Origin of the sequence: Pseudomonas sp. NPDC089406 (assembly GCF_044900265.1) — a bacterium.
In the GTDB taxonomy this organism is placed as follows: domain Bacteria; phylum Pseudomonadota; class Gammaproteobacteria; order Pseudomonadales; family Pseudomonadaceae; genus Aquipseudomonas; species Aquipseudomonas fakonensis.
Map to the genome: position 1 here is coordinate 1 of NZ_JBJDNC010000007.1, position 56637 is coordinate 56637.

Sequence of the window (56637 nt, forward strand, 5' to 3'; positions counted from 1 at the left end):
TTTTTGGTTACTTTTTTCCACGAAAAAAAGTAACCCGCCGTAAGGGCGGAAAGGTGAATAAGCGTCACTACAAATAATGAATGCGCATACAACTTTCAAAACCAACTAAACAAGATCAACAGATCAACCCCAAATAGCGTACGACACAAGATCCAAGCCGTCCGCAAGGACCTCACCACCGCCCCCACAGGAGTACACCCTCAATCCCCGTCAGCAAAAGCCTGCCCGGCATCCCACCCCCCACCCAAAGCAGCAATCAACTGCACACTGGCCAACAACCGCCCCTGCAACAGCGTCAACACACTACGCTCGTTACTCAAAGCCGTGGTCTGCACATTGACCACATCCAGGTACCCGATCAGCCCCGCCTTGTACTGGTTCTCGGTCAAACGCAAGGACTCACGCGCAGCCTCCAGCGCCTCCTGGCGTACCACCGCCTCATCGCCGTACACCTTCAACTGCACCAGGTAATTCTCGACCTCTTTGAAGCCATCCAGCACCGTCTGCCGATACTGCGCAACGGTCTGGTCATAGGCCGCAACCGTGCGGTCCACCTCGGCACTGCGCTTGCCAGCGTCGAACAGCGTCAACGCCAGCTGCGGCCCCACCGACCAGTAACGGTTGGGCAACTCGATCCAGTTATTGAAGCTGCTGCTCGAATAGCCACCGCTCATGCTCAGCGACAGGTCCGGGAAGTACGCCGCGCGGGACACGCCGATATTGGCGTTGGCGGCCATGACATTGCGCTCGGCCGCAGCGATGTCGGGGCGGCGCTCCAGCAGTTGCGACGGCAGCGATACAGGAACGTCCGGCAAGGTCGGGATGCTGTCGCTTGCAGCCAGCGCAAAATCAGCCGGGGCCTTGCCCATCAGCACGGCAATGGCGTTCTCGTACTGGGCGCGCTGCCAGGCAAGGTCGATCAGGTCGGCCTGGGTGCTCTTGAGCTGGGTGCGCGCCTGAGCCACCGCATCAGGGCCGGACACACCCGCGCGGTACTGGTTTTCGGTCATCTTCAGCGAGCGCTCATAGGCCGCCACGGTGGCCTCCAGCAAGCGCTTTTGCTCATCGATCACCCGCAGCTGCAGGTAGTTCTGCACCAGCTCAGACTGCTGGCTGAGGCGGATCGAGGCCATGTCGGCCAGGCTCGCCTGGGCGCTGGCCTCGTTGGCATTGAGGGTTTCGCGCAGCTTGCCCCACAGGTCGATCTCCCAGCTCACGCCCAACTGGGCGTTGTAGGTGTCGCGGATGCCGCTGCTGTTGTTCGACAGGCTGGAACTGGAGCTGCCGGTGCCCTGGGCCGAACGGGTCTTGCCGGCGGTCAGGTTCAGCGACGGGAACAACGAGGCGCGGCTGCTGCGCACCAGCGCCTGGGCCTGGCGGTACTGGGCCTCGGCTTGGGCGACGGTCTGGTTGCTGCGGTTCAGTTCCTCGACCAGGCCATTGAGCTGCGCGTCACCGTACAACTCCCACCAGGCGCCACGGGCGATGGCGTCCGACGGCTTGGCCTGGGACCAGCCTTCGGCCTGCTTGAACTGCGCCGCGGTGCTGAGCTCGGGGCGTTGGTAGTCGGGGCTCAGGGTACAGGCGCTGAGCATCGCCACGCACAGGCCGGCGCCGAGCAGGCGCGAGCCGCGGCCCTGGGTCAGCGCCTTGAGGGCGCGGTGAATGCGGGTGTGGGCAAAGGTCATAGCGGGGTATCCAGGGCAGCGTCGGTGCGCACGCCGCGCCAACGGTTGAAACGGTGGCGCAGGCGGTCGAGGTACAGGTAGACCACAGGCGTTGTGTACAGCGTAAGTACCTGGCTGAACACCAGGCCGCCGAGAATGGTCAGGCCCAGCGGCTTGCGCATCTCGGCGCCCTCGGCGCTGCTCAGCAGCAGCGGCAGCGCACCAAGCATGGCGGCCAGGGTGGTCATCAGGATCGGCCGCAGGCGCAGCAGGCAGGCGCGGCGGATCGACTCCTCCGGCGACAGGCCGTCGTTGCGCTCCAGTTGCAAGGCCAGGTCGATCATCAGGATGGCGTTCTTCTTCACCACGCCAATCAGCAGGAACAACCCCAGCAACGAGATCAGGCTGAACTCACCGCCGGTCAGGTACAACGCCAGCAAGGCGCCGACCCCGGCCGAAGGCAGGGTGCTGAGGATGGTCAGCGGGTGGATGTAGCTTTCGTACAGGATGCCCAGCACCAGATACACCAGCAGCAGCGCACCGAGGATCATCAGCGGCTGGCCTGAAGTGGTCTTGCTGAAGGCGTCAGCGGTACCGCCCAGCTTGGCGATCACCGACTCCGGCAGGCCGACCTTGGCCACCGTGCGCTCCAGCGCGGCCATGGCCTGGTCGGGGCTGTAGCCTTCGGCGACGTCGAAGTTGATGTCTTCGGAGGCGAACTGGCCTTCGTGGCTGACGCGGTCGCTGGCCAGGCTGTTCTCGTAGCGGGCAAAACTCGACAGCGGCACCCGTGCACCGTCGGCGGTGATCACCTGCACCTGCTCCAGGGTACTTGGGTCCCAGGCGTACTTCGGGTTGATCTCCAGCACCACCTGGTACTGGTTGAGGCTGTCGTAGATGGTCGAGATCTGCCGCTGGCTGTAGGCGTTGTTGAGCACCGCAGTGACCATGTCCATGTCGATGCCCAGGCGCTTGGCCTGGTCGCGGTCGACCACCAGGGTCACCTGCTGGGTGCCGGCACCGTCGCGGGCGTCGATGGCGGTCAGCTCAGGCAGCTTGCGCAGCTCGGCGACCACCTTGGGGAACCACTCGCGCAGCGCGGCCAGGTCGCCGCTTTGCAGGGTGTAGAGGTACTGCGAGGTGCTCTGGTCACGGCCACCGCCGCCCAGTTGCAGGTCCTGGTCGGCCATCAGGAACAGCCGCCCGCCGGGCACCTTGGGCATTTCCTTGCGCAGCCGCTCGATGACCTGCTGCGCGCTCTGCTTGCGCTCGCCGATGGGCTTGAGGCGCACCAGCATGAAGGCGTTGTTGGTGCCGCTGTTGCCGCCGATGAAGCCGGCCACGCTCTGCACCGCCGGGTCCTTGAGCAGGGCGCGGCGGTAGGTTTCCATCTTCGGCTGCATGACACTGAACGACAGCCCGTCGTCGCCGCGCACAAAGCCCTGCAACTGGCCGGTGTCCTGCTGCGGCATCAGGGTCTTGGGCACCACCACGTACAGGGCGACGTTGAGTACGATGGTGGCCAGCAGGCTAAGCAGGGTCAGCCGGCGGTGACGCAGGGCCCAGCCCAGGCTCTTGTCGTAGCCTGCGACCATGCGCTGGTGAATACGCTCGCTGAAGCGTTGCAGGCGGGTCTGCTCATGGGCGCCGTGCACCTTGAGCCAGCGCGAGCAGAGCATCGGGGTCAAGGTAAGCGAGACCACCAGCGAGACGATGATCGCCGCCGCCAGGGTGATCGAGAACTCCATGAACAGCCCACGCACGATGCCGCCCATGAACAGGATCGAGACGAACACCGCCACCAGCGACACGTTCATCGACAGCAGGGTGAAGCCCACCTCTTTGGCGCCCTTGAACGCGGCACTGAGCGGGTTTTCGCCGTTCTCGATATGCCGCGAGATGTTCTCCAGCACCACGATGGCATCATCTACCACCAGGCCCGTGGCCAAAATCAGCGCCATCAGCGACAGGTTGTTCAGCGAGAAGCCACACAGGTACATCACGGCAAAAGTGCCCACCAGCGAGACCGGCACCGCAAGGCTTGGGATCAAGGATGCGCGGAAGTTGCCGAGGAACAGGTAGACCACCAGGATCACCAGCACCACGGCGATCAGCAGGGTGTGCTCGGCCTCCTTGAGGGTGGCCTTGATCACCGGCGAGCGGTCCATGGCGATGTCCAGCTTGACGCTGGCCGGTAGCAGCGACTGCAGGGCCGGCAACTGCGCCTTGATCTGCTCGACGGTCTGGATGATGTTGGCCCCGGACTGGCGGTTGACCACCAGCAGCACGGCCGCCTCGTCGTTGAAGAAGCCGCTGTTGTAGCGGTTCTCCACGCCATCGCTGACCTTGGCCACATCGCTCAGGCGCAGGATGGCGCCGTTCTGCTGGCGGATCACCAGCGGCTTGTAGTCCTCGGCCTTTTCCAGCTGGTCGTTGGCGCGCACCTGCCAGTTGCGCTGGTGGTCCTCGACAAACCCCATGGGCCGGCGCTGGTTGGCGTTGGCCACCGCCGTGCGCACGTCGTCCAGGGCCAGGCCGTACTGGTTGAGCAGTTGCGGCTCGAGTTCGATGCGCACCGCCGGCAGCGAGCTGCCGCCGATCTGCACTTCCCCTACCCCGCTGACCTGGGCCAGGCTCTGCGAGAGGATGGTGTCGGCCAAATCGTACAGCTGCCCCTTGGCCAGCACGTCGCTGGTCAGCGACAGCACCATGATCGGCGCCTGGGACGGGTTGATCTTCTTGTAGGTGGGCATGCTGCGCATGCCGCTGGGCAACAGGTTGCGCGAGGCATTGATGGCCGCCTGTACCTCGCGGGCGGCGCCGTCGATGTCGCGGCCCAGCTCGAAGCCGATGATCACCCGGGTGGAGCCCTGGTTGGAGCTGCTGGTCAGCGTGGTGACCCCGGCAATACTGCCCAGCTTGCGTTCCAGCGGCGTGGCCACGGTGGAGGCCATCACCTCGGGGCTGGCCCCGGCCAGGTTGGCGCTGACCACGATCACCGGGAAGTCCATCTGCGGCAGCGGCGACACCGGCAACAGGTTGAAACTGACCCCGCCCAGCAGCATGATCGCCAGGCTCAGCAGCATGGTGGCTACCGGCCGGCGAATGAATGGTCCGGACAGGTTCATGCGTCAGCCTGCTGCGCATCACCTGCTGGCCGCCAGCGGCGTGCCAGGCGGTCGAAGTACAGGTAGATCACCGGGGTGGTGAACAGGGTCAGCACCTGGCTCACCAGCAAGCCGCCGACCATCACCAGGCCCAGCGGCTGGCGCAGCTCGGCACCAGAGCCGGTGGCCAGCATCAGCGGCACGGCGCCGAACAAGGCCGCCAGAGTGGTCATGAGGATCGGCCGGAAACGCAGCAGCGCTGCCTGGTAGATGGCGTCCTGCGGGCTCATGCCCTGATGCCGTTCGGCCTCGAGGGCGAAGTCGATCATCATGATCGCGTTCTTCTTGACGATGCCGATCAGCAGGATGATGCCGATGATCGCGATCATCCCCAGGTCATTGCCGCTGAGCAGCAGCGCCAGCAAGGCGCCCACTGCCGCCGAGGGCAGCGTCGAGAGGATGGTCACCGGGTGGATGTAGCTCTCGTACAGCACCCCCAGCACGATGTACATGGTCACCACCGCCGCCAATACCAGCAGCAAGGTGCTCGACAGCGACGCCTGGAACGCCTCGGCGGCGCCCTGGAAGCGGGTTTGCACACCGATCGGCATGCCGATGTCCTGCTGCACCTGCTCGATCACCTTGACCGCCTCGCCCAGGGAGGCGCCGGAGCCCAGGTTGAACGACAGGGTCACCGCCGGAAACTGGCCGAGGTGCGAAATGGCCAGCTGCGCCTGGCGCTGCTCGATGCGCGCCAGCGCCGACAGGCGCACCTGGCCGCCGTCGGTGGCCTTGACGTGGATCGACTCCAGCGCCTTGGGCCCAAGCGATGCGGCGGTCTGCGACTGCAGCACCACGCGGTACTGGCTGGCCTGGGTGTAGATGGTGGAGATCTGCCGCTGGCCGAAGGCGTCGTACAGCGCGTTGGTGATCTGCGACACGCTGATGCCTAAGCGACTCGCCATATCGCGGTCGATCACCAGGTACACCTGCAGGCCCTTGTCCTGCAGGTCGCTGGCTACATCCTGAAGTTCCGGGCGCTGCTGCAGGGCCTGCACCAGCTTGCCGCTCCATTCGGCGAGCATGTCGGCGTCGGGGGAGCTGAGGCTGAACTGGTACTGGGTGCGGCTGACCCGGTCTTCGATGCTCAAATCCTGCACCGGTTGCATGAACAGGCGGATACCCACCAGCCGGTCGAGTTGCGGTTGCAGGCGGGCGATCACCTGTTCGGCGGTCAGGTCGCGCTCGCCGTGGGGCTTGAGGTTGATCAGCAGGCGGCCGCTGTTGAGGGTGGCGTTGTCGCCGTCCACGCCAATGTACGAGGACAGGCTCTGCACCGCCGGGTCTTTCAGGATGACTTCGGCCAGGGACTGCTGGCGCTGGCTCATGGCGGCGAACGAGGTGGCCTGGGGCGCCTCGGAAATACCCTGGATGACCCCGGTGTCCTGCACCGGGAAGAAGCCCTTGGGCACCATCAGGTACAGCACCACGGTCAGCGCCAGGGTGGCCACCGCCACCAGCAGGGTCAGCGGCTGGCGCTTGAGTACCCAGGTCAGGGCGCTGGCGTAGTGCTTGATCAGCCAGTCGATCCAGGCGCCGCTGGCGCGGTAGAAGCGCCCCTGCTCCTCTTCCTTGGGTTCGCGCTTGAGCAGCCGCGCGCACATCATCGGGGTCAGGGTCAGCGACACCACCAGCGAGATGAGAATGGCCACCGCCAGGGTGATGGCGAACTCGCGGAACAGCCGCCCCACCACATCGGCCATGAACAGCAGCGGGATCAGCACCGCAATCAGCGAGAAGGTCAGCGAAACCAGGGTGAAGCCAATCTGCCGCGCGCCTTTGAGCGCCGCCTGCAGCGGGGTTTGGCCTTCTTCGATGTGGCGGGAGATGTTCTCGAGCATGACGATGGCATCGTCCACCACAAAACCGGTGGCGATGGTCAGGGCCATCAAGGTCAGGTTGTTGATCGAAAAGCCAGCCAGGTACATCACGCCAAAGGTGCCGATCAGCGACAGCGGCACGGCAATCGAAGGGATGATGGTGGCGCTGACCCGGCGCAGGAACAGGAAGGTCACCATCACCACCAGGGCGATGGCGAACAGCAGCTCGTGCTGCACGTCGCGCACGGCGGCGCGGATGGTCTGGGTGCGGTCGGTGAGCACGCTGACGTCCAGGCCCGCCGGCAGGTTGTCGGTGATCGACGGCAGCAGTTCCTTGATACGGTCGACCACCTCGATGACGTTGGCCCCGGGCTGGCGCTGGATGTTCAGCAGCACGGCTTCGTTCTGGTTGGCCCAGGCGGCCAGGCGCTCGTTCTCGGCGCCGTCGACGATTTCGGCGACGTCCTTCAGGCGCAGCGGCGCACCGTTGTTGTACTTGAGGATGAGGTTGGCGTATTCCTCGGGCGAGCGCAGTTGGTCGTTGGCATCGAGCATCGACACCCGGGTGGGGCCGTCGAAGTTGCCCTTGGGCTGGTTGACGTTGGAGGCGCCGATGAGCGTGCGCACGTCGTCCAGGTTCAGGCCGTTGGCGGCCAGAGCGTCGACGTTGACCTTGATGCGCACGGCCTGGCGCTGGCCGCCGGCGATGCTGACCATGCCCACACCGCTGATCTGGGCGATCTTCTGCGCCACGCGGGTGTCGACCAGGTCGTTGAGCTTGGGCAACGGCATGGTCTTGGACGAAATGGCCAGGGTCAGCACCGGGGTGTCGGCCGGGTTGACCTTGTTGTACACCGGCGGTGCCGGCAGGTCGCTGGGTAGCAGGTTGCTGGCGGCGTTGATCGCGGCCTGCACCTGTTGCTCGGCAACGTCCATGTTCATGTCGAGGCTGAAGCGCAGGGTCAGCACCGAGGCGCCGCCGGAGCTGGTCGAGGCCATCTGCTCAAGGCCCGGCATTTGCCCGAACTGACGCTCCAGGGGCGCGGTGACAGCACTGGTCATCACCTGCGGGCTGGCGCCGGGGTACAGGGTCATGACCCGGATGGTCGGGTAGTCGACCTGCGGCAAGGCCGCCACCGGCAGCATTTTATAAGCGATCAGGCCGGCCAGGACGATGGCCAGCATGCTCAGCGTGGTGGCGACCGGGCGGAGGATGAACAGGCGCGAGAGGTTCATGCGCCCGCCTTGATGCCCGATTCACCGGCCTGGGCCGAGCCCTTGGCGTCCTGGCCCTGCAGGTGCTGGCCCGGGGTGGTCGGCACTTGCGAGCTGTCTTCGACCACTTCGACCTTGGTGCCTTCGCGCAGGCGGTCGGTGCCTTCGAGCACCAACCGGTCGCCGGCGGCCAGGCCCTCGACGATCACGCTGCTCTGGCCATCGCTGGCGCCCACCTTGAGCTTGCGGATATTCACCGTGTTCTCTTGGTTGACCACGTAGGCGAAGGTGCCGTCGTTGCCGAACTGGATGGCCGCAGCCGGGGCCAGTACCACCTGCTTGAGGGTGTCGGCGAGTAGGCGCACGTTGACGAACTGGTTGGGGAACAAGGCGTTGTCCTTGTTCTGGAAGGTGCCCTTGAACTTCAGGGTGCCGGTGGTGGTGTCGATCTGGTTGTCCGGGCTGCCCAGCACGCCGGTCGCCTGCAGCTTGCGATCGCCGCGGTCCCAGGCTTCGACTGGCAGGCTGGCGCCACTGCGGTAGCGCTCGAGCACGGTGTCCAGCTCGGTTTCCGGCAGGGTGAAGGCCACGCTGATCGGCTCGGTCTGGGTAATCACCACCAGCGCGGTGGTGTCATTGGCTGCCACCAGATTGCCCAGGTCGAGCTGGCGCAGGCCCAGGCGGCCGGTGAGCGGTGCGCGGATCTGGGTGAAGTCGAGGTTCAGGCGCGCGTCGTTGACTGCCGCCTGGTTGGTTTTCACCAGCCCCTGGAACTGCGCCACCTGCGCTTCGGCGGTGTCGAGGGTTTGCTTGGCGATGCTGTCTTCGGCGTACAGGCCTTTATAGCGGGCCAGGTCGACCTGGGCGTTCTTCAACTGCGCCTGGTTCTGCGCCAGGGTGCCTTCGGCCTGCTGCAGGGCGATGCGGTACGGGCGCGGGTCGATTTCAGCGAGCAGGTCGCCGGCCTTGACCTGCTGGCCTTCCTTGAAGTGGATTTTTACCAGCTCGCCGGCTACCCGGCTGCGCACGTTGACCGTGTTGGTGGCGGTGACGGTGCCCAGGGCCTTGTAGTACAGCGGGAAGTCGCCGACCTTGACCGGCTCCACACGCACCGGCACCGGGTCGGACGATGCGCCGAAGCCCGGCCGGCCTCGCCCACCCAGGCCCATGGCCGCGCCCTTGCCCGGGCGCCCGCCGCTTGCGGCTTGCTCGTGCACGGTCTTTGCGGGCCACAGCCACCAGGCCAGCAGGGCCACCAGCAGCAGGATCAGCAGGCCGAACAGCCAGCGACGGGGGGAACGGGAATTGGACACTTGCATGGGGCGAACGAACCTTGTTCAGGGAAGACGGGCGTGGAGAGCGTGAACGATAAGCACTGGCACCGTTTTAGCAAAGCGGCTTTACCAGTGTTTTACCTTTGGCTGACGTTGGTCGGCGGGCAGACTTTAAATGAAAACGGCCTGGTTTGGGGGCCAGGCCGTTTCAGCAAGTAGCATCGTGGGGGGGGGGGGGGGGGGGGGGGGGGGGGGGGGGGCGGCAAACACAACACAAAGACGCCGCCCCCGCCCCCCCCCCACCCCCCCCCCCACCCCCCCCCCCCCCCCCCCCCCCCCCCCCCCCCCCCCACGCAGACGCCCTGCGGTGTTACTTCAGTACCGCCAGCGCCGCGTCGTAGTTCGGCTCGTCGGCGATTTCAGCAACCAGCTCGCTGTGCAGCACCTTGTCGTTTTCGTCCAGTACCACCACAGCACGGGCGGCCAGGCCGGCCAGCGGGCCGTCGGCGATGGCAACGCCGTAGTTCTGCAGGAACTCGGCACCGCGCAGGGTGGACAGGTTCTGGACGTTTTCCAGGCCTTCGGCGCCGCAGAAGCGGGCCTGGGCGAATGGCAGGTCAGCCGAGATGCACAGCACCACGGTGTTGGCCACGGCGTTGGCCTGGGCGTTGAACTTGCGTACCGAGGTGGCGCAGGTCGGGGTGTCGACGCTTGGGAAGATGTTCAGCACCTTGCGCTTGCCGGCGAAGTCGGCCAGCGACTTGTTCGACAGATCACCAGCAACCAGGGAGAAGGCAGGCGCCTGGGCACCGGCCTGTGGCAGGTTGCCGCTGACCTGAACCGGGCCGCCTTTGAGAGTCACTTGAGCCATGGGAAATCATCCTTAGTACGGGTTGGAAAAAGACCCCGAGTTAAGCATGAAGCCGCGCAAGTGCCTATAAGAAAACATGAAATTGTTGTATTGCCAGAAAATTCCTGTGGACAAAAAAATGTCCGAGTGGCTACAGCCAACCCGGACATTTCCTACAGCAGTGCTGCAATCAGCCCAGCAGGCCGTACACCACCGAGGTCAGCGCCACCAGGCCGATGACCACCACGAACACATTGGACAGCGCACCGCTGTACTTGCGCATCGACGGCACGCGGCGGATGGCGTACATCGGCATCAGGAACAGCAGCACCGCGATGATCGGCCCGCCGAGGGATTCGATCATGCCGAGGATGCTCGGGTTGAGGGTGGCGACGATCCAGCACACCACCAGCATGATCGCGGCAACCACACGATCCATGGCCTTGGCGCCCGGGCGCATGCCAGCCTTGACGATCATGCCCTTGAGGCCCTCACTGGCACCGATGTAGTGGCCCAGGAACGACTTGGCAATGGCGATGAAGGCGATCAGCGGTGCGGCGAAGGCGATGGTCGGCTGGTCGAAGTGGTTGGCCAGGTACGACAGGATCGACAGATTCTGCGCCTTGGCCTCGGCCAACTGGGCGCTGCTCAGGGTGAGCACGCAGCTGAACACGAAGAACAGCACCATCAGCACCATCAGCAGGTGGGCGCGGCGCAGGATCTGCCCGCTGCGCTCATCGGCGTGCTCGCCGTAGCGGCGCTTCTGGTCGACGGCAAAGGCCGAGATGATCGGCGAATGGTTGAACGAGAACACCATCACCGGGATGGCCAGCCACACGGTGTGCAGGAACGCCGAACCCGACGGCACCTGGGTGGCGGTGTCGAGGATGCCGCCGGTCCAGTGCGGCACCAGGTACAGGGCCAGCAGCGCCAGGGCGACGATGAACGGGTAGACCAGCAGGCTCATGACCTTGACCGTGGCCTGCTCGCCGCAGCGCACGATGGCCAGCAAGCCGAGAATCAGCACGAACGACAGGATCGCCCGTGGCGGCGGCGCGATGTGCAGCTGGTGCTCCATGAAGCTGCTGACGGTGTTGGTCAGCGCCACGCTATAGATAAGCAGGATGGGGAAGATGGCGAAGAAGTACAGCACGGTGATCAGCGCACCGGCGGTGATGCCGAAATGCTCCTCGACCACGTCGGTGATGTCGCCGCCCTTTTGCCCGGAGAGCACGAAGCGGGTCAGCCCGCGGTGGGCGAAGTAGGTCATGGGGAAGGCCAGCGCGGCGAGGATCAGCAACGGCCAGAAGCCGCCCAGGCCTGCGTTGATCGGCAGGAACAGGGTGCCTGCGCCGATGGCTGTGCCGAACAGGCCCAGCATCCAGGTGGTGTCGTGACGCGACCAGCTGCCGAGGGTGGCGGGGGTCGATTCTGCAAAGCGTTGTTCAACGCTTGGGGCCTGCTCATTCATTCCGGGTGAAGCTCCACTCGCAAGACTGCAACAGGCTGAGAATGGCGAAATAGACGTTTCGCCCAACTCAACCGGATAAAGAGGGGCGCGATTGTGCATGCAAAGGTTGCACTTGGGGAAGCCCCGTCCGAGGGACGGTTGCACTTGTCTTTACAAGAAGGGAGATACCGGACCGGCTCAATCGCCGGCAAGCCGGCTCCTACACGTGTTTCTGCAGGAGCCGGCTTGCCGGCGATTGGCCTTTATGCAGGCTTACTTTTGAACGGCCGCAAAGGCCTTGGCCACCTGGAGCAGGTTGGCCGGGCGCAGGCCGGACATGCACACCCGGCCGCTGTCGATCAGGTACACGCCGAACTCGTCACGCAGGCGGCGCACCTGCTCGACGCTGAAGCCTGTGTAGCTGAACATGCCGCGCTGGCGCAGGAAGAACTGGAAGTCCTGGCCCGGCAGCAGTTCGCCGAGCAAGTCGACCAGGCCCTGGCGCATGTCGAGGATACGCTTGCGCATCACCTCCACCTCAGCCGCCCACTGGGCGTTGAGGGTGGCATCGCCGAGCACGCCGGCCACCAACTGCGCGCCGAACGCGGGCGGGCTTGAGTAGTTGCGGCGCACGGTGGCCTTGAGCTGGCCGAGTACGCTGACGGCGGTGGCGGCGTCGTCGCAGACCACCGACAGGCCCCCTACCCGCTCGCCGTACAGCGAGAAGATTTTCGAGAACGAGTTGCTGACCAGGCACGGCACCCCGGCACGGGCCATTTCACGGATGGCGAAGGCGTCTTCGACCAGGCCTTCACCAAAGCCCTGGTAGGCGATGTCGAGGAACGGGATCAGTTGGCGCGCCTTGACCACCTCGACCACCTGCTGCCACTGGTTCTGGCTGAGGTCGACACCGGTGGGGTTGTGGCAGCACGGGTGCAGCAGCACGATGCTGTTGGCCGGCAAGGTGTTCAGGGTGGCGAGCATGCCGGCGAAGTCGACACCGCGGGTGGCGTCGTCGAAGTACGGGTAGCTGTGCACCTTGAACCCGGCGCCCTCGAAGATGGCGCGGTGGTTGTCCCAGGTCGGGTTGCTGACCCAGACTTCGGAGCCTGCGAAGTAGCGCTTGAGGAAGTCGGCGCCGACTTTCAGCGCGCCGGAACCGCCGACGGTTTGCACGGTAGCCACGCGGCCATCAGCCACGGCCGGGTGGTCGCTGCCGAACAGCAGCGCCTGGATGGCCTGGCGGTAGGCGGCCAGGCCTTCCATCGGCAGGTACAGCGAAGCTTCGTGGGGCTGGCCGGCGATGCGTTTTTCCACCGCATCGACCGCTGCCAGTTGCGGCACCACGCCGGCTTCGTCGTAATACAGGCCGATACTCAGGTTGACCTTGTCGGCGCGCGGGTCGGCCTTGAAGGTTTCCATCAGCGAAAGGATCGGGTCGCCGGCATAGGCATCGACATGTTTGAACACAGCGTGCAGCTCCTTGGAAATCAGGACAGTTCGGGAAAGCGTGCACAGAGAATACCCGCAGTGACGGCGCAGGAACATCATTGAATGTGCAAGGTGCCGGATGCGCGGGTGCAATGCCCTGTAGGAGCGGCCTTGTGTCGCGAACGGGGTGCGTAGCAGCCCCAGGACTCATGCATCATGCAAAATTGCCGGGGCCGCTACGCGCCCCTTTCGCGACACAAGGCCGCTCCTACAGGGACCGCGTTAGCCAGCCAGTTCCTTTAAATTCGCCAGCTCCTGCGCGCTCAAGGCCACGCCCTCGCGCAATGCCACCTCACGCTCACGATAACGCCGCTCGCCAGGCATACGGGTAAGCCCCGCCGCCTGCATCTGCTCCACCAGCTCGCGGCTGCGCTGGGCGAAGCGCTGGCCCTCGGCCTTGCCCGGGTCGATGACGATGATCAGTTGCCCGGTCCACGGGGTCTTGGCCCCCGGGTGGCTGGCCCAGTCGAACTCCCAGGAGAAATTGCCGCCGGTCAGCGCCGCCGCCAGCAGCTCGACCATCATCGACAGCGCCGAGCCCTTGTGCCCGCCGAACGGCAACAGCGCGCCGCCCTGCAGAATAGCCTGCGGGTCGGTGGTCGGCAGGCCCTGGGCGTCCACGCCCATGCCTTCGGGCAAGCGCTGCCCGGCACGCGCGGCAATCTGCACGTCGCCATGGGCCATGGCGCTGGTGGCCATGTCGAAGACGATCGGGTCATGCCCGGCGCAGGGCGCGGCGAAGGCGATGGGGTTGGTGCCGAACAGCGGCTGGCGCGCGCCATGGGGCACCACGCAGGTCATGCTGTTGACCACGCTCAAGGCCACCAGGCCCTCGTCGGCGAAAGGTTCTACATCCGGCCACAGCGCGGCGAAGTGGTGCGAGTTGTGAATTGCCAGCACGGCGATACCCGCCTGGCGCGCCTTGTGCACCAGTTGCTCGCGTGCCGCCGCCAGGGCTGGCTGGGCGAAGCCGCCGGCGGCGTCCACCCGCACATAGCCCGAAGCCACATCGCTGACCTGCGGCGCAGCCTCGCCATCCACCCAGCCACTGGCCAGGGTCGACACATAACCGGGGATGCGGAACACGCCATGGCTGTGGGCACCGTCGCGCTGGGCGCTGGCGCAGTTGTGGGCGAGCACGGCGGCCACCCCCTCACTGCATCCATGGCGTTGCAAGATTACCTGCAACAGCCCCTGCAATTCGGCGAACGGTACGCGCACAAGGGGGCTGGCGGAAGGTGCGGACATCTGGAGCTCCTTTTATTGGTATTGGATCGGCTACAGCACAACGCACAGGAATGTCCCGCGAATGCCTGCCATCTGTCAAAGTGTCCCGGCGCAGGCCCACGCCAATAATCACAAGGTGCTCCATGCAGCCATTCTCGCAATGCCAGACCCTCGTCCTCGGCGCCGGCATCGTCGGCGTCAGCACCGCCCTGCACCTGCAGGCCCGCGGGCGCCAGGTAACCCTGATCGACCGCGATGCGCCGGGCAGCGGCACCAGCCATGGCAACGCCGGGCTGATCGAGCGCTCAAGTGTGGTGCCCTACGCCTTCCCGCGCGAGCTGCGCACCCTGCTGCGCTACGGCCTGAACCGCCAGAGTGCGGTGCGCTATAGCGCCGCCCACCTGCCCAAAGCCGCGCCCTGGCTGCTGAACTACTGGCAACAGTCGGCACCCGCGAAGCTTGCGCGGGCGGCCGCCGACATGCTGCCCCTGGTGCAGCGCTGCGTGGAGGAACATGACCCTTTGATCGAGGCTGCCGGGCTGCAGCACCTGGTAAGCGCCAACGGCTGGATCGAGGTGTACCGCGATGCCGCGCTGTTCGCCCAGGCCAAACAAGAGGCCCTGGCGCTGGCCCAGCATGGCCTGCGCTACGAGATACTCGAGCGTGAGCAGTTGCAGGCGCGGGAACAGGGGCTGGGCGGCGCCATCGGTGGCATCCACTGGCTCGACCCGAAGAGCGTGCGCGACCCCGGCGCCCTGACCCGTGGCTACGCTGCGCTGTTCGTGCAGCGCGGCGGGCAGTTTCTGCATGGCGATGCCCGCAGCCTGCAACAAGTAGAGGGCGGCTGGCTGGTGGGCACCCAGCGCGGCCCGCTGCTGGCCCAGGAGGTGGTGGTCTGCCTGGGGCCGCAGTCCGCCGAGCTGTTCGCACCGCTGGGCTATCGCTTCCCGCTGGGGATCAAGCGCGGCTACCACATGCACTACGCCACCACCGGCGGCAGCGAGCTGCGGCATTCGGTGTGCGACCCGCAGGCCGGCTATGTGCTGGCTCCCATGGCCCGCGGGGTGCGCCTGACCACGGGTATCGAGTTTGCCGCCAGCGATGCGCCGGGCAACCAGGTTCAGCTAAAGCGCTGCGAAGCTTTGGCCCGGCAACTTTTCCCCGCCCTGGGTGAGCGCCTGGACGACCAGCCCTGGCTGGGCCGGCGCCCGTGCCTGCCGGACATGCGCCCGGTGATCGGCCCGGCACCGCAGCATGCCGGGCTGTGGTTCAACTTCGGGCATGCGCACCATGGGCTGACCCTGGGGCCGGTGAGCGGGCGGTTGCTGGCAGAGATGATTACCGGGGAACAGACCTTTACTGACCCGGCGCCTTTCAGCCCTGCTCGATTTGCATGAGCCTCATGGGCCTCATCGCCGGCAAGCCGGCTCCTACAGGGGGTACGCGTCAACCTGTAGGAGCCGGCTTGCGGCGATGAGGCAAAACCGGCCCTTCATTGCAGCCACGCAAAGACCCGACTGCGTCGTTAAATATTATTGACCTCAGCCCCTGTCAAACCCTTGTCGGCAAAGGCGCCGAACGCTCCAAGCCCCCGAAAACCGGCGCCCAACCCCACTGCCACTCGTTTGACATATCGAACGGCTCTGGCAATCTAGAGCCAAGGCCCCGACCGGAATCGCCGCAAAGGCGGGCCGGCAGTGCTCGGGGCTCCAGGCTGCACCCATGGCCCCGGCCGTGCGCCTGCACAACAACGACAGGCATGACCTGTCCCAAGGTGACATATGTCCAACAGCAACATTGGCAGCAAACAACCCACCCTGCGCAAACCCGTCGTCCTGATGACCATGGGCAGCCAGGAGCGCAAAGGCCATGACTATCAGGTCATGACCCACAAATACATCACCCCGCTGGTCGAGTTCTCCGATTGCGTTCCGGTGCTGGTGCCCACCTGCTGCGGCACTGACGACCTGGAAACCTACCTGGACATGGCCGACGGCGTGTACCTGACCGGCGCTGGCAGCAACATCGACCCGGCCCTGTATGGCCAGGAAAACCAGACCCCCGGCAAAGGCCAGGACCAGAACCGCGACCTGTTCGACATCCCGCTGGTCAAGGCTGCCCTCAAGCGCGGCCTGCCGATCTTCGGCATCTGCCGCGGCATGCAGGAAATCAACGTGGCCCTGGGCGGCGACATCTACCAGAAGGTCTACGCCGAACCTGGTTTCAACGACCACCGCGAAAACCCCGAAGACCCGGTCGAGGTGCAATACGCCCAGGTGCACGGAGTGAAAATCAAGCCAGGCAGCTGGCTGCACGACGCGCTGGGCACCGACGAAATCCGCGTCAACTCGCTGCACGGCCAGGGCCTGCGCAAGCTGGGTGCTGGCATCGAGCCGATCGCCCACGCCGAAGACGGCCTGGTCGAGGCGATCCACGCGCCGAGCATTTCGCCCTTCCTGTTCGCGGTGCAGTGGCACCCGGAGTGGCAGGCGGCGAAGAACCCCGACTCGATCAAGATGTTCCAGGCCTTCGGCGACGCGTGCCGCGCCCAGGTTCGCAAGTCCCAGGTCAAGCGCAACCAGGCCGCTTGATCATCTGAAGCTTCGTTAGCTTTGATCGCGGGGCGGCGCAAGGTCGCCCCCGTTTCCACGGTCACCCTCTGCTGGTCCCAGAACACCTCCCGTGGAAGCGGGCGGCGGGCTTGTGCCTGTCTCCGCGATCTTTTTTCCCCGCTTCAAGTCACCATTTTTCGTTTGCCTGCGCCGGCCCTATCGCCGGCAAGCCGGCTCCTACAACCGTGCTCCCCACCCAGCCAAGAGATACGATGACTTAACCGGTCGTCATTTTTCTTGCGCCTGTTCCGGCCCTATCGCCGGCAAGCCGGCTCCTACAAGGGCTACGCAATACCTGTAGGAGCCGGCTTGCCGGCGATAGGGCCAGGCCTGCCCACCCCCGCCGCTAAAAATTTCTGCTCACAGGGACTAGTCATCGTACAAGTTGTACGATAACTTACCTCCAACGCAGAACAACACCCTTCACCCAAGCGCCACAGGATGCCAACAACAATGAATCCACAAGAACTGAAATCCATCCTCTCCCACGGCCTGCTGTCCTTCCCGGTCACCGACTTCAATGCCCAGGGCGACTTCAACCAGGCTGGCTACATCAAGCGCCTGGAATGGCTCGCCCCTTACGGCGCCAGCGCCCTGTTCGCCGCCGGCGGCACCGGTGAGTTCTTCTCCCTGGCCGCCAGCGAGTACAGCCAGGTGATCAAGACCGCGGTCGACACCTGCGCCACCTCGGTACCAATTCTGGCCGGCGTCGGCGGCTCTACCCGCCAGGCCATCGAGTACGCACAAGAAGCCGAGCGCCTGGGTGCCAAGGGCCTGCTGCTGCTGCCGCACTACCTGACCGAAGCCAGCCAGGACGGTGTTGCCGCCCACGTTGAAGCGGTGTGCAAGTCGGTCAACATCGGTGTGGTGGTGTACAACCGCAACGTCTGCCGCCTGAACGCCGACCTGCTGGAAAAACTCGCCGAGCGCTGCCCGAACCTGATCGGCTACAAAGATGGCCTGGGCGACATCGAACTGATGGTGTCGATCCGTCGCCGCCTGGGTGATCGTTTCAGCTACCTGGGTGGCCTGCCTACCGCCGAGGTGTATGCTGCCGCCTACAAAGCCCTCGGTGTACCGGTGTACTCCTCGGCGGTGTTCAACTTCGTACCCAAGACCGCGATGGACTTCTACCACGCCATCGCCCGCGACGATCACGCAACCGTTGGCAAGCTGATCGACGATTTCTTCCTGCCGTACCTGGACATCCGCAACCGCAAGGCCGGCTATGCCGTGAGCATCGTCAAGGCCGGCGCCAAGATTGCCGGTTACGATGCAGGCCCGGTGCGTACCCCGCTGACCGACCTGACCGCACAAGAGTACGAGATGCTCGCCGCGCTGATGGACAAAATGGGCCCGCAAGGCCTGTAACACCCAGGACCCGCCAAGCGGTCCATCGCAGCCAGGGATGGCGCGCCACCTTTATGTGTGGGCGCCGGTACCTGCCTGCGATGGGCCGCGAAGCGGTTCCCGCGCCCTGCCCTGGCGCTGACAATACAAAGCAAGCCCGCAAAAAAAATAACTAGTGGGAGTTACCAGCATGCAAGCGAAAAAAACGCATGTGCGCTACCTGATTCTGTTGATGCTGTTCCTGGTGACCACCATCAACTACGCAGACCGCGCCACCATCGCCATTGCCGGCTCCAGCCTGCAAAAAGACCTTGGCATCGACGCCGTCACCCTCGGCTACATCTTCTCCGCATTCGGCTGGGCCTACGTGGCCGGGCAAATCCCCGGCGGCTGGCTGCTCGACCGCTTCGGTTCGAAAAACGTCTACGCCTTCAGCATCTTCACCTGGTCGCTGTTCACCCTGCTGCAAGGTTTCGTCGGCGGCCTGCCGGTGGCCTGGGCAGTCGTCACCCTGTTCACCCTGCGCTTTCTGGTCGGTTTCGCCGAAGCCCCGTCGTTCCCCGGCAACGCCCGGATCGTTGCGGCCTGGTTCCCCACGCAAGAGCGCGGCACCGCCTCGGCGATCTTCAACTCGGCGCAATACTTCGCCACTGCCCTGTTCGCCCCGATCATGGGCTGGATCGTGTTCACCTTCGGCTGGGAACACGTATTCGTGGTGATGGGCGCGCTGGGCATCGTGTTCTCGGCGGTATGGATGAAGACCATCCACAACCCGCGCCAGCACCCGCGCATCAGCGCCGATGAGCTGCAGCACATCGAGCAGAACGGCGGCCTGGTGGACATGGACCAGAAGCGTGGCAACGATGGCCCGAAATGGGGCTACATCAAGCAACTGCTGACCAGCCGCATGCTGCTGGGCGTGTACCTGGGCCAGTACTGCATCAACGCCATCACCTACTTCTTCCTCACCTGGTTCCCGGTGTACCTGGTGCAGGAACGCGGCATGACCATTCTCAAGGCAGGCTTCATCGCCTCGCTGCCGGCCATCTGCGGCTTCATCGGCGGCGTGCTGGGCGGGGTGATCTCTGACTGGCTGCTGCGCCGCGGCAACTCGCTGACCTTCTCGCGCAAGCTGCCGATCGTCTGCGGCCTGTTGCTGTCCACCACCATGGTGTTCTGCAACTATGTCGACGCTGAATGGATGGTCGTAGGCTTCATGACCCTGGCATTCTTCGGCAAGGGCATCGGCGCCCTCGGCTGGGCCGTGGTGGCCGACACCTCGCCCAAGCAGATCGCCGGCCTGTCGGGTGGCCTGTTCAACACCTTCGGCAACATCGCCTCGATCACCACGCCGATCGTCATCGGCTACATCATCAGCGCCACCGGTTCGTTCAAGTGGGCCCTGGTGTATGTCGGTGCCAACGCCTTGGTGGCAGTATTCAGCTACCTGGTAATCGTTGGCCCGATCAAGCGCATCGAGCTCAAAGACGACCCAAAGCAGGACCCGGCGCCTAGCGCCGAACTGGCAGGTTCGCGCCAGTAACCGAAATACCCCGGCGCCGCTCATCCCGGCGCCGGTGGCCGTATAAAAAGCCTGAAAGAAATGACAAGAAGGGCCTGACCATGCAGTTGATCGAACATTCCGAGTCGCCCCGCTACGTCCGCCTGCACGATGACGACAATGTCGTGGTGGTGGTCAACGACGGCGGTCTGGGCGAAGGTGCCCGTTTCGCCGACGGCCTGACCCTGGTCGAAGGCGTACCGCAAAGCCACAAGGTGGCCACTGTCGACATTCAACCCGGCGCCCCGGTGCGCCGTTACGGCCAGGTCATCGGCTACGCCCGCGAACTGCTGCGCCAGGGCAGCTGGGTCAAGGAAGATCAGCTGGACATGCCGGCCGCCCCCGAGCTCGACAGCCTGCCGCGCTGCGACGCCGTGCCCGCCGCCCTGCCACCGCTCGAAGGCTTCACCTTCGAGGGTTACCGCAACGCCGACGGCACCGTGGGTACCCGCAACATCCTCGGCATCACCACCACCGTGCAATGCGTCACCGGCGTGCTCGACCACGCGGTCAAGCGCATCCGCAGCGAACTGCTGCCCAAATACCCCAACGTCGATGACGTGGTCGCCCTGACCCACAGCTACGGCTGCGGCGTGGCGATCAACGCCCGCGACGCGTACATCCCGATCCGTACCGTGCGCAACCTGGCGCGCAACCCCAACCTGGGCGGCGAAGCGCTGGTGATCAGCCTGGGCTGCGAGAAGCTGCAGGCCGGCCAGGTGATGCACGAGGGCGACCTGTCGGTCGACCTCAGCGAGCCGTGGCTGTACCGCCTGCAGGATGCCTCGCTGGGCTTCGTCGAAATGATCGAGCAGATCATGCAACTGGCCGAAACCCGCCTGAAGAAGCTCGACCAGCGCCGCCGCGAAACCGTGCCGGCCAGCGAGTTGATTTTGGGCATGCAGTGCGGCGGCAGCGACGCCTTCAGCGGCATCACCGCCAACCCGGCGCTGGGCTATGCCGCCGACCTGCTGGTGCGCGCCGGCGCCACCGTATTGTTCTCGGAAGTGACCGAAGTACGCGACGCCATCTACATGCTCACCTCCCGCGCCGAAACCCCGGAAGTGGCCGAAGCGCTGGTGCGCGAGATGGACTGGTACGACCGCTACCTGCAGCAGGGTGCCGCCGACCGCAGCGCCAACACCACCCCCGGCAACAAGAAAGGCGGTTTGTCGAACATCGTCGAAAAATCCCTGGGATCGATCGTCAAGTCCGGCAGCGGCGCCATCCAGGGCGTGGTCGGCCCGGGCGAGCGGGTCAGCCACAAGGGTCTGATCTTCTGCGCAACGCCTGCCAGCGACTTTGTCTGCGGCACCCTGCAACTGGCCGCCGGCATGAACCTGCACGTGTTCACCACCGGCCGCGGCACCCCGTATGGCCTGGCCATGGCGCCGGTGGTCAAGGTGTGCACCCGCACCGAGCTGGCCCAGCGCTGGCCCGACCTGATCGACATCGACGCCGGGCGCATCGCCAGCGGCCGTTCGAGCATCGAGGAGCTGGGCTGGGAGCTGTTCCACTACTACCTGGACGTGGCCAGCGGCCGCAAGCAGACCTGGGCCGAAAAGCACGGGCTGCACAACGACATCACCCTGTTCAACCCGGCACCCATTACCTGATGACGATTTCCCAGTGTGTCGCGATCCCTGTGGGAGCGAGTTCACTCGCGAACACCGGCAAAGCCGGTGCCATGCACCGAGTCGCCTGTTTCGCGGGTGAACCCGCTCCCACACGGGCCAAGCGAACCTGCCCAGACAGCATTCTTCCTTCAGTGACTACAGGAGCACCCCATGCCTGACATCCTCGGCCACAACTTCATCGCCGGCCAGCGCAGCGCCGCCGGCCCGCAGCGCCTGCAGAGCCTGGACGCCACCACTGGCGAGGCCCTGCCCTACAGCTTCGTGCAAGCCACCGAGCAGGAAGTCGACCAGGCCGCCAAGGCTGCCGCCGGCGCCTTCGCCGAGTTCCGCCAGCTGGCCCCGGCGCGGCGCGCCGAATTCCTCGAAGCCATCGCCGCCGAACTGGACGAGCTGGACGACAGCTTCGTCGCCATCGTCTGCCGCGAAACCGCCCTGCCTGCTGCGCGCATTCAAGGCGAGCGCGGCCGCACCAGCGGCCAGATGCGCCTGTTCGCCCAGGTACTGCGCCGCGGCGACTACCTCGGTGCGCGCATCGACCTGGCCCTGCCAGATCGCCAGCCGCTGCCGCGCGTAGACCTGCGCCAAATGCGCATCGGTGTCGGCCCGGTGGCCGTGTTCGGTGCCAGCAACTTCCCGCTGGCCTTCTCCACCGCCGGCGGTGACACCGCCGCTGCTCTGGCCGCCGGTTGCCCGGTGGTGTTCAAGGCCCACAGCGGCCACATGGCCACCGCCGACCTGGTGGGCTGCGCCATCGTGCGCGCCGCCGAGCGTACCGGCATGCCCAAGGGTGTGTTCAACATGGTATTCGGCGGTGGCGTGGGCGAGTGGCTGGTCAAGCACCCGGCCATCCAGGCCGTCGGCTTTACCGGTTCGCTCAAAGGTGGCGACGCCCTGTGCCGCATGGCCGCCGAGCGCCCGCAACCGATCCCGGTGTTCGCCGAGATGTCCAGCATCAACCCGGTGATCGTGCTGCCGGGCGCCCTGGCCAAGCGTGGCGAAGCCATCGCCCGTGAGCTGGCAGGTTCCGTGTGCATGGGTGCCGGGCAGTTCTGCACCAACCCGGGCATGGTCATCGGCCTGCAGTCGCCGGCCTTCACTCAACTGCTGGGCGAACTGGGCCAGCACCTCGACCAGCAAGCCGGGCAAACCATGCTCAATGCCGGCGGCCTGCGCAGCTACGTTGGCGGCCTGGAGCACCTGGGCGCCCATGCCGGTATCCAGCACCTGGCCGGCCAGGCTCAGGAAGGCAGCCAGGCCCGCGCCCAGCTGTTCAAGGCTGATGCCAGCTTGCTGGTGAACGCCGACCCGCTGCTGCAGGAAGAAGTGTTCGGCCCGGCCACTGTGGCCGTTGAAGTGAAGGACAACGAGCAACTGCGCGCTGCCCTGCAGGGCCTGCGCGGCCAGCTGACCGCCACCCTGATCGGCGAGGCCGAAGACTTCGAAGCCTTCGCCTGGCTGGTGCCGCTGCTGGAGGAGAAAGTCGGGCGCATTCTGGTCAACGGCTACCCGACCGGTGTCGAGGTGTGCGAGGCGATGGTCCACGGTGGCCCGTACCCGGCCACCTCCGATGCCCGCGGCACCTCGGTGGGCACCCTGGCCATCGACCGCTTCCTGCGCCCGGTGTGCTACCAGAACTACCCGCAGGCGCTGCTGCCTGAAGCCCTGCGCGACGGCAACCCGCTGGGGCTGCGCCGCCTAGTGAACGGCCAGTGGAGCGACAAGGCGCTCTAGGCTTTGTACGAAAAGTGCCTTGATATGAAAAAGCCCCGCATAAGCGGGGCTTTTTTGTGCCTGTTGTGCCGGCCTTTTCGCGGGTAAACCCGCTCCCACAGGGGTCACCTGTTGCCTGAGGGCAGCATATAACCTGTGGCAGCAACTGTTTTGTGCTGCCTGTGCTGGCCTCATCGCCGGCAAGCCGGCTCCTACAGAAGCTGATGCAATCCCTGTGGGAGCGGGTTTACCCGCGAAGAGGCCGGCGCAGGTGTCAGACGCCCTGCGCCTCGGCCTCTTCATGGGCCTGGCGCAGGCGCTCGCGGCTGTTGCTCAGGTGCAGGCGCATGGCCATTTTCGCCCCTTCGCTGTCACGCCGAGCAATGGCTTCGAAGATCGCTTCGTGCTCGTGCATCAGCCGGCCCATGTAGTGGGCCTGGTCGTCATGGGCCAGGCGCGCAGAATTGAGCCGGGTGCGCGGGATGATGCTGGTGCCCAGGTGGTGGATGATATCGGCGAAGTAGTGGTTGCCGCTGGCCTGGGCGATGCGCAGGTGGAACTGGAAGTCCGCCGACACCGCGTCCGAAGCATGCGCCGCGCCCTCGTTGAGCTCGTCCAGCGCAGCGCGCATGCCGGCCAACTGCTCGTCGTCGCGGCGCAGTGCGGCAAGGCCTGCGGATTCGATTTCCAGGGCGATGCGCAGCTCGAGCACCGACAGCACCTCACGCAAGGTGACGATGGTCGCCGGGTCGATACGAAAACCGCCGGTGGACGGCGCATCCAGCACGAAGGTGCCGATGCCGTGGCGGGTCTCGACCTGGCCTGCAGCCTGCAGGCGCGAGATGGCCTCGCGCACCACCGTGCGGCTGACACCCTCCTCGACCATGATCTGCGATTCGGTCGGGAGCTTGTCGCCGCGCTTGAGCTGGCCGCTGCGGATGCGTTCGGTCAGCACCGTGACCAGTTCCTGCGCCAGGCTGCGGGGTTTGCGGCGGGTGCGTGGCTGTGCCTGCTGCTCTGTCATGCCCTGTACATTTGGTAGTGATAGACAGGCGTCATCATAGCGCATGCGGTTGTACGATCACATATGCAGTGTGGGCTTTTCATTTTGCACAGGCCCAACAACATCGCCCTGCGACAATCCACCACACCTGCCCTCGACGTGGCCGAATGCTAGATTCCCCGGCCATGAAACCCACCCGCCAAACCCGCACGCTGACCGCCTGGGCGCTATACGCCAGCGTGCTGTTCAGCCTGATGCTGTGCGGCCTGCACCACGGGCAAATGTCCGGCCTGAGCCTGTCTGGCCTGCAAGGCGGTTTCTGCGCACTCGACAGCAGCCACGGCCCAAGTGCAATCGACCTGGCCCCCAGCGGCAGCGACCAGCACATGGCCCAGCTCGACTGCCCGGTGTGCTCATCGTTCGCCCTGGCCGTGCCACTTGCCAGCCACGGCTGGTCGTTCAGCCAAAGCCTGGGCAAGGCGCCCTCACCCATCGTCACGCGTAGTTGGGCGCAACCGCCGCCACGCTACCTGCGCCACAGCATCAACCCTCGCGCCCCGCCACACCGGTTCCCCGCAGCAAACACCCTGGCCTGACCCCGGCAGGTGCCTCTGCGCGCCCAGGGCCAGGCTTGCCATGACCCTTGCGTGGAACCCGCACGATGATCCGCAACACCTCCCTGGTGCTCATGATGAGCGCCACCAGCAGCTGTGCCTGGGCGCAAAGCGCCCCAGTCGAACTGACCGCCACCACCGTCGACGGTGAACGCGAAGCGCCCTCTGGCGTGCAACTGGATACGCCGATCGAAACCGGCTCGCGCCTGGGCCTGAGCGCCCGCCAGACACCCGCCTCGGTCAGCGTCTCGGACCGCCGCGTGATCGAGCAGCGCGATGCCAAGGACACCCAGGACATCATCAACGCCATGACCGGCGTCAACGCCTCGGCCAACCCCGGTTACGGCGGCTTCGTCACCTACCGCGGCTTCACCCAGAACCAGGTGACCCAGCTGTACAACGGCATCAACCTTGGCTACAGCAGCGCCACCCGGCCGGTGGACGCCTGGGTGATCGACCGCGTCGAGTTGCTGGGCGGCCCGTCGTCGTTCCTGCACGGCGCCGGCGCCGTCGGCGGCTCGATCAACTACATCAGCAAGCTCGCCAGCCGCGACACGCAAACCGTCGACGCGCGCCTGCGCTACGCCAGCTACGACGACAGTGAATACGCCTTCGGCATCAACCAGGCACTGGCCAGCAACCCCGCCGATGCGCGCCATTTCGCCCGCCTGGACTTCAGCCACAGCCAGGGCGACGGCTATATCGACCGCAACCGGCGCGAAAGCGACACCCTGGCCTTCTCGCTGCTCAGCGACCTCACCCCGGCGCTCACCCACACCCTGGCCATCGAGTACCAGGAGGACCGCGAAGACAGCCCCTACTGGGGCTCGCCGATCCTGCCCGGGCGCAGCACCATGAAAATCGACAAAAGCCGGCGCTTCGAGAACTACAACGTCGCCGACGGGCGCTATGAACAGCGCGTGCGCTGGCTGCGCTCGATGCTCGACTACCAGGTCAGCGACAGCACCAGCCTGCACAGCACGCTGTACCAGTACGAGGCCCAGCGCGACTACCGCAACCTCGAACGCTACCGCTACAACGGCGCAGGCGACGTGGTGCGCTCCGGCCCCTACCTGCAGCGCCACCAGCAGAGCGTGCTGGGCGAGCGCATCGAGCTGCGCCACGACAATCACCTGTTCGGCCTGGCCAGCCAATGGTCGCTGGGGCTGGACTGGTCGCACATGCGCCAGAGCCTCTACCCCACCTCCGGCAACTGGAGCGACACGGTGGACCCCGAGCACTTCGACCCTGGCAGCTTCGACGACATCCCCGGGGTGAACGGCGGCTTGAAGAAGCAGCGCCGCCACGAAACCAGCAACCGCGCACTGTTCGCCGAGAACCGCCTGGAGCTGACCGACCGCCTGGCCCTGCTGACCGCGCTGCGCTACGACTACCTGGACATGCAGGTGACCAACTACGGCCCCGTCAGCGCCACCGCACCGGCTTACTTCGAACGGCGCTGGGAGCCGCTGTCCGGGCGCGCCGGCCTGACCTACACACTCACCCCATCGGCCAGCCTGTATGTGCAGTACAGCACCGCCGCCGACCTGCCCGCCGGCTCCCTGGCGGCGGCCACCTACTCCAACGTCGGCCTGTTCGATTTGTCCAAGGGCGAGCAGTGGGAGGCCGGCAGCAAGTTCGACTTCCTCGACGGCCGTGGCGCGGGCACCGTCGCGCTGTACCGCATCGTGCGCAAGGACTTTGCCGTGGCCGATACCAGCAACCCCAACCAGAGCGTGCAGGCCGGCCAGCAGACGTCGCGCGGTCTCGAACTGGCCGGGCGTCTGCAGGTCACGCCAAAGCTGCTGGCCGAGGCCAACTACGCCTACGTCCAGGCCCGTTACGATGCCTTCAACGAGGCGGTCAACGGCGTGTCGGTGTCGCGCAAGGGCAATGCCCCGGTGAACGTGCCGGCCAATGTCGGCAACCTGTGGCTGACCTATAGCTTCACGACTGATTGGTCGGCCGGGGTCGATGCGCGCTACGTCGATTCGGTCTACGCCGACAACGCCAACACCCTGAAAGCCCCGGCCTATACCCTGTTCGGCGCCTTTGCCCGCTACCGCCTGGACAGCCACACCACGCTCACCGCGCGGGTGCGCAACCTCACCGACCAGGTGTATGCCAAGCAGGCCTACAACACCCAGTACTACATGGGTGCGCCACGGACCTTCGAAGTGGCGATGGACCTGCGGTTCTGACCGATCCTTTGGTTTGGCGCTGACGCGTGCCTGGCACCGGCTGCGCCGGTGTTCGCCGGCAAGCCGGCTCCTACAGGTACCGCGCCGAGTTCGGGCTTGGCGCGATCCCTGTAGCGAACACCGGCGCAGCCGGTGCCACGCCGCGCGGCGTTCACTCACAGGTTGCCGTCGGCGTGCACATTCGTTCCAGACCTGCCCGCCAAGCTGGGTTAAGGTAGTCACTTTCCACCTACGACACCCGCCGCCATGAGCCACTGGATCGACCTCAGACAGGACGCCGACACCGGCATCGAGTCGGTCCGCGCGCATTTCACCGGCCATGCCTACGACCCGCACTGGCACGACAGCTTCCTGGTCGGTGTCACCGAGCAAGGCGTGCAGCAGTTCAACTGCCGCCGGGTGCGCCACCAGAGCACACCCGGCCAGGTGTTCCTGCTCGAGCCTGGCGACCTGCACGACGGCCTGGCGCCCACCGACGAAGGCTTCACCTACTCCACCCTGTACCTCGACGCGCTGTGGCTTGAGGCCGAACTGCGTGCGCTGTTCGAGCACGCCCCCTCAGGCGCGTTGCCCAGCTTCGCCGCCACCCTGCACTGCGATGCGCGGTTGGCCGGGGCGACGGTGCGCGCCTTCCAGTCGGTGCACCAGCAAGAGCTGCGCATCGTTCGCCAGACCGCGCTGGACGACCTGCTGGCCTGCCTCACCGGCCACCTGCAGTGGCGCAAACGCCTGGACCCGGACCCACGCCTGCCGCTGACCGCCCAGGTGGCCCGCGACTACCTGCATGCGCACCTGGACCAGGACATCGGCCTGGAAGACCTGGCGCGGGTGTGCGGTGTCGATCGCTTTCGCCTGACCCGGGCCTTCAAGGCCGCGTTCGGCCTGGCACCGCACGCCTACCTGATCCAGCTGCGCCTGGCCCGGGCACGGCAGTTGCTGGCCCGCGGCCAGACGCCGTCGCAGGTGGCCATGGCCCTGGGCTTTGCCGACCAGAGCCACCTGGGGCGCTGGTTCCGCCGGGCGTTCCGGCTGACCCCGGCGGACTACCGCAGGCGCTGCTCAAACCTTCCAGACTGAGCCGGCGGCACCGGCCAACATGGCGCTTCGATCCATCGGAGCCTTGACCATGTCGCACACCTTGCTGCCCTTTTTGTTGTTCGCCCTTGCCTCAAGCATCAGTCCCGGGCCGACCAACCTGCTGATCCTCGCCCAGGGAGCCCACCACGGCCTGCGTGCCAGCCTGGCGCCAATGCTGGCCGCCTGCGGCGCGGCGGCGGCCATCGTGCTGCTGGTGGGGCTGGGCCTGGGCGAAGTGCTGTTGCGCCACCCGCTGGCCCAACAACTGATGAGCTGGGCCGGGGTGCTGTGGCTCAGCTGGCTGGCCTGGCGCATGCTGCGCGCCGCCGGCGAGCCGCTGCAGACGGGCAATGCCGGTGGCTTCAGCGCCTGGAGCGCGGCCACCTTGCAACTGGTCAACCCCAAGGTGTGGCTGATGGCGGTGGCGGTGATCGGCGTGTTCGCCACCCCGCTGCTGCCGGTGTGGCGCCTGGCGCTGGTGTTTCTGCTGGTGGCGGTGCCGTGCATGGCGGTGTGGGCCTTGCTCGGGGCCGGCAGCGCCCGCTGGCTGCGTTCGTCCAGGGCGCTGCGGCTGTTCAACCAGAGCCTGGCGGGGGTTCTGCTGGTGTCGGCGTGGTCGGCGCTGCTGGTGTAGCGCGGGCCTCGTCGTGCAGCCACTGGCGGAACGCCTTGACCTTGGCCAGCGCTGCGCATTCCGGGCGATAGACCACGTAGTAGGCCTGGGTCAGCGGGCAGTCCAGCCCCTTGTCGGCGAACGGGCGGATCAGTCGCCCGGCCGCCAGGTCGTCACGCACCATCACGCTGCGCGCCAGGGCCAGGCCCTGGCCCTCCATGGCCGCCTGCAACACCGCCGCAGAATTGTTGATGCGCAACCCGGCGCTGGCCTTGATCGCGGTATGGCCGGAGGCATCCAGCCACATGCGCCAGGTGGGGTAGTCGGGGGAGTCGGCCATCGACAAGTCGTGGATCAAGGTGCTCGCGGCCAGCGTCTCAGGGCTCAGCATGCCGCCCACAAGCCCCGGAAAACCCGGCGCACAGACCGGGAACATGACCTCGTCGAGCAGGTGCTCGGCCACCAGCCCCGGCCATTTGCCGGCGCCGTAGCGCACCCCCACGTCGATGCGTTCGGCGTGAAAGTCCACCGGGCGGGCGTTGGTATCAAGCAGCACATCCAGCTCCGGGCAGGCCTGCTGAAAACGTTCGATGCGCGGTAGCAGCCACTTGGAGGCGAACGCCGGGCTGACGCTGACGGTAAGGCCGGTGCGCGCCCCTGCCTCCTTGAGCCGGGCCAGGCCCAGGGTCAGGCGGTCGAAGCCGTCGCGGATATCGGGCAGTGCCGCACGCGCGGCGTCGGTCAGTTCCAGGCGTGCCGAACCGCTGCCGGCGCGGGTGAACAAGGCGGTGCCCAGCCAGTTTTCCAGGTTGCGTACCTGCTGGCCGACGGCTGCCGGGGTGACGTTCAGCTCCTGGGCCGCGGCCGAGAAACTGCGGTGCCGCGCGGCGGCTTCGAAGGCGCGCAGGGCGTTGAGGTAGGCTGGGGTGGTCATGGCTAGATTTTCTTTTCCGTGCTTTTAGCAGCCAGCACAGATTGCGCCTTGAAAAGCCATGAAACAAGATAGTTTTTCTAGGCTGACTCACGTGGGAGCGGGCTTGCCCCGCGATGAGGCCAGCAGCAATCAGGTTGGTTGCAGGCCCGCCCCCATCGCGGGGCAAGCCCGCTCCCATAGAATTCCCCACAGTGACGCTTCCCAGTACACTCCCCGACCTGAACCGTGCCCAAGGCCCCTACCCCATGCTTGTTCTGCGTAAACACCTGCTGCCCCTGCTGCTGCTCACCGCCCTGACCGCCTGCGACCAGAAACCCAGCCGCGAACAACAGATCGTCGCCAGCCTGCCGTTGCAGGAAGCCTACGACCACAACATCGAGCGCATGGCCAAGCTGCTGGCCATGACCCACCGCCAGGTCCCGGAAGAACAGATTCGCGAAGTGCTGCGCAAGCACCTCACCGTCGAGGACCAGCGCCAGGACCTGTACCGCCTGTACAGCGAGAAAAACTTCAACGACCAGGAGTTCGCCCTGATCATCGAGGCCACCCGCGACCCGGCCAAGGCCAAGGCACTTGAAGACACCGACGAAGGCAAACGCCTGGGCGAGAAGCTCACCGGGCTGATGCGCGAAAGCGCCAACGACCCGAAGGTGCAGGCCATCGTCGAGCAGCGCATGCGTGAGGTAAACGTCGAGCTCGAAGGTATGGACCAGGCCCGCTGAAACAGCCCTGGCGCATCAACCCGGCAGTTGCCCAGGCATCGTCAAGCGGCTGACCACACCGCCAGCTCGTAGCCGTCCGGGTCGATGAAGTGAAAGCGCCGCCCGCCCGGGAAGGCGAACACGGCCCGGCTGATGCGCGCCCCTGCCGCTTCGACGCGGCGCTGGGTTGCAGCCAGGTCGTCGGCATACACAATGACCAGCGGCCCGCCCGGGCGCACCGGCTCGCCGGTGGTGAACCCGCCGGTGAGGCGGCCGTCGCTGAATTCGCTGTAGGTCGGCCCGTAGTCGGTGAAGGCCCAGCCGAATACCTGACCGTAGAACGCCTTGCTACGGGCGATATCAGCCACGTTGAACTCGATGTTGTCGACCTGGCGGTCCTTGCCTCGCATGCCCATGGCGGCCTCCTTGCACTGAATGAAACCGCGAGCATAGAACAAAACCGCTCTGGCACGGCACCTGCGCGTGACTTGTAACAAGCCTTGTCTTAAAACTGTCATGTTGCGGTCATAGGATTGACCTCGATCTGACATTTTTCATCAGGGATGACCAAACCATGCGTCGCGTCGTGTTCAACCAGAAAGGTGGTGTCGGCAAGTCCAGTATCGCCTGCAACCTTGCCGCTGCCAGTGCCGCCGAGGGCTATCGCACCCTGCTGGTGGACCTCGACCCGCAGGCCAACGCCACCTACTACCTCACCGGTTTCACCGGCGAGGCGATACCGTCCGGTATTGCCGACTTCTTCCGCCAGACCCTGGCGCCCAACCCGGCCACCGGCAAGAAGCACCGCGTGGCGATCACCGAAACCCGCTACGCCAACCTGCACCTGGTCACCGCCAGCCCCGACCTTGCCGACCTGCAGGGCAAACTGGAAAGCAAGTACAAGATCAACAAGCTGCGCAAGCTGCTGGTGGAGCTGTCGGCGGACTACGAGCGGATCTACATCGACACCCCGCCGGCGCTGAATTTCTACACCTTCAGCGCGCTGGTGGCGGCCGAGCGGCTGCTCATCCCCTACGACTGCGACAGCTTCTCGCGCCAGGCGCTGCATGCGGTGATGGCCGAAGTGGAAGAACTGCGCCAGGACCACAACGCAGCGTTGCAGGTTGAGGGGGTGGTGGTGAACCAGTTCGCCGGCCGCACCGCCCTGCACCAGACCCTGGTGGAGCAGTTGCGTGGCGAGGGGCTGCCGGTGCTGCCGGTGTACCTGAGCAGTTCGATCAAGATGCGCGAGTCGCACGAGGCGGCGGTGCCGCTGGTGCACCTGGCGCCGAAGCACCGGCTGACGCAGGAGTTCGTCGAGTTGCTGGATGTGCTGGAGCGGGTGGCCTAGGCCGGCAGGAAAACGCCCTGTAGGAGCAACTGTCTTGCTGAAAATCTAGAAGCGGGAGTGATTCCTGTGGGAGCGGCTTTAGCCGCGAAGCAGGCAGCGCGGTGGCTGGCACCGGCTTTGCCGGTGTTCGCGGTGGTCCGGCACTCCGGCAAGCCCGCTCCCACAGGATCGTGCAAAGCCTGAATCCAGCGCTGCACCTGTAGGAGCGGCCTTGTGTCGCGAAAGGGCTGCATAGCAGCCCCAGGATTTGCGCATCATGCAAGATCGCCGGGGCCGCTTTGCGGCCCTTTCGCGACACAAGGCCGCTCCTACAGGTTACGTACAGGCCGCCCCTTCAGCGCAGCAACGCCTGGATCTGCTCGTGCAGGGTGTCGAGGTCGAACGGTTTGGCCAGGATCGGCGCGCGGCGGGCGATGGGGCTGCCGGACTCGAGGATCTCGGCCGGGTAGCCGCTGATGAAGATCACTTTCAAATCCGGGCGCAGCTTCACCGCAGGCTCGGCGATCTCCACCCCGGAAATACCGCCCGGCAGGCGAAAATCGGTGACCATCAGGTCCAGGTGCGGCTTGCTGGCCAGGATCGCGAACGCCTCTTCGCCGTCCTCGGCCACCAGCACGTGGTAACCCTCGCCGGCCAGGTAATCGCGCAGAATCATGCGAATGGCCGGTTCGTCCTCGACCACCAACACCACATCTTGTGCATCTTCACTCATGACAACGCCTTCAAATTCAACAGGATGGCTATCAGACCCCAGGCCTACGCAGAGGTTGCCTGCGTCTGGTCGCTTTGTTGCACCACCACCGGCAGCGGCAGGTACACGCTGAACGTGGCGCCCTGCCCTGCGGCGCTGTGCACCTCGATGCGCCCGCCGTGGGCCAGCACGATCTGCTCGGAAATATACAGCCCCAACCCCAACCCGCCACTGGCTTGCTGGGCAGCGACGCGCTCGAACTGCTGGAAGATGCGCCGCTGGTTCTGGCTGTCGATGCCGATGCCGGCGTCCTGCACCTGCACGCAGGCCATGGCGCCTTCCTCGAACACCCGCACCTGCACCGGCTTGCGCTCGCCGTAGCGCAAGGCATTGGACAGCAAGTTGGCCAGCACCTGCTCAATGCGAAACTCGTCCCACTCCCCTTGCAGCGCCTGGCAGTGCTCCAGCTCGATATAGGTGTCCAGCGCGTCGGCCTGGGCGGCGAAGTTTTCCACCAGGCCGTTGACCAGAGCGACCAAATCGAAGGCCTTGGGCCGGATCGACAGCTTGCCGGTGCGGATGCGCGATACGTCGAGCATGTCCTCGACCAGGCGGATCAGGCTGTTGATCTGCCGCTCATCACGCTCGACCATGGCCTTGAGCTTGTCTTCGCTGAACGCTGCCAGGTTGCCGCGGTTCAGGTGCATGCGCCGCAGCTGGGCTTCGAGGATCAAGCCATTGAGCGGGGTGCGCACTTCGTGGGAGACGATCGACATGAAGTCGTCGCGCATGCGTACCGCGCGCTCCAGCTCGCCGCGCGCCACCTGCAACTGGCCCAGCAACTGCTCCTGCTCGGCGCGGCTGCTTTCCAGCGCCTGCAACTGGCGGTCGAGGGCCTTGCGCTGGCAGAACAGGTCGACGAACACCGACACCTTGCTTTTCACCGCCAGGGTATCCAACGGTTTGTGCAAGAAGTCCACCGCGCCGCTTTCGTAGCCCTTGAACGCGTAGTTCATCTCGCGCCCGGCGGCGCTGACGAAGACGATGGGGATGCTGCGGGTCTTTACCATGCCGCGCATCAGCTCGGCCAGCTCGAAACCGTTCATGCCCGGCATCTGCACGTCGAGAATGGCCAGGGCGAACTCGTGTTCGAGTAACAGCGCCAGCGCCTGTTCCGCCGACTGGGCCGGGTACACCTCGCGGTCCGGGCCCTGGATCAGGGCGTCGAGGGCCAGCAGGTTCTCCGGCAGGTCGTCGACGATCAGCAGTTTGGCGATTGTTTGGCTTGGCATGCACTGGGTTCCAGGGTGGCGAGCAACTGCCCGATACCGCTCAGGGAAAGAATATGGTCGGGATTGTGCAGGGCCAGTGCGGCCTCCGGCATCAGCGCGACCTGTGCGTCACGGGGGTCCTGGACCACGGTCCGGCCCCCGTTTTGTTTGATCTGCAAAAGGCCCCGGGCACCGTCTTCATTGGCCCCGGTCAGCAACACGCCGAGCAGGCCGGCGCCGTAGGTGTCGGCGGCTGACTCGAACAGATAATCGATGGCCGGGCGCGAGAAATGCACCGGTTCCTCCTGGCTGAGCGAAAGCGTGAAGTCCCGCTCCACCGACAAGTGATAACCAGGCCCGGCCACATAGACCACGCCATCCTCGATACGTGCCTTGTCCTGCGCTTCGCGCACCGGGCGCTGCAGGCGCCGCTGCAACACTTCAGCGAGCTGGCTGTGGCGATGGTCAGGCAGGTGCAGCACGCACAACACCGGCAGCCTGAAGCTGTCGGGCAGCGCGCCGAGCACGCTGAACAGCGCGGTAACGCCGCCCGCCGAGGCGCCGATAACCACTGCGCGCAGGCCGCTCATGATTTGCGGTAGATCCGTTCGGGTTTTACCAACGGCTCGAAGCGCTCGCCGTAGGCCGAAAAGTCCACCGATTCCTTGCTGCCCAACACCAGAAAGCCGCGGTGGCACAGCGACTCATGGAACAGCCCCAGGGCGCGGTCCTGCAGGTTCTTGTTGAAGTAGATGAGCACGTTGCGGCACGACACCAGCTGGGTTTCGGAGAACACGCTGTCGGTGGCCAGGCTGTGGTCGGCGAAGGTCACGTTGTCGCGCAGGCTGCTGTCCATGATGGCGTTGCCGTAGGCGGCGGTGTAGTACTCGGCAAAATCCCGGCGCCCGCCGGCCTTGCGGTAGTTGTCTTCGTACTCGCGCATGCTTTGCATCGAGTAGATGCCCTGCTTGGCGCGCTCCAGCGAATGCGGGTTGATGTCGGTGGCGTAGATGATGGTGCGCTCCAGCAGCCCTTCCTCGCGCAGCAGGATGGCCATGGAGTACACCTCCTCGCCGGTGCTGCAGCCGGCGATCCACACCTTGATCGACGGCCAGGTGCGCAGCAGCGGCACCACTTCCTCGCGCAGCGCCAGAAAATGCCCGGGGTCGCGGAACATCTCGCTGACCGGGATCGTCAGGTACTGCAGCAGCTCCATGAACATGCCCGGGTCGTGCAGCACGCGCTCCTGCAGCGCGGTTACCGTGCGGCAATCGAACTGGCGCAGCGCATGCAGGATGCGGCGCTTGATCGAAGCGCCGGAGTAGTCGCGAAAATCGTAGCTGTACTTGAGGTAGATGGCCTCGATCAGCAAGCGGATCTCGATGTCGGTGTTGCGTTCACTGGTCAAGATGTCAAATTCGCTCCAATTGCGGCAGCCACACGCGAATCAACGAGAACAGGCGGTCCAGGTCGATCGGTTTGGCCAGGTAGTCGTTGGCGCCGGCCTGCAGGCAGCGCTGCTGGTCGTCCTTCATCGCCTTGGCGGTGACGGCGATGATCGGCAGCTTGCGCCAGCGCGGCTGCTGGCGGATCAGCCGGGTGGCTTCGTAGCCGTCCATTTCCGGCATCATCACGTCCATCAGCACCAGGTCGATGTCGTCGTTGGCTTCCAGCGCCTCGATGGCCTCGCGCCCGTTGCGGCCGATCTCGACGATCGCGCCCTTGTGCTCCAGGGCACTGGTGAGGGCGAAGATGTTGCGCACATCGTCGTCCACCAGCAGGATCTTGCGCCCTTCGAACACCTTGTCGCGGCTGCGCGCGGTCTTGAGCATGCGCTGGCGCTCGTTGGACAACTGCGCCTCGACCTTGTGCAGGAACAGTGTGACCTCGTCGAGCAGGCGCTCCGGCGAGCGGGCGCCCTTGATGATGATCGAGCGCGAGTACTTGAGCAGGTCGGCTTCTTCTTCGCGGGTGAGATTGCGCCCGGTGTAGACGATCACCGGCGGGAAGCTGCGGATGTCCTCGGCGGTCATGCGCTTGAGCAGCTCGTTGCCGAGCATGTCGGGCAGCTTGAGGTCGATGATCATGCAGTCGTAGATGTTGTCGCGCAAAAGCTCCAGGGCGTCCTGGGCCATGGCCACGGCGGTGATCTCGACGTCGTCGTCGCCGATCAGGCGGGCGATGCTCTCGCGCTGCAGGTCGTCGTCTTCCACCAGCAGGATGTGCTTGAGCTTTTGCGTGAGCTTGGCCTCAAGGCGTGCGAACACCTCCTTGAGCTCCTCGCGGCTGGTGGGTTTGACCGCGTAACCCACCGCGCCCATGTGCATGGCCGCCTCGACGCGGTCTTCCACCGAAATGATATGCACCGGAATGTGCCGGGTGCCGGCCTGCTCTTTCAGGCGCTGCAGCACGGTCAGCCCGGAATGGTCGGGCAGGCGCATGTCCAGCAGGATGGCATCGGGCAGGTACTGCGCGGCCAGCTCGAAGCCTTCGTCGGCGGCCTGGGCCACCAGGCAGCTGTAGCCCAGCTCGTGGGCCAGGTCGAACAGAATGCGGGCGAAGTTGGGCTCGTCCTCGATCACCAGGATGCAGCGGTTGCTGAACGGCGCCAGCTCGCGGTCGTCGGTGAACGCCGGGGCCGGCCGCTCGTGGCGTGCCGGGGCGGCGACCTTGGGTGCCGGCGGCAGGCTGTCCACCGCCGGGCGCAGGCTGAGCACCTCGCTGGCTTCGCCGCTGGCCTCGTAGCGCTCGGGCAGGATCAGGCTGAACACGCTGCCCTGGCCCGGGCTGCTGTCGACGTTGATCTGCCCGCCCAACAGGTGCGCCAGGTCGCGGGAAATCGACAGCCCCAGGCCGGTGCCGCCGTAACGGCGGTTGCTGGTGCCGTCCACCTGGTGGAAGGCGCCGAACACCGCCTGGTGCTGGTCGGCGGCAATGCCGATACCGGTGTCGCGCACGGCGAAGACGATGCCATGGCCCACCTGGTGGCTGATGTGCAGGCTGACCTGGCCGCGCTCGGTGAACTTGATGGCGTTGGACAACAGGTTCTTGAGGATCTGCTCCAGGCGCTGGCGGTCGGTGTACAGGGTGGCCGGCAGCGGGTGCTCCAGCTGCACGGCAAAGTTCAGGCCCTTGTCCTGGGCCAGCGGCAGGAACATGCCCTGAAGCCCCGCTACCAGGCGCTCCAGCGGCGTGGTTTCGGGGCGCACCTCGAGCTTGCCGGCCTCGACCTTGGCGATGTCGAGGATGTCGTTGATCAGGTTGAGCAAGTCGTTGCCGGCCGAGTAAATCGACTCGGCGAACTTGACCTGCTCGGCGCTGAGGTTGCCCTCGCCGTTTTCGGCCAGCAGCTTGGCCAGGATCAGCGAGCTGTTGAGCGGCGTGCGCAGCTCGTGGGACATGTTGGCGAGGAACTCGGACTTGTACTTGCTGGAGCGCTGCAGGTCGTCGGCGCGGGCCTGAAGCTCTACCTGGGCGTTGTTCAGCTCGCTGTTCTTGCGGTCCAGGGCGTCGGTGCGCTCGGCCAGTTGCTCGTTGGTCTGCTCAAGCTCGGCCTGCTGGGTTTCCAGGTAGGCCTGGGATTCCTTGAGCACCCGGGACTGTTCTTCAAGTTCTTCGTTGGCGGTCTTGAGCTCTTCCTGCTGTACCTGCAGCTCTTCGTTGAGCTGCTGGGTTTCGGCCAGCACTTCTTGCAGGCGCTGGCGGTAGCGGGCGCTCTCGATGGAAAGACCCACGTTCTCGGCCACACGCTCCATCAACTCGACGTCACGTTCCTGCAGCGGGCGCAAAAAGCCAAGTTCGAGCACGCCATTGATGCGCCCGTCTTCCTTGGCCGGCACCAGCAAACCGCTGCGCGGCAGCCCGCTGCCCAGGCCCGAGCTCAGGCGATAGTAGTCCTCGGGCAGGTCGTCCAGGCGCAGCAGGCGGCCCTGGATGGCGGCCTGGCCCAACAGGCCGGCATGCTCGCCCAGCTTCTGCTCGCGGGCCTGATGCTCGGTGTCCAGGCCATAGCTGGCCACCCGCACCAGTTTGCCGTGCTCATCGTGCACATACAGGGCACCGACCACACTGCCCAGGTAACCGGCAAAAAACCGCAGGATGTTGTCGCCGAGCATCGGCAGGGTCAGTTGGCCCAGTACCTGTTCGGCCAGCTGGGTCTGCCCGGCGCGCAGCCAGGCCTGGTGTTCCAGGCGCTCGGCGGCGCGTTGCTGGGCCTGCAGGTTGTCGACATAGCTGTTGGACAACGACAGCAGGTCGCGCCGGCCCAGGTAGGCCAGCAACGCGCTGAGGGTGACGATGAACAGCACGAACACGGTGATGGCAGTTACCGTGACCGTGCTGACCGTTTCATTGCGCGCCATGCGCAGTTGCTGCTCGGAGCTGACGAAGGCGTCGAACTCCTTGCGGATCTCGTCGGTGATGCGCTTGCCGCGGCCGTTGCCGATGGCTTCCTGGTAACCGGCCTGGCTGCGGCGCAGCTTGATCATCTCGCCGCCGAAGTCGTTCCAGGCGCGCTGCAGGGCAATCAGCCGGTCGATGCGGTCCACCTGCGGCGGGTTGTCGATGACCAGCTCGCGCAGGCTGTCGAGGCTGCTGAAAATGCGCGGCTTGGCCACCTCGTAGGGGTCGAGGAAGCGCTCATCGCCGGTCAGCAGAAAGCCGCGCATGCCGGTTTCCATGTCAATCGACAGCTTGACCGTCTCGTTGGCATTGCCGATTACCCGGTCGGTGTGCTCGACCCACTGCATGGCCGACAGCAGGTAGTTGATCACCGCGACAAAGGCCACGGCCCCCAGAAGCCCCACTCCCAGGGGCAGGCCGACGTTGCGGCTGAGCAGCTTGCGAAAGCTGCGTTGATCCATCGAGGCTGCTTGAATCATTGGATTGAGGCCCGAGCGAGAAAGTCCATGAACAGTGTTGGCGGCTACGTCTTGTGTGAATCGCCCTGCGCCACACCGGCCGGTGAATACAGCGAGTTTAACCAGCTTTGGCGGTACTGGCAGGGCATTTAGCCAGTATTTGAAGGCACTGTGCGCCAATCGTTCCATCTATTTGCGTGGGCCGGTAAGCTTGGGAACTTCTGCCAGGGCCCCGAGCACAGAGTAGAGACAACCCACTGAAACAGGACCCTTGCCATGCACCTTCTGGTAGTCGAAGACGACGACATCGTCCGCATGCTGATGGTCGAAGTGCTCGACGAACTGGGCTACTCGGCCATCGAGGCAGACAGCGCCTCGGCAGCGCTGACCATTCTGCAGGACCCCCAGCAACCGCTGGCGCTGTTGATGACCGATGTCGGCCTGCCCGACATGCGCGGCGAAGAGCTGGCCGCCAAGGCCCGTGAGCTGCGGCCCTTGCTGCCGGTGCTGTTTGCCAGCGGCTACGCCGAGAACGTGGTGGTGCCCGAGGGCATGCACATGATCGGCAAGCCATTTGGCATCGACCAGCTGCGCGACAAGGTGGTGCAGATTCTCGGCACGCCTTGAGCCCACGCTTGCGTGTTTAAATAAGGCCTTCTTTCCAGCAAGGCCCTCCCCATGCCCCACCTACTGGCCATCGGCCTCAGCTGGCCCGCGCCGCAAGCCTGCAGCGCGGGGCGGCACCTTTTGCACATCCTCGAGCAATTTCGCCGCCACGGCTGGCGGGTGACCTTCGCCTGCCCGGGCCCCCCTGGCGAGCACAAGGCCGACCTGACAGCGCTGGGCATCGACGAACACATCATGGCCAGCGACGACTGCGCCTTCGCCGCAGCCGATGCGGTGCTGTTCGACGGCTACCACAGCGAGGAGCGTTATGGCCGGCAACTGCGCCAGCAGCAGCCCGGGGCGTTGAACCTGCTGCTGACCTGCGGCCTTGAGAGCCTGCGCGATGCCCGCCAGCAACTGCTGCGTCGGCGCCTGGTCGAGGGCCTGGACCCAAACGATTTTCGCGCCCTGTTCGCCACCCCGGGGCCCGAGCTCTACCGGCAAATGGCCGCAGCCCCGCTGGCCCTGCGCGAGCTGGCGGCGCTGTGGCGTTGCGACCTGGCGTTGGTTGCCTCGGACGCCGAGCTGGACCTGCTGGTAAACGGTTTCGGGGTGCCGGACTACCTGCTGCACCATTGCCCGCCCGTGGCCGAGCCGTTAACGATGCTGCGAACCTACGCCGAGCGCGCGCACTTCATAACCCTGGGCAACCTGAGCCAGCCGGCCAATATCGACGCGCTGCTGTGGATTCGCCACAACCTGTGGCCGATGCTGCGCCGGCGCTTGCCGGATGCGCAGTTGCATATCCATGGCGCCAACCCGTCGGCCAAGGTGCAAGCGCTGCATGCGCCGGACGAGGGCCTTCACTTCAAGGGCTGGGTGGCCGACAGCGATGCGGCCATGGCCGGCGCCCGGGTGTGCCTGGCGCCGCTGCGCTCGGGTGCGGGGGTCAAGGGGCAACTGCTCGATGCCCTGCGCTGTGGCACCCCGAGCGTGACCACAGCGATTGGTACCGAGGGCATGCAGGGGCAGCAACCCTGGCCGGGGCGTGTGGAGGGGACTGCCGAGGCGCTGGCCAAGGCCGCTGTCGAGCTGTACAGCGATGAAGCCGCCTGGAAACGGGCGCAGGACGCCTGCGCACCGCTGCTGCGCCTGCGCTTTGACCCTAAGCGCCACGGTAGTGAGCTGGTCGGGCGGGTGGAGCACAGCCTGGGGCAGCTTGATGAGCTGCGGCTGTTCAATTTTACCGGGGCGATGTTGCGTCAACTGGTTCAATTCTGAACATGTGGGAAGCGGCCTTGTGTCGCGATGGGCTGCGCAGCAGCCCCGGCAGTTTTTGCATGAAGTCGAAATCCTGGGGCTGCTGCGCAGCCCATCGCGACACAAGGCCGCTTCCCACATGGATCGCATAAGCCTCGGGACCACCGTCCTCACCCCTCACGCCGCAACAGGTAGGTATCCATGATCCAGCCCTTGCGTCGCCGCGCCTGTTCACGCACTTCGAGAATCCGCGCCTTGACCGCCTGCAATGGCCCGGCAATCAGCACTTCATCTGCCGTCCCCAGGTAGGCGCCCCAGTAGATGTGCAGGCCCGGGTCGTCCAACGCTGCAAACGCACACTGCCCATCGAGCATCACCACCAGGTTGTCCACCCGCCCCTGCTCGGCCAGGCGCCTGCCCGGCAACAGGGTCAAGGGCTCGCCGATCCGGTTGAGCGGCACCTGATGCCGTGCGGCCAGCGCCTGCACGCTGCTGATGCCGGGGATCACCGTCAGCGCCAGGGCCACGCCACGGGCGCGTACCAGGTCAAGAATGCGCAGGGTGCTGTCATACAGCCCCGGCTCCCCCCATAGCAGGAAGGCGCCAATGTCGCCGGTCCCCAGTTCATCCTCGATCAGGCGGGCATACAGGGCGGCGCGCTGCTGGTGCCAGGCGTGCACCGCACCGGCGTAGTCCTGGGCGTCGGCATCGCGCCGGGGGTCGTCAACCTGCACCAGGCGATAACCGCCTTCCGGCAGGTAGCGGGCCAGGATGGCCTTGCGCAGCTGTACCAGTTCGTCCCGGGCGGTGCCCTTGTCGAGCACGAAGAACACCGTGGCCCGCTGCATGGCCTCGACGGCCTCAAAGGTGACCTGCCGCGGGTCGCCCGGGCCGATGCCGATCAACAGCAGTTGTTTCATGGGCTGCCCTGCCTGTTTTTTGGGGGCCTTCAAGGGCCCTATCGCCGGCAAGCCGGCACAGGAGGTCGCGTTCCCCTGTAGGAGCCGGCTTGCCGGCGATGGGGCCGTCACAGGCTAAATGCTTGCTCAGAATACCGAGAAGTTATAGCTGACGATCACCCGGGTCTCGTCCATGTCCCGCGCCCATTTTTCGTAGTTGCTACGGTAGGTGGAGTTACGCAGGCGCACGCTGACATCCTTGAAGGTGCCGCTTTGCACCTGGTACTTGAGCTCGCTGTCGCGTTCCCACTCCTTGCCCTCGGCGCTGCTGCCCGGCACCTTGATGCTGTCGCCATTGATGTAGCGGGTGAAGAAGCTCAGGCCCGGCACGCCGAGTGCCTTGAAGTCATAGTCGTAACGCAGCTGCCAGGAGCGCTCCTGGGCCGCCGCGAAGTCGTTGACCTGGGCATAGTTGACCAAATAGGGATTGGTGCCGTCGAGGTACGGCATGGCGCTATCGCCATACATGCGCTGCCAACCGGCACTGACCTTGTGGCCGCCCAGGCTGTAGCCGAGCATGCCGCTGAAGGCGCGGTGGTCGATTTCACCGGCACGCGCATTGCCGATGTCGTCGCTCTTGATCAGCCGCAGGTCTGCCGACAGCGTACCCACCTGCAGCGGCTGGCTGGCCACCAGGCCAAGGAAGTGCTGGCGGTAGATGTTTTCCAGCTTCGACACCTGGTACTGGGCGCTGATACGGTCATTGATGCGGTAATCGATACCGCCCAGGTCAAAGTGATCGGCTTCGATATCGCAGGCATAGCGCTTGTTCTTGCAATGCACGCGAATATCCTGGCGGTCGGTGGAGTCCCGCGCGGTGTACTGGTTAAGGCGCGCCAGGGTGAACTTGAGGTCGCGCACCTCTTCAGAGGTCAGCCAGGCACCATGGAACATAGTCGGCAACAGGCGGCCATCGTTGTACTTGAGCAACGGTACATCGGGCATCACCGAGCCGTACTTGAGCACGGTCTGCGACACTTTCACCTTGCCGGCAATACCCACCTTGGCGTACTGGTCGGCGGAATGGCGCGGGTCATGCCCTGAAGAAGGCAGTAAGCCGCTGTTACTGTCGCCGGGGCTGGAATCCAACTTCAAACCCAGCATACCCAGCGCATCGACGCCAAAACCGACCGGTCCCTGGGTATAACCGGACTGGAAGTTCAGAATGAACCCTTGCGCCGCCTCTTCACGCTTTGAGGCGCCCTGGCTGGAACTGCTGTGGCCATCACGAAAATCACGGTTGAAATACACCGTGCGCGCTTCGACCTTGGCATGGCTGTCTTCGACAAAACCGGCGGCCTGGGCGGTACAGGCCGCGCACAGCAAGAACAGGCCGGCAACAGTGCGTCCCGGGGCGAGAGGAAAAGGGGCAAACATGCGAGGGAACATCCACAAAGAAGGGCGAAAAACAATCCGGGGCAGCCAGCTGCGCCGGTACTACGCGGTGAACGGGAGTACTTCCACGATCATCTTGAATTGTGCAGCGAACGCTCTGGAATGCACCATTGGACCATGGTCTAGAATGCAGCACGGGGTGTACTGAAAGGCGCTGGATATAACGCGCGAAAAAGCGGCAAAGTTCCCCGATAACACAACTAAAGTTTGCTGTTTACCACCCCCAAAGTGGCGACTACACTCTGATTCAGCGAACAGCTGTACCCACCCGCGTGGCCGGCGTCCAGTGCAATTATTCATGTTCGTCACGTCATGCCACGACAGACTTACAGGAGTGATGACAGTGTCCAGACTTGCAGAGTTTCGTGCTGCCGAAAAAGCGCTTCAAGAACAAATGGCTCAATTGGAAGCGCTGAAAAAGGACGCCGGCCTGAAACGCGAAATTGAATTCGAGCAGAAACTGGTCGGCCTGATGAAAAGCTATGACAAGAGCCTGCGCGACATCATCGCCATCCTCGACCCGAAAGCCGCCACCCGCGCCGTGGCCCCTGCCGGCAAACAGCAACGCCGCCCGCGGGTGGTGAAGGTGTACCAGAACCCCCACACCGGCGAGCGCATCGAGACCAAAGGCGGCAACCACCGGGGCCTGAAGGCCTGGAAGGAACAATACGGGGCACAAACGGTAGAAAGCTGGGTGCGTTGATGAAACTTCCACCTGCACTTCACGCTTTTTTCACAAGCCCTGTATCAGTATCGAACCAGCTAAAGGACTAGCGACCCCATCACGCGCCCGCACATGCGGGCCTCTAATTCCAGCGCCCTGCCCTCGTGCAGGGCGCTTTCGTTTGCGCAGATTTGCGCGTGAGGCTGACTGCCGTATCATGGCCCGTCTGTTTTAGGCCCTGACCCTGGAGTACCCCATGAGCCTGCAAGACCTGAACGCCCTGCCCGGCGTCACCGCCCAGCCAGACACCGCCACCGCACAGTTCGTGTTCAACCACACCATGCTGCGGGTCAAGGATATCGAGAAGTCCCTGGACTTCTACACCCGCGTACTGGGCTTTCGCCTGGTAGACAAGCGCGACTTCCCGGAAGCCGCCTTCAGCCTGTACTTCCTGGCCCTGGTAGACCCGGCGCAGATCCCCGCCGACGACGCCGCGCGTCACCAGTGGATGAAATCCATCCCCGGCGTGCTGGAACTGACCCACAACCACGGCACCGAGAACGACCCGGAATTCGCCTACCACAACGGCAACACCGACCCGCGCGGCTTTGGCCACATCTGCATTTCGGTGCCGGACGTGCGCGCAGCCTGCGCCCGCTTCGAGGCGCTGGAAGTCCCCTTCCAGAAGCGCCTGCAGGACGGCCGCATGAACCACCTGGCCTTCGTCAAGGACCCGGATGGCTACTGGGTCGAAGTGATCCAGCCGGCCGAACTCAAAGGCTGATACACGGTGCACGCTCGTCGGGCCGGGAACTTCCGGCCCTTCGCCGTGGTATATGGAAGTAACTGCACTTCCCGACCACAGCGAGGTAAGGACGATGCAATCCCTGCACTGTGACTATCGTGACCACACCATCACCGCCAGCGTGATGCCCCACCCCGACTCCCCCCTGCCCTATGCTGCCGGCTGCTTGATCACCGACCCTGCCGGGCACACCAGCAGGCGTATCTCGATGCCGATGAAGTTCTTCGCCGACCTGGAAAACGCCCAGCATGTGTCCCTGGCCCATGGCCGGGCGTTGGTGGACCAGCAGTTGGATGAGGGCAGCAAGGCGTTCTGATTAGCTATTGAGCTCGTACTCCGTGTAGGAGCGGCCTTGTGTCGCGAAAGGGCTGCGTAGCAGCCCCGGCGGTATTGCATGATGCTCAAATTCCGGGGGCGCTGCGCACCCCATCGCGACACAAGGCCGCTCCTACAGGGAGCCGCGTGCAGTCAGGCACTGCGGGCATACGCCACCGCCTTGTCCACCTGCTCGCGGCTCGGCCGCACCCCGGTGTACAGCACGAACTGCTCCAGCGCCTGCAAGGCGATCACCTCAAGCCCGGTAATCACCGGTTTGCCCAGCGCCTCGGCGCGCTGGATCAACGGCGTGCGCGCCGGCATCGCCACCACATCGAACACCCGCTCGGCCGCCTCGATGGCGGTTTCGACGAACGCCAACTGGTCCGCCTCCGCGCCGCCAGCCATGCCGATGGGGGTAACGTTGATCAGCATCGGCGGGCACAGGTCGCCCAACTCGGGCAACCAGCGATAACCGCAGACATCCGCCAGCTGCCGCCCGGCCTGCTCGTTGCGCGCGACGATGATGCCATCGCCGAACCCGGCGTCACGTAACGCGCTGGCCACCGCCTTGGCCATGCCGCCACTGCCGCGCAGGGCAAAGCCGGTGGCTGGGTCCACCCGGTGCTGCTCGAGCAGCTGGCGTACCGCCAGGTAGTCGGTGTTGTAGGCCTTCAGGTGGCCGTTGCTATTGACCAGGGTGTTGACCGACTCGATGGCCGCCGCCGAGGGGTCGATTTCGTCCACCAGCGCCATGCACGCTTCTTTGTACGGCATCGACACACCGCAACCGCGAATGCCCAGGGCGCGGATACCTGCAACGGCCGCCGGCAAATCCTGGGTGGTCATGGCCTTGTAGTAGTAGTCCAGCCCCAACTGCTGGTAGAGGTGGTTGTGAAAACGCACGCCGAAGGTGCCGGGGCGCCCGGCCAGAGAAATGCACAGGACGGTGTCGCGGCTTGGGGTAATGCTCATCTGCCTCTCCTGGTGTACCGGCTGAAACGGTTGACCTAGCGTACCAGAGGCAACCGCCGGTCGCCCCTTACACAACCTTTACCCTTCCCCTGTGCGCAGTTGACAGTGCCTGCGGTCATAGTAGGCATACCCCAAGCGTGGGGTGTCTTGCGAGGATTGATCATGAAACGTCTCATCCCTGGAATCGCCCTGCTGGTCGGTGCGCTGGCCATCAGCGGCCAGGCTTCGGCACACGGTGGCGGCTGGGGTGGCCCGGGCCCGGTGATCGGTGCCGCCGTGGTGGGCGCGGTGGTCGGCGCCGCCGTCAGCGGCGGGCGCGACCGCACCGTGTACGTGGAGCAACCGCCGGTCTATGTGCAACAACCGGTCTATGTCCAGGCGCCACCGCCGCCGGTTTACTACCAGCCGCAGCCCTATGTGGTAGAGCGCTACGTGCCCGCCCCGCCGCCGGTGTATCACCGCTACTACGGACCGCCGCCGGGTTACTACGGCCCACCGCGCTGGTAAATGGCCATGACGGTTGAAATCAATGACCACTATCGAAGGCATTGATTTCAACCTACCGTGCCAGGCCGTTAAGGTGTGAGCATGTTTTCGCAGGAGTCCACACCATGGCCCCGATCCAGATCATGTCCGTCGTCGGCAGCGCAGTACCCGCTTCACTGCGCAAGCAAGGCCTGCTGGCCTGCTGGTACCTGTTGCGCGATGGCGAAGCCATCAGCGGCCCGCTGACCACCCGCACCCGCGCCGAGACCCTGGCCAGCCAACTGGCCGAAGCAAGCTTTGTAGCCTGACCCCGAATCTGTTGTTGTGCGTGCTCCCTACGCCTCTTTGCTGCCCGCCTCATTGGCGGGCATTTTTTTGCCCGTTAAATCGACAAACGGTAGCCGCAGAATCGTTAAAGCATGAAGCTTTTTTCATATCGCCATGGTCCATCAACGAGCAATCGACAGCCGCTGAGCCATACTCCAGAATGCAGCGGTTTTTGGGGGAAAACCCTTGCACAGCCAACGACATACCACCATTTAGTGAGCCTCAACGTGAAAACTACCCTGTCCATTCTCAGTCTGCTGCTGTTGCTCACAGGTACCGCCACCCTGCCGTCGACCGCTGCTGCACAACCCCCCGCCCAGGCTCAACGCGACCCGAGCAAGCTGCACCTGGCCTCCGGCAGCGCCCTGCTGATCGACCTCAACACCAATCAGACGCTGTACTCCAGCCACGCCGACCGCGTGCGCCCGATCGCTTCGGTCACCAAGCTGATGACCGCGATGGTGGTGCTCGACGCCAAGCTGCCCATGGACGAAATGCTCAGCATGACCATCGCCAACAACCCGGAGATGAAAGGCGTTTACTCCCGGGTACGCCTGGGCAGCGAGCTGAACCGCCGGGAAACCCTGCTGATCACCCTGATGTCGTCGGAGAACCGCGCCGCCAACACGCTGGCCAACCACTACCCGGGCGGCTATGGCGCCTTTATCAAGGCGATGAACGCCAAGGCCCGCAGCCTGGGCATGAGCCACACCCGCTATATCGAGCCCACCGGCCTTTCGACCCAGAACGTCTCCACCGCCCAGGACCTGGCCAAGCTGCTGATGGCCTCGCGCAAGTACCCGATGCTCAGCGAGCTTTCTACCACCCGCGAAAAGACCGTGGCGTTTCGCAAGCCCAACTACACCCTGGGTTTTCGTAACACCGACCACCTGGTCAACAAGAGCAACTGGGACATCAAGCTGACCAAGACCGGTTTCACCAACGAAGCCGGCCACTGCCTGGTGCTGTTGACCAAAATGGATAACCGCCCGGTGGCCATGGTGATCCTCGACGCCTACGGCAAGTACACCCACTTCGCCGACGCCAGCCGCATGCGCCAGTGGCTGGAGACCGGCAGCGCCAAGGCCGCGCCTGCGGTGGCCATGCAGTACAAGAGCGAGCGCCAGAAAGGCTCGCGCCTGGCCCAGGACTGACCCTGCGCCCCTGGCGCGCTGCCTCAGCCCTGCCGGGCGAGCAGCTGCGCCAAGCTCTGCGCCAGCTCGTCCTGGCGAAACGGTTTGCGCAACACCTCAAAACCGTGCAGCTCGCGCGGTGACAGGTTGGCATAGCCGGTGATGATCAGCACCGGCAGGTCGGCCAGCCGCTCGCGCACCTTTTGCGCGAAGCGCACCCCGGTCATTTCGGTCATGACATGGTCGGTCAGCAGCACATCAGGCAGCAACCCAGCGTCCAGCAGTGCCAGCGCCTGCGCCGCGCAATCAGCCTCGGTCACCTCGTAACCCAGCTCACGCAGTTGCAACAGCGTGGCCTGGCGCACCAACGGCTCATCATCGACCAACAGCACCCGGTTACCCCCTTGCACACGCGGTGCTGGTACCGGTGCCACGCTGGCCAAACCGGCTTCGCTGGCCGGCAGCCACAAAGTTGCCTGGGTGCCCTTGCCCGCTTGCGAGCAAATGCCGAAGCCCCCGCCCGACTGCACCGCCAACCCCTGCACCATCGGCAAGCCAAGGCCTGCGCCCTTGCCCACGGTCTTGGTGGAATAGAACGGCTCGATGCAGTGTGCGAGCACTTCATCGCTCATGCCACTGCCGGTATCAGCCACCTGCAACCACACCTGCCCCGCTGCCAGCCCGGGCGGATAGGCCGGGCCACCCCCGCTCTCACCCACACCTGCAGCAATGGTCAAACGACCACCTTCGGCCATGGCATCACGGGCGTTGATCACCAGGTTGAGCAATGCCAGCTCCAGCTGGTGCTCGTCCACCAGTACCGGCGGCAGTTGCGGGTCGATACGTACCTGTACGGTGATGGTCGCCCCCAACGAGCGGGCCATCAGTTCGCGCATCTCGTCCACCAGCCCGGCCAGCGCCACCGCCTGTGGCTTGAGGGTCTGCCGGCGGGCGAAGCTGAGCAGCCGGCCAACCAGGTTGCGCGCCCGCTCGGCCGCCTGCAGGCCGCCGTCGACAAGCCGTGCGGCGCGCTGCGGGTCGGGCTGGCGGCGAACCAGTTCGAGGGAGGCGATGATCGGCGTGAGCATGTTGTTCAGGTCATGGGCGATGCCGCCGGTGAGTTGGCCGATCATCTCCATCTTGCGCGCTTCGTGCAGTTGCAGCATCGACGCCTCACGCTGCACGAGCATGTTCGCCACGCGCTCTTCAAGGCTTTCATTGAGCATGTGCAGGGCACGCTCGGCGCGGGCATGGGTAATGGCGGCCCACACCTGCTTGGCGGTTTCTTCCACCAGCAGGCAGTCGTCCTCGGCGAACAACCGTGGCCGCAAAAAATGCACCAGCAGCACGGCCTCCAGGCGCTCGGCGCGCAGCACCGGCACATGCAGGCTGGCGCCCATGCCCTTGAGCAAGGCTGGCGGCGGTTGCTCGGCCAGGTAGTTGCGCTGCGCCTGCTGGCCGCACTTGAGCAACTCATATAGCTGCGGGTCGAAGCTTGCGTAGGCATGCTCGCCCAGCAAGGTCGGCACACCCTCGGCCCACTCACGGGCAACCCGCAGGCCCTGGCCCTCGCCCAGGTCCTCGCCGAAGCACACCCGCGCCGCGCCCAGTTCCACCGCCAGGCGGTGCACCGCGTGGGCCTCGATCAGCTCCGCTTCACCCAGCCCCGGCAAGGTTTGCCCCAACTCCAGCAAGAACGCCTGGCGCCGCTGGAAGCGCACCCGCGCGGTGGTGTCGTTGACGATGCACAGCACCCCGCCAACGCTGCCGTCGGCCTCGCGCACGGCAGAATACGAAACATCGAAGTAGGTCGTCTCGCCGAAGCCGCTGCGCTCTATGTAAAAGGGGCGGTCCTTGGCCGAGAAGGTCTCGCCGGTCTCGCGCACCCCGCGCAGCAGGGGCTCCAGGTCATCCCACAGTTCTTGCCAGTGGGCCAGGGCCGGCTGCCCAAGGGCATGCGGGTGTTTTTGGCCAATGGTGGGGGAATAGGCATCGTTGTACAGGGCAACGTATTGCGCCCCCCAGAACAGCACGATCTGTGCCTGGGCCGGCAGCAACGTGGCCACCACCGCCTTGAGCCCGGGCGACCAGCCATCCGGCTGCCCCAGCGGTGAGCCGCTCCAGTCCATCCCCTGCAGCAGGCCGCTGACCGCGCCGCCATTGAGCAGGAAGCCAGGCGCCGCGCTGGCGCTTTTGACCTCGGTGTGCCGGCCTGATTTCATGCTGTGCGAACCATCGATTTTCCCAGGCAGATTGCCATCCTTCACAGGATATGAAATCAGCCGTTGCCAGACGTTCCACCGGTTATCGCACTTTGCACGAGTTGATGGGTTTCAGCGCCGGCCCTCAGCCAGCATGCGCACTGCGAGGGCCGCCAGCACAGTGCCCATCAGCCAGCGCTGGACCTGCTGCCAGAAAGGCCGGCCCGCCAGAAACACCGCGATGGAGCCGGCCATCACGGCAATCAAGGCATTGACCGTGACGCTGACGGCGATCTGCGTGCAACCCAGCACCAGCGACTGGCTCAGCACGCTACCGTGACCGGGCTCGATGAACTGCGGCATCAACGACAGGTACATCACCGCGATCTTGGGGTTGAGCAGGCTGGTCAGCAAACCCATGCCAAACAGCCGCCGCGGGCTGTCAGCCGGCAGGTCGCGTACCTGGAATGGCGAGCGCCCGCCCGGGCGCAGGGCCTGCCAGGCGAGGTACAGCAAATACAAGGCGCCAGCGATACGCAACGCGTCGTAAGCCAGCGGCACCGCCATCACCAGCGCAGTGATGCCCAGCGCCGCACACAGCATGTACACGACAAACCCCAGTGCCACCCCAGCCAACGAGATCAACCCGGCCGCCCGCCCCTGGCAGATCGAGCGGGAAATCAGGTAGATCATGTTCGGCCCGGGGGTCAGCACCATGCCCAGGCAAATCAGGGCGAAGGCCAGCAGGTTGGCAAGTTCGGGCATGGTTCACATCCAGGTGATGGCAGGTGGCGCAAGTGTATCGGCCACGGCACCTGGCGTGAATCCACTCAGCCCTGTTCATCGAGCAACTGGCGGATCACCTGCTCCTGGCCGTTGTAGTCGCCCTCGCCGAAATGCACATGGCGCACCTGGCCCTTGCGGTCGACGAAGTAATGCGCCGGCCAGAACTGGTTGCCCCAGGCGTTCCACACCCGGTAGTCGTTGTCCACGGCTACCGGGTAGCTGATACCCAGTTGCCTGACCTGGGCCTTGAGGTTGCCGATGTCGTGTTCGTAGTCGTACTCCGGGGTGTGCACCCCGACCACCACCAGCCCCTGGTCGGCGTAGCGCCGCGCCCAGTCGCTGACATGCGGCAGGCTGCGCCGGCAGTTGATGCAGTCGTAGGTCCAGAAATCCACCAGCACCACTTTGCCCTTGAGCGCGGCATCGTCCAGTGGCGCTGAGTTGAGCCACTGCCCGGCCCCCGCCAGCGACGGCATCGGGCCGTAGCTGTCGCGGGCCAGCAGGTGGCCGGCAAGGCCCAGGCCGAGCAGCGCCAGGGCCACACCGCCAGCCTTGAGCAGGCGGCGCCTGGTGCGCGACTCAGTTGTCATGGCAGCCACTGGTGGCATACGAGCGGTACTCGACGCTTTGCGGCTTGTTCTGCGAATCGAGGTAGTCCATGCGGGTGTTGACCACGCCGCAGGCATGATGCTGGTCGTTCTTCACCGACAGTACTTTTTGTACGTCCAGGTGATCGCCGTAGCGGTACTGCATCACGCTGGCATCGTTCATCGAGGTGCTGCTGGCGTGGGCGACGACGGCGCCCAGGCCAAGTACGGCGAACAGGGCGGCGCTGGCGAGGTTCTTGATGGTCATGGTGTGTCTCCCGAAACGAGGCTTTGGTGTGGGGAGGCGTCGCTCCCCGGTCGAGAGCCATTTGACGCCTGCCAGGTATCGGCCATGTGTCTGCCAGGGGTGTGATGTGCTTCCTGCTGTATCTGTAGCGGCGCCGGATACACTGCAATACAAACCCCGGCAGGCAAGGCGCAGCCTGCTCTGTACACTGCGCCCACCCCACACCAACAAGGACAACACCCGATGGAACATGTCGATCACATCCTGGTCGTCGATGACGACCGCGAAATCCGCGAACTGGTCGGCAACTACCTGAAGAAGAACGGCCTGCGCACCAGCATCGTCGCCGACGGCCGGCAAATGCGTGCGTTCCTGGAGAACAACAGCGTCGACTTGATCGTGCTCGACATCATGATGCCCGGCGATGACGGCTTGCTGCTGTGCCGCGAGCTGCGCGCCGGCAAGCACCGCAACACGCCGGTGCTGATGCTGACCGCGCGCAACGACGAGACCGACCGCATCATCGGCCTGGAAATGGGCGCCGACGACTACCTGACCAAGCCGTTCTCGGCCCGCGAGCTGCTGGCCCGCATCAATGCGGTATTGCGCCGCACACGCATGCTGCCACCCAACCTGACCATCAGCGAAAGCAGCCGGCTGCTCGCCTTCGGCCAATGGCGCCTGGATACCACCGCGCGCCACCTGCTCGACACCGAAGGCACCCTGGTGGCGCTGTCCGGGGCCGAGTACCGCCTGCTGCGGGTATTCCTCGACCACCCGCAGCGGGTGCTCAGCCGCGAGCAATTGCTCAACCTCACCCAAGGCCGCGAGGCAGACATCTTCGACCGCTCCATCGACCTGCTGGTCAGCCGCCTGCGCCAGCGCCTGGGCGACGACGCGCGCGAGCCGACCTGCATCAAGACCGTGCGCAGCGAAGGCTATGTGTTCTCGCTGGCGGTGCAGTTGCTGGAGGCTCCGGCATGAAGTGGCCCCGCACCCTCGCCTCGCGCCTGGCGCTGATCTTCTTCACAGGGCTAGTGCTGGCCTACGGCCTGTCGTTCAGCCTGCAGGCCTACGAGCGCTATGTCAGCAGCCGCTCGATGATGCTCAGCAACCTGGAGCTGGACGTGTCCACCTCGGTGGCCATCCTCGACCGCCTGCCGGCAGCCGAACGCGCAAGCTGGTTGCCGCGCCTGGAGCGGCGCACCTACCGTTACCGCCTGGACGACGGCCTGCCCGGGGACGCCATGCCCAGCGAAGATGCACCCATGGCCGCCGAGTCGATCGTCAAGGCCATTGGTGACCGCTACCGCCTGACTTTCCTCGAAATCCCCGGCCCCAACGCGCACTTCCAGGCCCATTTGCGCCTGGCCGATGGCGCACCGCTGACCATCGACGTGACCCCGGCCCCGGTGCCGGTGGCCACCTGGCTGCCGGCTGTGCTGTTGATCCAGCTGGTGGTGCTGATGCTGTGCACCTGGCTGGCGGTGCGCCTGGCCATTGGCCCGTTGACCCGGCTGGTCAAGGCGCTTGACGACCTGGACCCGAACAGCCCGGGCCCGCAACTGGACGAGAGCGGCCCGCGTGAAGTGCGCTATGCAGCGGTGGCGTTCAATGCCCTGCAGGCACGCATCGGCGCCTATTTGAAAGAACGCATGCAACTGCTGGCGGCGATTTCCCACGACCTGCAAACGCCGATCACGCGCATGAAGCTGCGGGTCGAGCAGATGGACGAAGGCCAGGAGAAAGACAAACTGTGGCACGACCTGGATGCCATGGAGCACCTGGTACGCGAGGGCGTGGCCTATGCGCGCAGCATGGACAGCGGTACCGAGGCGCCTTGCCGGGTGAACCTGGACGCCTTTCTCGACAGCCTGGTGTTCGATTACCAGGACAGTGGCGCGCAGGTGCAACGCCAGGGCAGCGTGCCAGCACCCCTGCAGACCCGCCCCCATGCCCTGCGCCGGGTGCTGGTGAACCTGGTGGACAATGCCCTGAAGTTCGCTGGCGCCGCGCAGCTGGAGGTGGGGTGTGAAAACGGGGTGACGCGGATTCGGGTACTGGATGACGGGCCGGGCATTCCCGAGGACGAGCTGGACGAGGTGCTCAAGCCGTTTTACCGGGTTGAAGGGTCGCGTAACCGCAGTACCGGTGGGACGGGGCTTGGCTTGGCGATTGCCCAGCAGCTGACCCAGGCCATGGGGGGAAGTTTGGTGTTGAGGAATCGGGTTGAGGGGGGGTTGTGTGCGGAGGTTGAATTGCGGTGAAGGGCGGGTTCGGGGCTTAGGGTCACCACTTCCAAGGTGTTTGTGTCAGGGCCTGGCGGCCCCGACCGAACCCAAAACCTCACTCAGCCAAAGGCCTTAGCTCAACCCTCTCCCACCGCGCCACCACCAGCGGCGCAATCGCATTGCCCAGCACGTTCAAGGTAGTGGTGCCGCCCTCGATCACCCGGAAAATCCCGGCAATCAACGCCACACCTTCCAACGGCAAGCCCGCCGACGCCAAGGTCGCCGAAAGAATGATGATTGCAAACCCAGGCACCCCGGCAGCGCCCTTGGACGTCAGCACCATGGTCACCACCAGCAGGATCTGCTGGGTCAACGACAGATCGATGCCATACAACTGCGCCACGAACACCGTTGCCACGCCAAGGAAGATCGACGCCCCGTCGAGGTTGAACGCATACCCCATCGGCACTACGAAGCTGACAATGCGCCGTGGCACGCCGCGCCGTTCGAGCTTGGTCATCAACTGCGGCATCACTGCCGCCGACGCCGCGCTGGAAAACGCCAGCACCAGCTCATCACGCAAATAGCGGATCAAAGCAAACAGGTTCTCGCCCACCAGCCAGCACACACCGCCGAGAAACACCAAGGCAAACACCATCAGCGCCAGGTACACCACGCCGATCAGCTTGAGCAGCGGCAACAGCGATGCAAAGCCGAAGGTCGCCACGGTGGCGCCGATCATGCCGAACACCCCCAGCGGCGCGTAGGCCATCACGTAGCTGACCACCTTGAACATGCCGTCGCTGACGCCTTGCACCACAGCCAGCACCGGTGCACTGCGCTCGCCCGGCAAGGCGTTGAGGGCCATGCCGAACAGCACGGCAAACAGCAGGATCGACAACAGCTTGGCCTCGGCCAGGGCCACGAAAAGGTTGTCCGGCACGATGTTCTGCAACACCACCAGCGCGCCCTTGGGCGGGTCCAGGTGCACTGCAGCGCCCTGCCCGCTCAGCCCGGCAATCTCGGTACCGGTGCCCGGCTGGAACAGGTTGCCCAGGCACAGGCCGAGAATGATCGCCAAGGTGGTGATGACGAAGAAGTAACCCAGCGCCTTGACGCCCATGCGCCCGAACGAACGGTTGTCGCCGCCGCCGGCAATGCCCAGGACCATGCAGCAGAAGACAATCGGCACCACCACCAGCTTCATCAGCTTGATGAAAATGTCGCCCAGGGGTTTGAGAATTTCGGCACTGGCCCACTGCTGGTACTGCGGGTGGGTGTTCAGGTACCAGCCGACGAGCACGCCGAGCAGCAGCCCGGCAAGGATTTGCCACACAAGGGGTATGCGTTTCATGTCTAGCCTTCTTGTAGTTATGGAGTGCTTGCCCAGGCAGCAGCACAGCTAGCAGAAGGCGCGCCGGAACCGGCGCGCCAGGGGTCACTTGGCGAACAGCTGGCCGATATCCTTGAAGGCCTTGAATTCGAGAGCGTTGCCGCAGGGGTCGAAGAAGAACATGGTGGCCTGCTCGCCCACCTGGCCCTTGAAGCGGATGTAGGGTTCGATCACGAACTTCATGCCGGCGGCGGTCAGGCGCGCGGCCAGGGCTTCCCACTGCGCCCACTCGAGGATGATGCCGAAGTGCGGCACCGGCACGTCGTGGCCATCCACGGGGTTGCTGTGCACATGCTCCTGGGACGAGGTCTTGGGGTGCTCGTGAATTACCAACTGGTGGCCGTAGAAGTTGAAGTCCACCCACTGCTGGGCAGAGCGGCCTTCTTCCAGGCCGAACACGTCGCGGTAAAAGGTGCGCGCGGCCGGCAAGTCGTAGACGGGGATGGCGAGGTGGAACGGCGAAAGGCTCATCAGGTGACTCCAGGTTGTTATTGGGATGGGGTGTGAGCGCTGATGGGAGAAATGCTACGGTTCGCCGAGCAATAAAAAAAACAATATGATTTTGTAATAAGCACAAAGGAAATTTGTTAATTGATTCGCGAGCTGAAGACCTTCATCGCCGTGGCCCGCGACGGCACCTTCGCCGCTGCCGGGCAGCGCATCGGCCTGACCCAGGCCGCCGTCAGTGCACAGATGCAGCGCCTCGAGAGCGAGCTGGGCTTTGCCCTGTTCGACCGTACCGGGCGTTCGGCGCAGTTGAACCGGCGTGGCCAGCAACTGCTATTGCAGGCCCAGGAGCTGGTGCGCCTGTATGGCGAACTGGGCCATAGCAGCCCGGGCGCGCCGCCCGTTCAGCTGGTCAGCCTTGGCGCCATCGCCTCGGTACAGCGCGCGCAACTGCCACAGGCGTTGGCGGACTTCCACCAGCACTACCCCCACTGCCGCACACGGGTGGTGCCTGGGCTGTCGCTGGAGCTGGTCAACCAGGTGGACACCGGCGAGCTGGACATGGCGGTGATCATCCGCCCGCCCTTCACCCTGCACAGCGACCTGCGCTGGACCACCCTGGCCCGTGAGCCTTACTGCCTGCTGGTGCCAGCCGATGTGCCCGGAGATGACTGGCAGCAGTTGCTGGCCAGCCAGCCGTTCATTCGCTACGACCGGGCATCGTTCGGCGGGCGCCAGGTGGACCGCTTCCTGCGCCAGTTGCACCTGCCGTTGAAGGAAAAGTGCGAACTGGACGAGCAGGACGCGATCATGCGCCTGGTGGCGCTGGGGGTGGGCGTGGCGCTGGTGCCGCAGACTGCCAGCCAGGCGGCCTGGCCCGAGGGTGTGCGGGCGCTTGAGTTGGGCGAACAGGTGTTCCACCGCGATATCGGGCTGGTGCACCGGGCGCCGGAGACCTTGAGTGAGGCGGTGCTGGGGTTGGCGCAGCGGATTGGGCGGTTGGCCAGTCAGTAGAGACCTTTTAACAACATGATTCGAGGGCTAGCTGATTACCTCAAAGCGGCCGCGACTCTGTGGGAAGCGGCCTTGTGTCGCGATGGGCTGCGAAGCAGCCCCAGCAATTCTGCATGAGGCCGGTATTTTGGGGCTGCTTCGCAGCCCATCGCGACACAAGGCCGCTTCCCACAGAACCGCTCCCGCAAATACAGTGCTTTTGTGGACCCAGTGCCGCCCTACCCCCCCGCCAACAGACTGCGGTCAAACACAAACCCACGCGTCTCGCGCGGTGTATGCCGGTACAGCTGCTGCGGCCGCCCCAGGCGTGGCTGGTGCTTCTCGCCGGTATCCTCCACCCAGCCCTCACCCTTCATCCGCTCCAGGCGCTTGCGTACCGAGGTGCCATTGACCGCCTGCCCAAGGCACACCTGCATCGCCGCCAGGGCGTCGAGTACGGTGAAACGCTCGGCCACCAGGT

At 65.1% G+C, this 56637-nt stretch carries 49 protein-coding genes (1 of these 49 only partly in view); 23 read left to right on the forward strand and 26 right to left on the reverse strand.

The genetic code is table 11. The features are described from left to right. Window positions 1-200 precede the first annotated feature (200 nt). From ACI2KK_RS06780 to ACI2KK_RS06815, 8 genes are all read right to left on the reverse strand, one after another. Complete coding sequence (locus ACI2KK_RS06780; protein ID WP_404668354.1) at window positions 201-1688, reverse strand: efflux transporter outer membrane subunit; 1488 nt, start codon at window positions 1686-1688, stop codon at window positions 201-203. Then, window positions 1685-4795: an efflux RND transporter permease subunit gene (locus tag ACI2KK_RS06785; protein ID WP_404668355.1), complete on the reverse strand. Its 3111-nt coding sequence runs from the start codon at window positions 4793-4795 to the stop codon at window positions 1685-1687. The genes ACI2KK_RS06780 and ACI2KK_RS06785 overlap by 4 nt, the downstream gene beginning before the upstream one ends. Next, window positions 4792-7890 carry an MdtB/MuxB family multidrug efflux RND transporter permease subunit gene (locus tag ACI2KK_RS06790; RefSeq protein WP_404668356.1) on the reverse strand — a complete coding sequence of 1033 codons (3099 nt, stop codon included), beginning with the start codon at window positions 7888-7890 and terminating at the stop codon, window positions 4792-4794. The genes ACI2KK_RS06785 and ACI2KK_RS06790 overlap by 4 nt, the downstream gene beginning before the upstream one ends. Continuing rightward, window positions 7887-9188 (reverse strand): MdtA/MuxA family multidrug efflux RND transporter periplasmic adaptor subunit, encoded by a 1302-nt coding sequence (locus tag ACI2KK_RS06795; RefSeq protein WP_404668357.1) that lies wholly within the window; start codon window positions 9186-9188, stop codon window positions 7887-7889. Before ACI2KK_RS06795 ends, ACI2KK_RS06790 begins: the two co-directional genes overlap by 4 nt. A gap of 325 nt (window positions 9189-9513) precedes the next feature. Continuing rightward, window positions 9514-10014, reverse strand: coding sequence for a thiol peroxidase (tpx, locus tag ACI2KK_RS06800; RefSeq protein ID WP_217838833.1), 501 nt, complete (start codon window positions 10012-10014; stop codon window positions 9514-9516). Window positions 10015-10183: 169 nt separating this feature from the next. Continuing rightward, complete coding sequence (locus ACI2KK_RS06805) at window positions 10184-11464, reverse strand: serine/threonine transporter (RefSeq protein WP_404668358.1); 1281 nt, start codon at window positions 11462-11464, stop codon at window positions 10184-10186. 252 nt (window positions 11465-11716) lie between these two features. Continuing rightward, on the reverse strand, window positions 11717-12913 hold the full coding sequence (locus ACI2KK_RS06810) for an aromatic amino acid transaminase (RefSeq protein WP_404668359.1): 1197 nt from the start codon (window positions 12911-12913) through the stop codon (window positions 11717-11719). A 243-nt stretch (window positions 12914-13156) separates the two neighbouring features. Further along, window positions 13157-14182, reverse strand: a complete 1026-nt coding sequence (locus tag ACI2KK_RS06815) for an Ldh family oxidoreductase (RefSeq protein ID WP_404668360.1) — start codon at window positions 14180-14182, stop codon at window positions 13157-13159. Between the two features lie 122 nt (window positions 14183-14304). Between ACI2KK_RS06815 and ACI2KK_RS06820 the strand changes: the two genes are divergently transcribed. From ACI2KK_RS06820 to ACI2KK_RS06845, 6 genes are all read left to right on the forward strand, one after another. Continuing rightward, complete coding sequence (locus ACI2KK_RS06820; RefSeq protein ID WP_404668361.1) at window positions 14305-15558, forward strand: NAD(P)/FAD-dependent oxidoreductase; 1254 nt, start codon at window positions 14305-14307, stop codon at window positions 15556-15558. 384 nt (window positions 15559-15942) lie between these two features. Then, window positions 15943-16752, forward strand: a complete 810-nt coding sequence (locus tag ACI2KK_RS06825; RefSeq protein ID WP_404668362.1) for a gamma-glutamyl-gamma-aminobutyrate hydrolase family protein — start codon at window positions 15943-15945, stop codon at window positions 16750-16752. Window positions 16753-17226: 474 nt separating this feature from the next. Then, window positions 17227-18144 (forward strand): 5-dehydro-4-deoxyglucarate dehydratase, encoded by a 918-nt coding sequence (gene kdgD / locus ACI2KK_RS06830; RefSeq protein WP_404668363.1) that lies wholly within the window; start codon window positions 17227-17229, stop codon window positions 18142-18144. A 169-nt stretch (window positions 18145-18313) separates the two neighbouring features. Next, window positions 18314-19666 (forward strand): MFS transporter, encoded by a 1353-nt coding sequence (locus tag ACI2KK_RS06835; RefSeq protein ID WP_404668364.1) that lies wholly within the window; start codon window positions 18314-18316, stop codon window positions 19664-19666. A gap of 80 nt (window positions 19667-19746) precedes the next feature. Then, window positions 19747-21300 (forward strand): galactarate dehydratase, encoded by a 1554-nt coding sequence (garD, locus tag ACI2KK_RS06840; protein ID WP_217838841.1) that lies wholly within the window; start codon window positions 19747-19749, stop codon window positions 21298-21300. Window positions 21301-21471: 171 nt separating this feature from the next. Continuing rightward, the gene (locus ACI2KK_RS06845) at window positions 21472-23052 is read left to right on the forward strand and encodes an aldehyde dehydrogenase (NADP(+)) (RefSeq protein ID WP_404668365.1); all 1581 of its coding nucleotides are present in this window, start codon (window positions 21472-21474) and stop codon (window positions 23050-23052) included. A gap of 253 nt (window positions 23053-23305) precedes the next feature. On the opposite strand, the gene ACI2KK_RS06850 is transcribed toward ACI2KK_RS06845, so the two are convergent. After that, complete coding sequence (locus ACI2KK_RS06850; protein ID WP_369990997.1) at window positions 23306-24055, reverse strand: FadR/GntR family transcriptional regulator; 750 nt, start codon at window positions 24053-24055, stop codon at window positions 23306-23308. Between the two features lie 164 nt (window positions 24056-24219). On the opposite strand from ACI2KK_RS06850, the gene ACI2KK_RS06855 reads away from it, so the two are divergent. The 4 genes from ACI2KK_RS06855 (at window position 24220) to ACI2KK_RS06870 (ending at window position 28560) form a co-directional block, all read left to right on the forward strand. Continuing rightward, window positions 24220-24630, forward strand: coding sequence for a DUF2946 family protein (locus ACI2KK_RS06855; RefSeq protein WP_404668366.1), 411 nt, complete (start codon window positions 24220-24222; stop codon window positions 24628-24630). 65 nt (window positions 24631-24695) lie between these two features. Next, window positions 24696-26849, forward strand: a complete 2154-nt coding sequence (locus ACI2KK_RS06860) for a TonB-dependent receptor (RefSeq protein WP_404668367.1) — start codon at window positions 24696-24698, stop codon at window positions 26847-26849. A 246-nt stretch (window positions 26850-27095) separates the two neighbouring features. Then, the gene (locus tag ACI2KK_RS06865) at window positions 27096-27926 is read left to right on the forward strand and encodes an AraC family ligand binding domain-containing protein (RefSeq protein WP_404668368.1); all 831 of its coding nucleotides are present in this window, start codon (window positions 27096-27098) and stop codon (window positions 27924-27926) included. Between the two features lie 49 nt (window positions 27927-27975). Then, window positions 27976-28560 (forward strand): LysE family translocator, encoded by a 585-nt coding sequence (locus tag ACI2KK_RS06870; RefSeq protein ID WP_404668369.1) that lies wholly within the window; start codon window positions 27976-27978, stop codon window positions 28558-28560. Here the strand turns inward: ACI2KK_RS06870 and gcvA are convergent. Continuing rightward, window positions 28502-29473 (reverse strand): transcriptional regulator GcvA, encoded by a 972-nt coding sequence (gene gcvA, locus ACI2KK_RS06875; protein WP_404668370.1) that lies wholly within the window; start codon window positions 29471-29473, stop codon window positions 28502-28504. The two genes, ACI2KK_RS06870 and gcvA, sit on opposite strands and share 59 nt — an antisense overlap. Window positions 29474-29718: 245 nt before the next feature. Here gcvA and ACI2KK_RS06880 point away from each other — a divergent pair, with 245 nt between their 5' ends. After that, window positions 29719-30195, forward strand: a complete 477-nt coding sequence (locus ACI2KK_RS06880) for a hypothetical protein (RefSeq protein ID WP_404668371.1) — start codon at window positions 29719-29721, stop codon at window positions 30193-30195. Window positions 30196-30236: 41 nt separating this feature from the next. Here ACI2KK_RS06880 and ACI2KK_RS06885 read toward each other — a convergent pair whose 3' ends face one another. Next, window positions 30237-30590 (reverse strand): VOC family protein, encoded by a 354-nt coding sequence (locus ACI2KK_RS06885; RefSeq protein ID WP_404668372.1) that lies wholly within the window; start codon window positions 30588-30590, stop codon window positions 30237-30239. A 158-nt stretch (window positions 30591-30748) separates the two neighbouring features. Here ACI2KK_RS06885 and ACI2KK_RS06890 point away from each other — a divergent pair, with 158 nt between their 5' ends. Next, the gene (locus ACI2KK_RS06890; RefSeq protein WP_404668373.1) at window positions 30749-31525 is read left to right on the forward strand and encodes a ParA family protein; all 777 of its coding nucleotides are present in this window, start codon (window positions 30749-30751) and stop codon (window positions 31523-31525) included. Window positions 31526-31859: 334 nt separating this feature from the next. On the opposite strand, the gene ACI2KK_RS06895 is transcribed toward ACI2KK_RS06890, so the two are convergent. Genes ACI2KK_RS06895 through ACI2KK_RS06915 form a run of 5 tightly spaced genes read right to left on the reverse strand, consistent with a single transcriptional unit; the run spans window position 31860 to window position 38367 of the window. Continuing rightward, window positions 31860-32237: a response regulator gene (locus ACI2KK_RS06895; protein ID WP_217838852.1), complete on the reverse strand. Its 378-nt coding sequence runs from the start codon at window positions 32235-32237 to the stop codon at window positions 31860-31862. 44 nt (window positions 32238-32281) lie between these two features. After that, window positions 32282-33508: an ATP-binding protein gene (locus ACI2KK_RS06900; RefSeq protein ID WP_404668374.1), complete on the reverse strand. Its 1227-nt coding sequence runs from the start codon at window positions 33506-33508 to the stop codon at window positions 32282-32284. After that, the gene (locus tag ACI2KK_RS06905; protein ID WP_404668375.1) at window positions 33478-34077 is read right to left on the reverse strand and encodes a chemotaxis protein CheB; all 600 of its coding nucleotides are present in this window, start codon (window positions 34075-34077) and stop codon (window positions 33478-33480) included. Before ACI2KK_RS06905 ends, ACI2KK_RS06900 begins: the two co-directional genes overlap by 31 nt. Further along, window positions 34074-34895, reverse strand: coding sequence for a protein-glutamate O-methyltransferase CheR (locus ACI2KK_RS06910; protein WP_369990987.1), 822 nt, complete (start codon window positions 34893-34895; stop codon window positions 34074-34076). The genes ACI2KK_RS06905 and ACI2KK_RS06910 overlap by 4 nt, the downstream gene beginning before the upstream one ends. Window positions 34896-34899: 4 nt before the next feature. After that, window positions 34900-38367, reverse strand: a complete 3468-nt coding sequence (locus tag ACI2KK_RS06915; protein WP_404668376.1) for a response regulator — start codon at window positions 38365-38367, stop codon at window positions 34900-34902. 255 nt (window positions 38368-38622) lie between these two features. On the opposite strand from ACI2KK_RS06915, the gene ACI2KK_RS06920 reads away from it, so the two are divergent. Both ACI2KK_RS06920 and ACI2KK_RS06925 read left to right on the forward strand, forming a co-directional pair. Continuing rightward, window positions 38623-38973, forward strand: a complete 351-nt coding sequence (locus tag ACI2KK_RS06920) for a response regulator (RefSeq protein WP_217838857.1) — start codon at window positions 38623-38625, stop codon at window positions 38971-38973. 51 nt (window positions 38974-39024) lie between these two features. Then, the gene (locus ACI2KK_RS06925) at window positions 39025-40233 is read left to right on the forward strand and encodes a glycosyltransferase (RefSeq protein WP_404668377.1); all 1209 of its coding nucleotides are present in this window, start codon (window positions 39025-39027) and stop codon (window positions 40231-40233) included. A 149-nt stretch (window positions 40234-40382) separates the two neighbouring features. Here ACI2KK_RS06925 and cobF read toward each other — a convergent pair whose 3' ends face one another. After that, complete coding sequence (cobF, locus tag ACI2KK_RS06930) at window positions 40383-41132, reverse strand: precorrin-6A synthase (deacetylating) (protein ID WP_404668378.1); 750 nt, start codon at window positions 41130-41132, stop codon at window positions 40383-40385. Between the two features lie 126 nt (window positions 41133-41258). After that, complete coding sequence (locus tag ACI2KK_RS06935) at window positions 41259-42548, reverse strand: OprD family porin (RefSeq protein ID WP_404668379.1); 1290 nt, start codon at window positions 42546-42548, stop codon at window positions 41259-41261. Between the two features lie 361 nt (window positions 42549-42909). Between ACI2KK_RS06935 and ACI2KK_RS06940 the strand changes: the two genes are divergently transcribed. The 3 genes from ACI2KK_RS06940 (at window position 42910) to ACI2KK_RS06950 (ending at window position 44351) form a co-directional block, all read left to right on the forward strand. Next, a complete protein-coding gene (locus ACI2KK_RS06940; RefSeq protein ID WP_217838861.1) occupies window positions 42910-43269 on the forward strand; it encodes a histone-like nucleoid-structuring protein, MvaT/MvaU family in 360 nt (119 codons plus the stop codon). Window positions 43270-43486: 217 nt separating this feature from the next. Next, window positions 43487-44014, forward strand: a complete 528-nt coding sequence (gene gloA, locus ACI2KK_RS06945; protein WP_369990981.1) for a lactoylglutathione lyase — start codon at window positions 43487-43489, stop codon at window positions 44012-44014. 94 nt (window positions 44015-44108) lie between these two features. Beyond that, window positions 44109-44351, forward strand: coding sequence for a hypothetical protein (locus ACI2KK_RS06950; RefSeq protein ID WP_217884632.1), 243 nt, complete (start codon window positions 44109-44111; stop codon window positions 44349-44351). A gap of 152 nt (window positions 44352-44503) precedes the next feature. On the opposite strand, the gene ACI2KK_RS06955 is transcribed toward ACI2KK_RS06950, so the two are convergent. Then, complete coding sequence (locus tag ACI2KK_RS06955) at window positions 44504-45325, reverse strand: shikimate 5-dehydrogenase (protein WP_404668380.1); 822 nt, start codon at window positions 45323-45325, stop codon at window positions 44504-44506. A gap of 162 nt (window positions 45326-45487) precedes the next feature. Here ACI2KK_RS06955 and ACI2KK_RS06960 point away from each other — a divergent pair, with 162 nt between their 5' ends. The 3 genes from ACI2KK_RS06960 (at window position 45488) to pbpG (ending at window position 47292) form a co-directional block, all read left to right on the forward strand. Beyond that, a complete protein-coding gene (locus tag ACI2KK_RS06960) occupies window positions 45488-45832 on the forward strand; it encodes a hypothetical protein (protein ID WP_217884630.1) in 345 nt (114 codons plus the stop codon). 104 nt (window positions 45833-45936) lie between these two features. Beyond that, entirely contained in the window at window positions 45937-46119 is a 183-nt protein-coding gene (locus ACI2KK_RS06965; RefSeq protein WP_404668381.1) for a hypothetical protein, read from the forward strand. A 246-nt stretch (window positions 46120-46365) separates the two neighbouring features. Next, entirely contained in the window at window positions 46366-47292 is a 927-nt protein-coding gene (gene pbpG, locus ACI2KK_RS06970) for a D-alanyl-D-alanine endopeptidase (RefSeq protein ID WP_404668382.1), read from the forward strand. 23 nt (window positions 47293-47315) lie between these two features. Here pbpG and ACI2KK_RS06975 read toward each other — a convergent pair whose 3' ends face one another. The 4 genes from ACI2KK_RS06975 to ACI2KK_RS06990 all read right to left on the reverse strand — a co-directional run bounded on the left by ACI2KK_RS06975 (window position 47316) and on the right by ACI2KK_RS06990 (window position 51113). After that, entirely contained in the window at window positions 47316-49493 is a 2178-nt protein-coding gene (locus ACI2KK_RS06975) for a response regulator (RefSeq protein WP_404668383.1), read from the reverse strand. A 111-nt stretch (window positions 49494-49604) separates the two neighbouring features. Continuing rightward, window positions 49605-50237 carry a LysE family translocator gene (locus ACI2KK_RS06980; RefSeq protein WP_404668384.1) on the reverse strand — a complete coding sequence of 211 codons (633 nt, stop codon included), beginning with the start codon at window positions 50235-50237 and terminating at the stop codon, window positions 49605-49607. A gap of 65 nt (window positions 50238-50302) precedes the next feature. Continuing rightward, window positions 50303-50848 (reverse strand): thioredoxin family protein, encoded by a 546-nt coding sequence (locus ACI2KK_RS06985; RefSeq protein WP_404668385.1) that lies wholly within the window; start codon window positions 50846-50848, stop codon window positions 50303-50305. Then, complete coding sequence (locus tag ACI2KK_RS06990) at window positions 50838-51113, reverse strand: DUF2790 domain-containing protein (protein WP_404668386.1); 276 nt, start codon at window positions 51111-51113, stop codon at window positions 50838-50840. Before ACI2KK_RS06990 ends, ACI2KK_RS06985 begins: the two co-directional genes overlap by 11 nt. A gap of 222 nt (window positions 51114-51335) precedes the next feature. On the opposite strand from ACI2KK_RS06990, the gene ACI2KK_RS06995 reads away from it, so the two are divergent. Continuing rightward, window positions 51336-52076 (forward strand): response regulator, encoded by a 741-nt coding sequence (locus ACI2KK_RS06995; RefSeq protein WP_404668387.1) that lies wholly within the window; start codon window positions 51336-51338, stop codon window positions 52074-52076. Then, complete coding sequence (locus tag ACI2KK_RS07000) at window positions 52073-53359, forward strand: ATP-binding protein (protein ID WP_404668388.1); 1287 nt, start codon at window positions 52073-52075, stop codon at window positions 53357-53359. The genes ACI2KK_RS06995 and ACI2KK_RS07000 overlap by 4 nt, the downstream gene beginning before the upstream one ends. Before the next feature lie 79 nt (window positions 53360-53438). On the opposite strand, the gene ACI2KK_RS07005 is transcribed toward ACI2KK_RS07000, so the two are convergent. Both ACI2KK_RS07005 and ACI2KK_RS07010 read right to left on the reverse strand, forming a co-directional pair. Continuing rightward, on the reverse strand, window positions 53439-54677 hold the full coding sequence (locus ACI2KK_RS07005; protein WP_404668389.1) for a cation:dicarboxylate symporter family transporter: 1239 nt from the start codon (window positions 54675-54677) through the stop codon (window positions 53439-53441). 84 nt (window positions 54678-54761) lie between these two features. Next, a complete protein-coding gene (locus ACI2KK_RS07010; protein WP_369990971.1) occupies window positions 54762-55187 on the reverse strand; it encodes a VOC family protein in 426 nt (141 codons plus the stop codon). A gap of 120 nt (window positions 55188-55307) precedes the next feature. Between ACI2KK_RS07010 and ACI2KK_RS07015 the strand changes: the two genes are divergently transcribed. Next, on the forward strand, window positions 55308-56177 hold the full coding sequence (locus ACI2KK_RS07015; protein ID WP_404668390.1) for a LysR family transcriptional regulator: 870 nt from the start codon (window positions 55308-55310) through the stop codon (window positions 56175-56177). A 218-nt stretch (window positions 56178-56395) separates the two neighbouring features. Here ACI2KK_RS07015 and ACI2KK_RS07020 read toward each other — a convergent pair whose 3' ends face one another. Next, window positions 56396-56637, reverse strand: the 3' portion of a protein-coding gene (locus ACI2KK_RS07020) for an NUDIX hydrolase (protein WP_404668391.1). It continues 460 nt past the right edge of the window; only the last 242 of its 702 coding nucleotides appear in the window; the start codon falls outside the window, past its right edge; its stop codon occupies window positions 56396-56398.

What these genes read in the sequence shown, in the direction of transcription:
- garD (WP_217838841.1), top strand. Translation starts at nt 19,747, where the DNA reads ATGCAGTTGATCGAACATTCCGAGTCGCCCCGCTACGTCCGCCTGCAC.
- tpx (WP_217838833.1), bottom strand. Translation starts at nt 10,014, where the DNA reads ATGGCTCAAGTGACTCTCAAAGGCGGCCCGGTTCAGGTCAGCGGCAAC.
- gcvA (WP_404668370.1), bottom strand. Translation starts at nt 29,473, where the DNA reads ATGACCACCCCAGCCTACCTCAACGCCCTGCGCGCCTTCGAAGCCGCC.
- ACI2KK_RS07005 (WP_404668389.1), bottom strand. Translation starts at nt 54,677, where the DNA reads ATGAAACGCATACCCCTTGTGTGGCAAATCCTTGCCGGGCTGCTGCTC.
- ACI2KK_RS06935 (WP_404668379.1), bottom strand. Translation starts at nt 42,548, where the DNA reads ATGTTTGCCCCTTTTCCTCTCGCCCCGGGACGCACTGTTGCCGGCCTG.
- ACI2KK_RS06885 (WP_404668372.1), bottom strand. Translation starts at nt 30,590, where the DNA reads ATGGGCATGCGAGGCAAGGACCGCCAGGTCGACAACATCGAGTTCAAC.
- ACI2KK_RS06985 (WP_404668385.1), bottom strand. Translation starts at nt 50,848, where the DNA reads ATGACAACTGAGTCGCGCACCAGGCGCCGCCTGCTCAAGGCTGGCGGT.
- gloA (WP_369990981.1), top strand. Translation starts at nt 43,487, where the DNA reads ATGAGCCTGCAAGACCTGAACGCCCTGCCCGGCGTCACCGCCCAGCCA.
- ACI2KK_RS06850 (WP_369990997.1), bottom strand. Translation starts at nt 24,055, where the DNA reads ATGACAGAGCAGCAGGCACAGCCACGCACCCGCCGCAAACCCCGCAGC.
- ACI2KK_RS06995 (WP_404668387.1), top strand. Translation starts at nt 51,336, where the DNA reads ATGGAACATGTCGATCACATCCTGGTCGTCGATGACGACCGCGAAATC.
- ACI2KK_RS06890 (WP_404668373.1), top strand. Translation starts at nt 30,749, where the DNA reads ATGCGTCGCGTCGTGTTCAACCAGAAAGGTGGTGTCGGCAAGTCCAGT.
- ACI2KK_RS07000 (WP_404668388.1), top strand. Translation starts at nt 52,073, where the DNA reads ATGAAGTGGCCCCGCACCCTCGCCTCGCGCCTGGCGCTGATCTTCTTC.
- ACI2KK_RS06825 (WP_404668362.1), top strand. Translation starts at nt 15,943, where the DNA reads ATGTCCAACAGCAACATTGGCAGCAAACAACCCACCCTGCGCAAACCC.
- ACI2KK_RS06870 (WP_404668369.1), top strand. Translation starts at nt 27,976, where the DNA reads ATGTCGCACACCTTGCTGCCCTTTTTGTTGTTCGCCCTTGCCTCAAGC.
- ACI2KK_RS06920 (WP_217838857.1), top strand. Translation starts at nt 38,623, where the DNA reads ATGCACCTTCTGGTAGTCGAAGACGACGACATCGTCCGCATGCTGATG.
- ACI2KK_RS06845 (WP_404668365.1), top strand. Translation starts at nt 21,472, where the DNA reads ATGCCTGACATCCTCGGCCACAACTTCATCGCCGGCCAGCGCAGCGCC.
- ACI2KK_RS06905 (WP_404668375.1), bottom strand. Translation starts at nt 34,077, where the DNA reads ATGAGCGGCCTGCGCGCAGTGGTTATCGGCGCCTCGGCGGGCGGCGTT.
- ACI2KK_RS06915 (WP_404668376.1), bottom strand. Translation starts at nt 38,367, where the DNA reads ATGATTCAAGCAGCCTCGATGGATCAACGCAGCTTTCGCAAGCTGCTC.
- ACI2KK_RS06815 (WP_404668360.1), bottom strand. Translation starts at nt 14,182, where the DNA reads ATGTCCGCACCTTCCGCCAGCCCCCTTGTGCGCGTACCGTTCGCCGAA.
- kdgD (WP_404668363.1), top strand. Translation starts at nt 17,227, where the DNA reads ATGAATCCACAAGAACTGAAATCCATCCTCTCCCACGGCCTGCTGTCC.
- ACI2KK_RS06990 (WP_404668386.1), bottom strand. Translation starts at nt 51,113, where the DNA reads ATGACCATCAAGAACCTCGCCAGCGCCGCCCTGTTCGCCGTACTTGGC.
- ACI2KK_RS06820 (WP_404668361.1), top strand. Translation starts at nt 14,305, where the DNA reads ATGCAGCCATTCTCGCAATGCCAGACCCTCGTCCTCGGCGCCGGCATC.
- ACI2KK_RS06895 (WP_217838852.1), bottom strand. Translation starts at nt 32,237, where the DNA reads ATGAGTGAAGATGCACAAGATGTGGTGTTGGTGGTCGAGGACGAACCG.
- ACI2KK_RS06835 (WP_404668364.1), top strand. Translation starts at nt 18,314, where the DNA reads ATGCAAGCGAAAAAAACGCATGTGCGCTACCTGATTCTGTTGATGCTG.
- ACI2KK_RS06880 (WP_404668371.1), top strand. Translation starts at nt 29,719, where the DNA reads ATGCTTGTTCTGCGTAAACACCTGCTGCCCCTGCTGCTGCTCACCGCC.
- ACI2KK_RS06975 (WP_404668383.1), bottom strand. Translation starts at nt 49,493, where the DNA reads ATGAAATCAGGCCGGCACACCGAGGTCAAAAGCGCCAGCGCGGCGCCT.
- ACI2KK_RS06960 (WP_217884630.1), top strand. Translation starts at nt 45,488, where the DNA reads ATGAAACGTCTCATCCCTGGAATCGCCCTGCTGGTCGGTGCGCTGGCC.
- ACI2KK_RS06965 (WP_404668381.1), top strand. Translation starts at nt 45,937, where the DNA reads ATGGCCCCGATCCAGATCATGTCCGTCGTCGGCAGCGCAGTACCCGCT.
- ACI2KK_RS06785 (WP_404668355.1), bottom strand. Translation starts at nt 4,795, where the DNA reads ATGAACCTGTCCGGACCATTCATTCGCCGGCCGGTAGCCACCATGCTG.
- ACI2KK_RS06860 (WP_404668367.1), top strand. Translation starts at nt 24,696, where the DNA reads ATGATCCGCAACACCTCCCTGGTGCTCATGATGAGCGCCACCAGCAGC.
- ACI2KK_RS06980 (WP_404668384.1), bottom strand. Translation starts at nt 50,237, where the DNA reads ATGCCCGAACTTGCCAACCTGCTGGCCTTCGCCCTGATTTGCCTGGGC.
- ACI2KK_RS06950 (WP_217884632.1), top strand. Translation starts at nt 44,109, where the DNA reads ATGCAATCCCTGCACTGTGACTATCGTGACCACACCATCACCGCCAGC.
- ACI2KK_RS06805 (WP_404668358.1), bottom strand. Translation starts at nt 11,464, where the DNA reads ATGAATGAGCAGGCCCCAAGCGTTGAACAACGCTTTGCAGAATCGACC.
- ACI2KK_RS06795 (WP_404668357.1), bottom strand. Translation starts at nt 9,188, where the DNA reads ATGCAAGTGTCCAATTCCCGTTCCCCCCGTCGCTGGCTGTTCGGCCTG.
- ACI2KK_RS06865 (WP_404668368.1), top strand. Translation starts at nt 27,096, where the DNA reads ATGAGCCACTGGATCGACCTCAGACAGGACGCCGACACCGGCATCGAG.
- ACI2KK_RS06900 (WP_404668374.1), bottom strand. Translation starts at nt 33,508, where the DNA reads ATGCCAAGCCAAACAATCGCCAAACTGCTGATCGTCGACGACCTGCCG.
- ACI2KK_RS06790 (WP_404668356.1), bottom strand. Translation starts at nt 7,890, where the DNA reads ATGAACCTCTCGCGCCTGTTCATCCTCCGCCCGGTCGCCACCACGCTG.
- cobF (WP_404668378.1), bottom strand. Translation starts at nt 41,132, where the DNA reads ATGAAACAACTGCTGTTGATCGGCATCGGCCCGGGCGACCCGCGGCAG.
- ACI2KK_RS06925 (WP_404668377.1), top strand. Translation starts at nt 39,025, where the DNA reads ATGCCCCACCTACTGGCCATCGGCCTCAGCTGGCCCGCGCCGCAAGCC.
- ACI2KK_RS07010 (WP_369990971.1), bottom strand. Translation starts at nt 55,187, where the DNA reads ATGAGCCTTTCGCCGTTCCACCTCGCCATCCCCGTCTACGACTTGCCG.
- ACI2KK_RS06855 (WP_404668366.1), top strand. Translation starts at nt 24,220, where the DNA reads ATGAAACCCACCCGCCAAACCCGCACGCTGACCGCCTGGGCGCTATAC.
- ACI2KK_RS06955 (WP_404668380.1), bottom strand. Translation starts at nt 45,325, where the DNA reads ATGAGCATTACCCCAAGCCGCGACACCGTCCTGTGCATTTCTCTGGCC.
- ACI2KK_RS06780 (WP_404668354.1), bottom strand. Translation starts at nt 1,688, where the DNA reads ATGACCTTTGCCCACACCCGCATTCACCGCGCCCTCAAGGCGCTGACC.